Source organism: Methyloceanibacter sp., from assembly GCF_035650995.1.
GTDB lineage: Bacteria > Pseudomonadota > Alphaproteobacteria > Rhizobiales > Methyloligellaceae > Methyloceanibacter.
On sequence record NZ_DASRGO010000031.1, the window covers coordinates 55,283 to 109,642 of the forward strand.

General features: G+C 64.8%; 61 protein-coding genes and 1 pseudogene (2 of these 62 only partly in view). 32 read left to right on the forward strand and 30 right to left on the reverse strand.

The window, feature by feature from the left end:
• Nucleotides 1-61: the beginning of a co-chaperone GroES gene (gene groES / locus VFB18_RS02355; RefSeq protein WP_324970680.1), read on the reverse strand. Its footprint begins 254 nt before the window's first position; only the first 61 of its 315 coding nucleotides appear in the window; it begins with the start codon at nt 59-61; its stop codon lies off the left edge, out of view.
• A gap of 239 nt (nt 62-300) precedes the next feature.
• Here groES and VFB18_RS02360 point away from each other — a divergent pair, with 239 nt between their 5' ends.
• On the forward strand, nt 301-567 hold the full coding sequence (locus tag VFB18_RS02360) for an aspartate-semialdehyde dehydrogenase (RefSeq protein ID WP_324970683.1): 267 nt from the start codon (nt 301-303) through the stop codon (nt 565-567).
• Nucleotides 568-580: 13 nt separating this feature from the next.
• Here VFB18_RS02360 and VFB18_RS02365 read toward each other — a convergent pair whose 3' ends face one another.
• The 4 genes from VFB18_RS02365 to VFB18_RS02380 form a co-directional block, all read right to left on the reverse strand.
• Entirely contained in the window at nt 581-2,593 is a 2,013-nt protein-coding gene (locus tag VFB18_RS02365; RefSeq protein ID WP_324970685.1) for a molybdopterin-containing oxidoreductase family protein, read from the reverse strand.
• 105 nt (nt 2,594-2,698) lie between these two features.
• On the reverse strand, nt 2,699-3,625 hold the full coding sequence (locus VFB18_RS02370; RefSeq protein WP_324970687.1) for a fatty acid desaturase family protein: 927 nt from the start codon (nt 3,623-3,625) through the stop codon (nt 2,699-2,701).
• 332 nt (nt 3,626-3,957) lie between these two features.
• On the reverse strand, nt 3,958-4,296 hold the full coding sequence (locus tag VFB18_RS02375) for a BA14K family protein (protein WP_324970689.1): 339 nt from the start codon (nt 4,294-4,296) through the stop codon (nt 3,958-3,960).
• 306 nt (nt 4,297-4,602) lie between these two features.
• Nucleotides 4,603-4,821, reverse strand: a complete 219-nt coding sequence (locus VFB18_RS02380) for a cold-shock protein (protein WP_324970691.1) — start codon at nt 4,819-4,821, stop codon at nt 4,603-4,605.
• 346 nt (nt 4,822-5,167) lie between these two features.
• On the opposite strand from VFB18_RS02380, the gene VFB18_RS02385 reads away from it, so the two are divergent.
• Nucleotides 5,168-5,347: a hypothetical protein gene (locus VFB18_RS02385; protein ID WP_324970693.1), complete on the forward strand. Its 180-nt coding sequence runs from the start codon at nt 5,168-5,170 to the stop codon at nt 5,345-5,347.
• Here VFB18_RS02385 and hemF read toward each other — a convergent pair.
• Entirely contained in the window at nt 5,344-6,264 is a 921-nt protein-coding gene (hemF, locus tag VFB18_RS02390; RefSeq protein WP_324970695.1) for an oxygen-dependent coproporphyrinogen oxidase, read from the reverse strand. The genes VFB18_RS02385 and hemF overlap by 4 nt on opposite strands.
• Nucleotides 6,265-6,634: 370 nt before the next feature.
• On the opposite strand from hemF, the gene petA reads away from it, so the two are divergent.
• From petA to VFB18_RS02415, 5 genes are all read left to right on the forward strand, one after another.
• The gene (petA, locus tag VFB18_RS02395; RefSeq protein WP_324970698.1) at nt 6,635-7,237 is read left to right on the forward strand and encodes a ubiquinol-cytochrome c reductase iron-sulfur subunit; all 603 of its coding nucleotides are present in this window, start codon (nt 6,635-6,637) and stop codon (nt 7,235-7,237) included.
• A 6-nt stretch (nt 7,238-7,243) separates the two neighbouring features.
• On the forward strand, nt 7,244-8,545 hold the full coding sequence (locus tag VFB18_RS02400) for a cytochrome b/b6 (protein ID WP_324970700.1): 1,302 nt from the start codon (nt 7,244-7,246) through the stop codon (nt 8,543-8,545).
• The gene (locus VFB18_RS02405; protein WP_324970702.1) at nt 8,545-9,366 is read left to right on the forward strand and encodes a cytochrome c1; all 822 of its coding nucleotides are present in this window, start codon (nt 8,545-8,547) and stop codon (nt 9,364-9,366) included. Before VFB18_RS02400 ends, VFB18_RS02405 begins: the two co-directional genes overlap by 1 nt.
• A 75-nt stretch (nt 9,367-9,441) precedes the next feature.
• Nucleotides 9,442-10,008 carry a hypothetical protein gene (locus tag VFB18_RS02410; protein ID WP_324970704.1) on the forward strand — a complete coding sequence of 189 codons (567 nt, stop codon included), beginning with the start codon at nt 9,442-9,444 and terminating at the stop codon, nt 10,006-10,008.
• A 15-nt stretch (nt 10,009-10,023) separates the two neighbouring features.
• On the forward strand, nt 10,024-10,902 hold the full coding sequence (locus VFB18_RS02415) for an S-methyl-5'-thioadenosine phosphorylase (RefSeq protein WP_324970706.1): 879 nt from the start codon (nt 10,024-10,026) through the stop codon (nt 10,900-10,902).
• A 6-nt stretch (nt 10,903-10,908) separates the two neighbouring features.
• Here the strand turns inward: VFB18_RS02415 and VFB18_RS02420 are convergent, their stop codons facing one another.
• Together VFB18_RS02420 and VFB18_RS02425 are read right to left on the reverse strand one after the other, a co-directional pair.
• Nucleotides 10,909-11,103: a hypothetical protein gene (locus VFB18_RS02420; RefSeq protein WP_324970708.1), complete on the reverse strand. Its 195-nt coding sequence runs from the start codon at nt 11,101-11,103 to the stop codon at nt 10,909-10,911.
• A 69-nt stretch (nt 11,104-11,172) separates the two neighbouring features.
• Nucleotides 11,173-11,409 (reverse strand): hypothetical protein, encoded by a 237-nt coding sequence (locus tag VFB18_RS02425; RefSeq protein WP_324970710.1) that lies wholly within the window; start codon nt 11,407-11,409, stop codon nt 11,173-11,175.
• 134 nt (nt 11,410-11,543) lie between these two features.
• Between VFB18_RS02425 and VFB18_RS02430 the strand changes: the two genes are divergently transcribed.
• The 4 genes from VFB18_RS02430 to VFB18_RS02445 all read left to right on the forward strand — a co-directional run bounded on the left by VFB18_RS02430 (nt 11,544) and on the right by VFB18_RS02445 (nt 15,716).
• On the forward strand, nt 11,544-12,083 hold the full coding sequence (locus VFB18_RS02430) for an adenine phosphoribosyltransferase (protein WP_324970820.1): 540 nt from the start codon (nt 11,544-11,546) through the stop codon (nt 12,081-12,083).
• 9 nt (nt 12,084-12,092) lie between these two features.
• The gene (gene mtnA / locus VFB18_RS02435) at nt 12,093-13,196 is read left to right on the forward strand and encodes an S-methyl-5-thioribose-1-phosphate isomerase (protein ID WP_324970712.1); all 1,104 of its coding nucleotides are present in this window, start codon (nt 12,093-12,095) and stop codon (nt 13,194-13,196) included.
• A 223-nt stretch (nt 13,197-13,419) separates the two neighbouring features.
• Nucleotides 13,420-14,694, forward strand: a complete 1,275-nt coding sequence (locus VFB18_RS02440; protein ID WP_324970714.1) for an MgtC/SapB family protein — start codon at nt 13,420-13,422, stop codon at nt 14,692-14,694.
• A gap of 38 nt (nt 14,695-14,732) precedes the next feature.
• Nucleotides 14,733-15,716: a virginiamycin B lyase family protein gene (locus VFB18_RS02445; protein ID WP_324970716.1), complete on the forward strand. Its 984-nt coding sequence runs from the start codon at nt 14,733-14,735 to the stop codon at nt 15,714-15,716.
• A 7-nt stretch (nt 15,717-15,723) separates the two neighbouring features.
• Here VFB18_RS02445 and VFB18_RS02450 read toward each other — a convergent pair whose 3' ends face one another.
• A complete protein-coding gene (locus tag VFB18_RS02450; RefSeq protein WP_324970718.1) occupies nt 15,724-16,002 on the reverse strand; it encodes a hypothetical protein in 279 nt (92 codons plus the stop codon).
• Between the two features lie 186 nt (nt 16,003-16,188).
• On the opposite strand from VFB18_RS02450, the gene VFB18_RS02455 reads away from it, so the two are divergent.
• The 5 genes from VFB18_RS02455 (at nt 16,189) to VFB18_RS02475 (ending at nt 21,206) form a co-directional block, all read left to right on the forward strand.
• Nucleotides 16,189-18,234, forward strand: a complete 2,046-nt coding sequence (locus VFB18_RS02455) for a bifunctional aldolase/short-chain dehydrogenase (protein WP_324970720.1) — start codon at nt 16,189-16,191, stop codon at nt 18,232-18,234.
• Nucleotides 18,235-18,429: 195 nt separating this feature from the next.
• Entirely contained in the window at nt 18,430-19,671 is a 1,242-nt protein-coding gene (locus VFB18_RS02460; protein ID WP_324970722.1) for a methyl-accepting chemotaxis protein, read from the forward strand.
• 85 nt (nt 19,672-19,756) lie between these two features.
• Nucleotides 19,757-20,473: a DUF502 domain-containing protein gene (locus VFB18_RS02465; protein ID WP_324970723.1), complete on the forward strand. Its 717-nt coding sequence runs from the start codon at nt 19,757-19,759 to the stop codon at nt 20,471-20,473.
• A gap of 118 nt (nt 20,474-20,591) precedes the next feature.
• Entirely contained in the window at nt 20,592-20,744 is a 153-nt protein-coding gene (locus VFB18_RS02470; protein ID WP_324970726.1) for a hypothetical protein, read from the forward strand.
• A gap of 249 nt (nt 20,745-20,993) precedes the next feature.
• A complete protein-coding gene (locus VFB18_RS02475) occupies nt 20,994-21,206 on the forward strand; it encodes a hypothetical protein (protein ID WP_324970728.1) in 213 nt (70 codons plus the stop codon).
• A 58-nt stretch (nt 21,207-21,264) separates the two neighbouring features.
• Here the strand turns inward: VFB18_RS02475 and ychF are convergent, their stop codons facing one another.
• The 4 genes from ychF to VFB18_RS02495 all read right to left on the reverse strand — a co-directional run bounded on the left by ychF (nt 21,265) and on the right by VFB18_RS02495 (nt 24,587).
• Nucleotides 21,265-22,362, reverse strand: a complete 1,098-nt coding sequence (ychF, locus tag VFB18_RS02480) for a redox-regulated ATPase YchF (RefSeq protein ID WP_324970729.1) — start codon at nt 22,360-22,362, stop codon at nt 21,265-21,267.
• Nucleotides 22,363-22,527: 165 nt separating this feature from the next.
• A complete protein-coding gene (gene pth, locus VFB18_RS02485; protein WP_324970731.1) occupies nt 22,528-23,247 on the reverse strand; it encodes an aminoacyl-tRNA hydrolase in 720 nt (239 codons plus the stop codon).
• Between the two features lie 66 nt (nt 23,248-23,313).
• Nucleotides 23,314-24,006 (reverse strand): 50S ribosomal protein L25/general stress protein Ctc, encoded by a 693-nt coding sequence (locus tag VFB18_RS02490; protein ID WP_324970733.1) that lies wholly within the window; start codon nt 24,004-24,006, stop codon nt 23,314-23,316.
• 146 nt (nt 24,007-24,152) lie between these two features.
• Nucleotides 24,153-24,587, reverse strand: coding sequence for a heme-binding protein (locus tag VFB18_RS02495; protein WP_324970735.1), 435 nt, complete (start codon nt 24,585-24,587; stop codon nt 24,153-24,155).
• A gap of 196 nt (nt 24,588-24,783) precedes the next feature.
• Between VFB18_RS02495 and VFB18_RS02500 the strand changes: the two genes are divergently transcribed.
• On the forward strand, nt 24,784-24,999 hold the full coding sequence (locus VFB18_RS02500) for a dodecin family protein (protein WP_324970737.1): 216 nt from the start codon (nt 24,784-24,786) through the stop codon (nt 24,997-24,999).
• Between the two features lie 85 nt (nt 25,000-25,084).
• Nucleotides 25,085-26,011 (forward strand): NADP-dependent oxidoreductase, encoded by a 927-nt coding sequence (locus tag VFB18_RS02505; RefSeq protein ID WP_324970739.1) that lies wholly within the window; start codon nt 25,085-25,087, stop codon nt 26,009-26,011.
• Between the two features lie 20 nt (nt 26,012-26,031).
• Here VFB18_RS02505 and VFB18_RS02510 read toward each other — a convergent pair whose 3' ends face one another.
• The 5 genes from VFB18_RS02510 to lgt all read right to left on the reverse strand — a co-directional run bounded on the left by VFB18_RS02510 (nt 26,032) and on the right by lgt (nt 30,921).
• Complete coding sequence (locus VFB18_RS02510) at nt 26,032-26,964, reverse strand: ribose-phosphate pyrophosphokinase (RefSeq protein WP_324970741.1); 933 nt, start codon at nt 26,962-26,964, stop codon at nt 26,032-26,034.
• Between the two features lie 119 nt (nt 26,965-27,083).
• Nucleotides 27,084-27,977 (reverse strand): hypothetical protein, encoded by an 894-nt coding sequence (locus tag VFB18_RS02515; RefSeq protein WP_324970743.1) that lies wholly within the window; start codon nt 27,975-27,977, stop codon nt 27,084-27,086.
• 209 nt (nt 27,978-28,186) lie between these two features.
• The gene (gene pgeF / locus VFB18_RS02520) at nt 28,187-28,972 is read right to left on the reverse strand and encodes a peptidoglycan editing factor PgeF (RefSeq protein WP_324970745.1); all 786 of its coding nucleotides are present in this window, start codon (nt 28,970-28,972) and stop codon (nt 28,187-28,189) included.
• Nucleotides 28,973-28,993: 21 nt separating this feature from the next.
• Nucleotides 28,994-30,094, reverse strand: a complete 1,101-nt coding sequence (locus VFB18_RS02525; protein ID WP_324970747.1) for a class I SAM-dependent methyltransferase — start codon at nt 30,092-30,094, stop codon at nt 28,994-28,996.
• Nucleotides 30,094-30,921, reverse strand: coding sequence for a prolipoprotein diacylglyceryl transferase (lgt, locus tag VFB18_RS02530; protein WP_324970749.1), 828 nt, complete (start codon nt 30,919-30,921; stop codon nt 30,094-30,096). The genes VFB18_RS02525 and lgt overlap by 1 nt, the downstream gene beginning before the upstream one ends.
• A gap of 114 nt (nt 30,922-31,035) precedes the next feature.
• On the opposite strand from lgt, the gene VFB18_RS02535 reads away from it, so the two are divergent.
• The 4 genes from VFB18_RS02535 to VFB18_RS02550 all read left to right on the forward strand — a co-directional run bounded on the left by VFB18_RS02535 (nt 31,036) and on the right by VFB18_RS02550 (nt 33,705).
• Entirely contained in the window at nt 31,036-31,308 is a 273-nt protein-coding gene (locus VFB18_RS02535; protein WP_324970752.1) for an accessory factor UbiK family protein, read from the forward strand.
• 250 nt (nt 31,309-31,558) lie between these two features.
• Nucleotides 31,559-32,056 carry a YbjN domain-containing protein gene (locus VFB18_RS02540; protein WP_324970754.1) on the forward strand — a complete coding sequence of 166 codons (498 nt, stop codon included), beginning with the start codon at nt 31,559-31,561 and terminating at the stop codon, nt 32,054-32,056.
• A complete protein-coding gene (proC, locus tag VFB18_RS02545; RefSeq protein WP_324970756.1) occupies nt 32,053-32,865 on the forward strand; it encodes a pyrroline-5-carboxylate reductase in 813 nt (270 codons plus the stop codon). The genes VFB18_RS02540 and proC overlap by 4 nt, the downstream gene beginning before the upstream one ends.
• A 144-nt stretch (nt 32,866-33,009) precedes the next feature.
• Entirely contained in the window at nt 33,010-33,705 is a 696-nt protein-coding gene (locus tag VFB18_RS02550; RefSeq protein WP_324970758.1) for a TetR family transcriptional regulator, read from the forward strand.
• A gap of 7 nt (nt 33,706-33,712) precedes the next feature.
• Here VFB18_RS02550 and VFB18_RS02555 read toward each other — a convergent pair whose 3' ends face one another.
• Genes VFB18_RS02555 through VFB18_RS02570 form a run of 4 tightly spaced genes read right to left on the reverse strand, consistent with a single transcriptional unit; the run spans nt 33,713 to nt 36,845 of the window.
• The gene (locus VFB18_RS02555; protein WP_324970760.1) at nt 33,713-34,120 is read right to left on the reverse strand and encodes a hypothetical protein; all 408 of its coding nucleotides are present in this window, start codon (nt 34,118-34,120) and stop codon (nt 33,713-33,715) included.
• A gap of 42 nt (nt 34,121-34,162) precedes the next feature.
• Nucleotides 34,163-35,542: an ATP-binding protein gene (locus VFB18_RS02560; RefSeq protein ID WP_324970762.1), complete on the reverse strand. Its 1,380-nt coding sequence runs from the start codon at nt 35,540-35,542 to the stop codon at nt 34,163-34,165.
• Nucleotides 35,542-36,261, reverse strand: coding sequence for a response regulator transcription factor (locus VFB18_RS02565; RefSeq protein ID WP_324970764.1), 720 nt, complete (start codon nt 36,259-36,261; stop codon nt 35,542-35,544). The genes VFB18_RS02560 and VFB18_RS02565 overlap by 1 nt, the downstream gene beginning before the upstream one ends.
• A complete protein-coding gene (locus VFB18_RS02570; protein WP_324970765.1) occupies nt 36,258-36,845 on the reverse strand; it encodes a MarR family transcriptional regulator in 588 nt (195 codons plus the stop codon). The genes VFB18_RS02565 and VFB18_RS02570 overlap by 4 nt, the downstream gene beginning before the upstream one ends.
• A gap of 176 nt (nt 36,846-37,021) precedes the next feature.
• Between VFB18_RS02570 and VFB18_RS02575 the strand changes: the two genes are divergently transcribed.
• Nucleotides 37,022-37,933, forward strand: a complete 912-nt coding sequence (locus tag VFB18_RS02575; RefSeq protein ID WP_324970766.1) for a branched-chain amino acid aminotransferase — start codon at nt 37,022-37,024, stop codon at nt 37,931-37,933.
• A 42-nt stretch (nt 37,934-37,975) separates the two neighbouring features.
• On the forward strand, nt 37,976-38,164 hold the full coding sequence (locus VFB18_RS02580; RefSeq protein WP_324970768.1) for a hypothetical protein: 189 nt from the start codon (nt 37,976-37,978) through the stop codon (nt 38,162-38,164).
• 252 nt (nt 38,165-38,416) lie between these two features.
• Here the strand turns inward: VFB18_RS02580 and VFB18_RS02585 are convergent, their stop codons facing one another.
• Nucleotides 38,417-38,689, reverse strand: a complete 273-nt coding sequence (locus VFB18_RS02585; protein ID WP_324970770.1) for a hypothetical protein — start codon at nt 38,687-38,689, stop codon at nt 38,417-38,419.
• A gap of 101 nt (nt 38,690-38,790) precedes the next feature.
• Here VFB18_RS02585 and bluB point away from each other — a divergent pair, with 101 nt between their 5' ends.
• Both bluB and VFB18_RS02595 read left to right on the forward strand, forming a co-directional pair.
• Nucleotides 38,791-39,462: a 5,6-dimethylbenzimidazole synthase gene (gene bluB / locus VFB18_RS02590; protein ID WP_324970772.1), complete on the forward strand. Its 672-nt coding sequence runs from the start codon at nt 38,791-38,793 to the stop codon at nt 39,460-39,462.
• A gap of 223 nt (nt 39,463-39,685) precedes the next feature.
• Nucleotides 39,686-39,952: a hypothetical protein gene (locus tag VFB18_RS02595; protein WP_324970774.1), complete on the forward strand. Its 267-nt coding sequence runs from the start codon at nt 39,686-39,688 to the stop codon at nt 39,950-39,952.
• A 4-nt stretch (nt 39,953-39,956) separates the two neighbouring features.
• Here the strand turns inward: VFB18_RS02595 and VFB18_RS02600 are convergent, their stop codons facing one another.
• From VFB18_RS02600 to VFB18_RS02625, 6 genes are all read right to left on the reverse strand, one after another.
• Nucleotides 39,957-40,325: a DUF488 domain-containing protein gene (locus VFB18_RS02600; RefSeq protein WP_324970776.1), complete on the reverse strand. Its 369-nt coding sequence runs from the start codon at nt 40,323-40,325 to the stop codon at nt 39,957-39,959.
• 6 nt (nt 40,326-40,331) lie between these two features.
• Nucleotides 40,332-40,793 (reverse strand): molybdenum cofactor biosynthesis protein MoaE, encoded by a 462-nt coding sequence (locus VFB18_RS02605; RefSeq protein ID WP_324970778.1) that lies wholly within the window; start codon nt 40,791-40,793, stop codon nt 40,332-40,334.
• Nucleotide 40,794: 1 nt separating this feature from the next.
• Entirely contained in the window at nt 40,795-41,046 is a 252-nt protein-coding gene (gene moaD / locus VFB18_RS02610; protein WP_324970780.1) for a molybdopterin converting factor subunit 1, read from the reverse strand.
• Between the two features lie 66 nt (nt 41,047-41,112).
• Entirely contained in the window at nt 41,113-41,742 is a 630-nt protein-coding gene (pgsA, locus tag VFB18_RS02615) for a CDP-diacylglycerol--glycerol-3-phosphate 3-phosphatidyltransferase (RefSeq protein ID WP_414675632.1), read from the reverse strand.
• A gap of 1 nt (nt 41,743) precedes the next feature.
• Nucleotides 41,744-43,651 carry an excinuclease ABC subunit UvrC gene (gene uvrC, locus VFB18_RS02620; protein WP_324970783.1) on the reverse strand — a complete coding sequence of 636 codons (1,908 nt, stop codon included), beginning with the start codon at nt 43,649-43,651 and terminating at the stop codon, nt 41,744-41,746.
• 85 nt (nt 43,652-43,736) lie between these two features.
• Nucleotides 43,737-44,495 (reverse strand): SDR family oxidoreductase, encoded by a 759-nt coding sequence (locus tag VFB18_RS02625; protein WP_324970785.1) that lies wholly within the window; start codon nt 44,493-44,495, stop codon nt 43,737-43,739.
• 449 nt (nt 44,496-44,944) lie between these two features.
• On the opposite strand from VFB18_RS02625, the pseudogene VFB18_RS02630 reads away from it, so the two are divergent.
• From VFB18_RS02630 to VFB18_RS02655, 6 genes and pseudogenes are all read left to right on the forward strand, one after another.
• Nucleotides 44,945-45,694 (forward strand): annotated as a pseudogene (locus tag VFB18_RS02630) (TorF family putative porin).
• Nucleotides 45,695-45,972: 278 nt separating this feature from the next.
• Nucleotides 45,973-47,538, forward strand: a complete 1,566-nt coding sequence (locus VFB18_RS02635; protein ID WP_324970786.1) for an amino acid permease — start codon at nt 45,973-45,975, stop codon at nt 47,536-47,538.
• Nucleotides 47,539-47,660: 122 nt separating this feature from the next.
• The gene (locus VFB18_RS02640; RefSeq protein ID WP_324970822.1) at nt 47,661-48,581 is read left to right on the forward strand and encodes a phosphotransferase; all 921 of its coding nucleotides are present in this window, start codon (nt 47,661-47,663) and stop codon (nt 48,579-48,581) included.
• The gene (locus VFB18_RS02645; RefSeq protein ID WP_324970787.1) at nt 48,578-51,028 is read left to right on the forward strand and encodes an FAD-dependent oxidoreductase; all 2,451 of its coding nucleotides are present in this window, start codon (nt 48,578-48,580) and stop codon (nt 51,026-51,028) included. Before VFB18_RS02640 ends, VFB18_RS02645 begins: the two co-directional genes overlap by 4 nt.
• Before the next feature lie 98 nt (nt 51,029-51,126).
• Nucleotides 51,127-52,698, forward strand: coding sequence for an amino acid permease (locus tag VFB18_RS02650; RefSeq protein ID WP_324970788.1), 1,572 nt, complete (start codon nt 51,127-51,129; stop codon nt 52,696-52,698).
• 122 nt (nt 52,699-52,820) lie between these two features.
• Nucleotides 52,821-54,206, forward strand: coding sequence for an aldehyde dehydrogenase family protein (locus tag VFB18_RS02655; RefSeq protein WP_324970789.1), 1,386 nt, complete (start codon nt 52,821-52,823; stop codon nt 54,204-54,206).
• Here the strand turns inward: VFB18_RS02655 and VFB18_RS02660 are convergent, their stop codons facing one another.
• On the reverse strand, nt 54,207-54,360 hold the 3' end of the coding sequence (locus VFB18_RS02660) for a TetR/AcrR family transcriptional regulator C-terminal domain-containing protein (protein ID WP_324970790.1). Its footprint extends 551 nt past the window's final position; 154 of the gene's 705 nt are visible here — the last part of the coding sequence; its start codon lies beyond the right edge, outside the window; it ends in the stop codon at nt 54,207-54,209. It lies immediately after the preceding gene.

The window sequence follows — 54,360 nt, forward strand, 5'->3', positions numbered from 1 at the left end:
TCCGCTCGTCTTCCTCAATGCGGCGTACGACGACGCGGTCGTGCAGTGGACGAAATTTCATCTTGTGACCCTCCTCCAGAATTTTTCGATGGAAGGAGCACGCCCCCCTCGGGCGCACTCGCGCCGCTATTTAGAAAGGCGTTTTGGCACTTTCAAGGGGAGAGTGCCAAGCCGTTAGCAATTTGTCATAACTGCTGCCAACATACTGATTTCATTCGTGAAACGGTCTGGACGCAACTATTTCCGCCGGTTAACACTTGTGTTTCCGAAAAGACTCGAAAAGACCGGCAGGGTTGACCAATGGACCATGCTTTCCTCCACCAGATCGAGGGCTTCTCGCTGACCACGGCGGAGATCCTTTACCGCTTCCCGGACCATCCGCAGCTGTTGCAGACCTACATCTGGCAGGACTACGATCTCGCGCCGAGCTTTCCCAAGCTCACCGACTTCCTCGGGTTCTGGGCGGCCAATCTCGAGGGGGCGCTCTACCGCGTCCGCGTCGCCCATCGGCGGCTGATCGCCCCGGCCGAGTTCACCTTCATCGAGGGCGAGCTCAGGCTGCACTAAGGCTGGACAGGATTTAGACCGGAGCGACCGATACGTTGATGCTGTGCACGGCGCAGCTCTCGGCGAGGTCGGCTTTCCTGCCCGGATTGAGCGCGTTGACGTTGACGGCTCCGTTCACCGTCCACCGGCTCTTGTAGGCGACAAGGACGCCCTTCGGCACGTCCGCCGAAAGCGAGAGCCTGAGCGTCAGCGTGCCGGTCGCATTGCCGAGCTTGACCCGCGTCCCTTGGCTCAATCCTCTCGCGTTCGCTTCGTCCGGATGCATCAGGGCCTCATCTTCGCCGAGCTGCCTCAGAATCTTTGGGTCGTTGCCGAAGCTGCTGTTCATCAGCCATTTCGATGCCGGCGAAAGAAGGCGGAGCTCGCCGCCGGCTGGACGCGGCTCGGCGGAAGGGAACGGCGCGCTTGGCAGGCCGGCCGCGACGAAAGCACTGCCGGCCAACTCGATCTTGCCCGACGGCGTCCGGTAATCGTGGCGCTCGAACTGCACGATCGGCGTGGGCGGATAATCGATCGTGCCGACACGCGCGAGCGCCGCGAAGGTCAGTCCCGGCTTCGCCTGGCCGAGAAGCGTGCCGATCATCTCCGCGTCGCTCTCGAACAGCTCGGGATCGGTCAATCCCATGGCTGCCGCGAGGCGTCTGAAGATCTCCTGGTTGGGCAGGGACTCGCCGATCGGCGGCACGGCCTTCACTTGCGCCGAGATGCTCGCGTTGAAATAGGACATGACCACATCGTCGAACTCGAGGAAGCTCGCGGCCGGCAGCACGTAATCGGCAAAGTTGGCGGTCGCGGTCTGGAACAGGTCGAGAGTGACCTGGAGCAGGTCTTCGCGCTCGAGCGCCCGCCTGAGCCGCCCCTGTTCGGGGCTCGATACGGCAATATTGTTGTTCCAGGTGATGATCGCCTTGGTCTCGGGGGACTCGAGCCGGCTCGCCAGATCCATATGGCTGATCGTCTTTGCGGAGGAGGGCTTCATGTGGGCGGCGGTCAAATAGGCGGCATCAATTCCGCGCGTATCCCAGCCATTGAGATAAAGGAAGCCTGCGCCGTACCGGCCGAGATTGCCGGTGGCAGCTGGCAGAAGCGCCACCGCGCGCATGGCGTTGCCGCCGAAGGTCTGGCGCTGGAAGCCCTGGCCCATCCATAGCAGCGACGGCCCTTCGGCGTAGAGGCGTGCGGCTTCCTCGATGAGCCGCGCGGGCACGCCGGTCACGGCTTCGCCCCATGACGGCGTGCACGCGGCCAGTTGGCATTCGACCTCCTCCCAGCCGAGCGCATGCTCGGCGAGAAACGCGCGATCGATGCGTCCTGCCTCCAAGATGACATTCAGCATGGCGAAGGCGAGAGCGCCGTCGGTGCCGGGATAGAGTTGCAGGTGGATGTCGGCAGCCGCCGCCGTCTCATGGCGGATCGGATCGATGACGATCTTGGGGATGTCGGTCTCGCCAAGCCAATATTGATCGATATGCGGCGCGGAGGTGGAGGGATTGGCACCCCAGATCATCACGCTGTTGGCGCCATCAATCGTGCGCGGATCGAAACCGCGGGTCGATTCTCCATACATCAACTGGAGGGCAACGTGCCCGGCCTTGTTGCACACCGTGTCGGGGTCGACCTCGGTCGCGCCGATGCGATTGAAGAAGCGCAAGGGGAATGTGCCGGCAAGCAGCGAACAGGTGCCGGTGTAGTGGGTGTGCAAAATCGCCGATCCGCCGTCTTCCGCGCGGATCGCATTGAGACGATTGGCAATTGCGCCGAGTGCTTCCTCCCAGCTCACGGGCTGGAATCTGCCTGAGCCCTTGGGTCCGATCCGCCGCAAGGGACGCGCGAGGCGCGCGCTTTCATCGCGCCAGATGCCGTTGTAGCCGATCGAGCATTTGCCGCAGAGCGCGCCGCGGCTCACGTTGTGATCAGGGTCGCCGACCACGTTCACGGTGCCGTCTTTGGCGATCCTCACCGTGATCCCGCACGCGTCATAGCAATCACGCGGGCAGGTGGTGCGGATCGTCGTGGCGTCCCTCATGGCTCGTCTCCTCGAAGACGAACCACTCTACAAATTCAGCGGTTCGCGACCAATCCCGACGGCGCCGCGCTACGCCTCTGCAGCCCAATGCGGGCCACGCCGACGCTAGCGTCCGAAGTCGTATTCGTAGATGTGCGCGTTCTCTTCTTTGAGCACGGGCTTCAGCGAGCGGAACGCATTCGGATAGAGGTAGAAGGGAATGCGCGGGAAGAGGTGGTGGATGAGGTGGAAGTTCTGGAACATATAAAGCCAGTTCACCACCGGCTCGACGATCTTGCCCTTCACCCAGAAGATGTTGGTGTCGCGATAGCGCTCATGCACCTCGTGCGGCTTATGAGTGAGGTAGGCGAAGAAATAGATAATCAGCGCCGAGGCGATGATGTGCGGGAAGATCCACAGCATCAGCACCTCGCGCCAATAGCCCATAAGCGAAAGGCCGATGGCGATGCCGTAGAGCAGCGCGTACATGGTCGCAATATGGATGGCGAGCGGCCGCATGCCCGGAATGTGGGGATGGAAGGCGATGTGGCGCCAGTAATAGCGGTGGTACCAGAAGACGATGGTGAGGCAGCGGAACAGGATGTTGAACGGCCCTTGCACCGCGACCCAGTGATCGGGGTCGATCTCCTCGTTGTTAGTGTCGCGGTGATGGGCGAGATGCATGTAGCGGAACGCCTTGTATTCATGCAGCAGGATGGCGCCGCACACATAGCCGACGAGATGGTTGAGCCAGAGCCATTTCGAGTCCCTGCCGGCGATGTTGCCGTGGCAGGCCTCGTGCAACGGCGTCTGGTCGGCATAGAGGATGAAGCTGTTCAGGATCAGCCCGAGCCAGAGCGGGATGATGCGCATGGTCGCGAGTGTGCAGACGAGGGCAAAGGCCGCGACAATGCCGGCCGCGATGAGGACCGTGGGCCACGCCACCATGCCCTGATAGGGCCGCACGAGGGTCAGCGCCTGCCGGTCTGCGGGGACGTTCGGGGCGTCGCGGGGTGTTTCGATTTCGGGGCCAACGGCAGTGGCAAAATTCATCGTTCTAAGAGTCCTTCTTCAGCCGCCCAAAAACATGCGGCGCCGCTTCCCGCCAACGGCCGGCCGGCGCTCTCATTTGGGACTCTCATCCCGGAACCAACACAATTGTGCGCTGTGAGGTTGCCACGTTCAAGCCACAATGGCCGAAAATCGGGGCGAAGAGTTGCCGCAGGGCTAAAGTCTGCGTCAAAAAGCGTAAGGTTTAGAGGATGTTGGTGCCAAGGCCGCGCGGCCCGCGGCAGTGCGGCACGACGGCGCGCCTAATCGCGTAAGGAGCGTCCGGGCCGGCCGGGGCCGGCCCGATTCGTCAGAAGATAGGGGTCAGAATGCGGCTAACGGCAGAAATACCAGCCGCCATCAGCCCCCTGGAAGTACCCCGTGTTGGGGTTGAAATAGGGGCCGTGGAGACCCCGGCAGTAGCGGTACCAGGCAGGGCTCCATGGCGGCGGTCCGTAGGATGCCGGCCCGTAATAAGCGGGCGGAGGCGGCGGTGGCGCCACATAGACCGTGCTTGGCGTCAAGGCGCTGCCAACAATGGCGCCGATGCCAAAGCCGAGCAGCCCGGCGCCGACGGCATTGCCGTGACCCGCGTAAGCGGGGGCGGAAAGCGTGAGCGCAGCTGTGCTGATCACCGCAGCTGCGGCGATCGTTTTCCAGGTTCCATTGGTCATTGTCGTGTCCCGGTTGTCTAGCGTTTGGCCCGCAAGTGCTCCGGTGCGGGCCCCGAGGTGCCCCAGGGATTGGGATCGGTAAGATTTGCACCTGCTTTTTGGCAAAATAGAGCCCCCGAAGTGAATCACCCGTTAAGGATTAGGCGGGTGATCTGATTGGCGTTTCGATGCGAGAGCGCCGGCGATCGGCGCATTCCTGCGCCTTCCTTCCTGAACGCAGGCTGAACGGATCTCGCTCCCAAGTGCGGGCCAATAAAAAACCGCCGGGCACTGAGGCCCGGCGGCTCGCAATCTTTTGTCAGCGCGCTAGCTGGCGAGCTGGACGTTGGCGGCCTGCTTGCCGCGGCCGCGGCGGTCGTCCTCGATTTCGAAGGAGACCTTGTCGCCCTCGTTGAGGACCGGCACGCCGGACCGCTGGAGAGCGGAGGCGTGCACGAATACGTCCTTGCCGCCGTCGTCGGGCTGGATGAAGCCGAAGCCGCGCGCGTGATTGAAGAATTTCACTGTGCCGTTGACACGAGCCATGGGGGGAATTCCTTTCCCGTTGAAGTTAAACACAAACGGGCCATAGGCCCCGAAAGGGGGCCTGAGGCGTCTTGAGATGTCAGGAAAGGGTCGTGCTCTTCACAGGCGCGATAGTCACTTGCCGTCGTCCAAGTCCGCGCCCAAAGCCTTGGGCGCCCGGTCAGGCAAAGATGGGCGAACCGAGGCCTCTTGGCAAGGCCGAAGTGGTCCCCTTTCGATCACAAACGTCATCCGAATCTAAACGTTAGCTGAACGGGCGCCTCAGGCCGGGTTCAGCCGGAACCCTCTAGAGCTGGCAGCACGGTGGCGCTGGAAGCGCCGAGCTGCCGAGCTTTGGAGGTTCGAGATGTGGAAGATTGTAGCGATCCTGATGCTGACGCTCTCCGTCATGCTTCTCGCCCGCCTCGTCTACAAGGCTCCGACGCTCCAGATGCGTCTCGGCTTGGGCGAGAACGGGATCGCGCTAATCGGCGATGCGGGGACGGCCCGCGTTCCCCCGCTGATGTATGCCGGGATCAGAGGTTAAGGCCACTTGGCCAATGGCGGCATGGAGGAAAGGATCGCCTCGACATTGCCGCCGGTCTTGAGCCCGAAGATGGTGCCGCGGTCGTAGAGCAGGTTGAACTCGACATAGCGCCCGCGGCGAATGAGCTGCTCCTCGCGATCGGCCTCGGTCCATTGCGTTCCCACGTTGCGCCTGACGATCTTTGGATAGATATCGAGGAAGGCGCGGCCGACCTTCTGCGTGAAGGCGAAGTCGGACTCCCAATCGCCTGAGTCGAGATAGTCGTAGAAGATGCCGCCGATGCCGCGCATCTCGCCCCGGTGCGGCAGATAGAAATAGTCGTCGCACCATTGCTTGAAGCGTTGGTAGTCGGCAGAGGGCTCGCCCTCGCAGGCGGCTTTCATCGCCGCGTGGAAGTCGCGCGCATCGGGATCGTCTTGCGTGCGGCGGCGCATCAGAACCGGCGTGAGGTCGCCGCCGCCGCCGAACCAGCCTTTCGACGTGACCACCATGCGCGTGTTCATATGCGCGGTCGGCGCATTCGGGTTCACCGGGTGGGCGATGAAGGAGATGCCGCTCGCCCAGAAGCGCGGGTCTTGCTCGGCGCCGGGGATCTGCTTGGCGAATTCCGGCGCGAAGCTCCCGTAGACGGTCGAGACGTGGCAACCGACTTTCTCGAACACGCGGCCTCCCATGAGCGCCATCACGCCCCCGCCGCCATCGGCGCCGGCGTGGTCCTGGCGCGTCCAGGGCGTCTTCACGAAGCGGCCGGCCGGCTTGCCGTCGCAGCCGGGAAGCCCTTCGGCCTCGTCCTCGACCGCCTCGAGGCTGGCGCAGATCAGCCCCTGGAGCTTCTCGAACCAGGCGCGGGCGCGCTCTTTCCGCGCCGCGCTGAAGTCGTGAGCGGCATGAGACACGGAGGAAGTCTTCTCGTTCATGATAGCCACAAGTTGAAACCAATCCGGCGCGCAGCCGAACAGCCGATTCTTAAGGACCTGGGCAAGAGCTGGGAACCTTGACCCTGATCAAAGGACTGCCTAGCGCAAAATGCTTCTTGAGGCACAGTCTTTGGATAAGCGCCGTCTGCGCCAATTTTGCCCGGCCGATGTGCTGGACAAGTTCGAGCCTGAATGCAAGAAACCACAAAAAAATACCTGCTGGCGCACGAGCCGCGACCGGCACTGGGGAGGTAACAGCTCGAAGGCGAGGACGTGAAACACGGCCGAAGGCGCCGGAGGGAGAGTTCGCCCCTCGTGTGCTCGCGGCTGCGGTGTCGTTTTGGCGAGTTGTGCAAGGAGGCTTGGCAAGGTGGCAGCCCAGGAGACCTCTCTCAATCCCAGTCACGGACCGGATGACGAGCCATCGCGGCGCGACATAATCATGATCGCCGCGACCGGCTTTGCCGCGATCGGCGCCGCGGCGGCGCTCTGGCCTCTGCTCGATCAGATGAACCCAGATTCATCGGCGCTGTCGCTCGCCTCGACCGAGGTCGATATCTCTCACGTCGATACCGGGCAGGCGATCACGGTGATGTGGCGCGGCAAGCCGATCTTCATCCGCCACCGCACCGACGAAGAGATCGCCAAGGCCAAGGACGTGAATGTCGACGATCTCCGCGATCCGCTCGCGCGGAACGCCAATTTGCCCGACAACGCGCCGGCGACCGACGACAACCGTGCCGCCAAGGACCGCGAGCCCTGGCTCGTGATGATCGGCATCTGCACCCATCTCGGCTGCATCCCCAAGGGCCAGGCGGTGGGCGACTACAAAGGCGAGTTCGGCGGCTGGTTCTGTCCGTGCCACGGCTCGCAATACGACACGGCGGGCCGCATCCGCCTCGGGCCGGCACCACAGAACATGGCGATCCCGCCTTACACCTTCACCTCCGACACCAAGATCAAGATCGGGTAGAGCGCCATGGCGCATGAATCGACCTATCAGCCGGCAACCGGCTTCGAACGCTGGCTCGACGCGCGGCTCCCGATCGTGCGGGTGATGCACGATCAGTTCGGCGTGTTCCCGACCCCGCGCAATCTGAATTATTGGTGGACCTTCGGCGGCATCCTCACCTTCATGCTGGTCGCGCAGATCGCGACCGGCATCGTGCTCGCCATGCACTACGTGCCGACGCCCGAGAACGCCTTTGACTCGGTCGAAAAGATCATGCGCGACGTGAACTTCGGATGGTTCCTGCGCTATTCGCATGCCGTCGGCGCCTCGATGTTTTTCCTGGCGGTCTACATCCATCTGCTACGCGGCATGTATTACGGCTCGTACAAGGCGCCGCGCGAGGTCCTGTGGATCATCGGCGTGCTCATCCTGTTCGTGATGATCGCGACTGCCTTCATGGGCTACTCGCTGCCTTGGGGGCAGATGAGCTTCTGGGCGGTGACAGTGATCACCAATCTCGTGTCCTCGCTCGATATGGTGATCAAGGGCCTCGGCACGACGCTCGTGCAATGGGTCTGGGGCGGATTCTCGGTCGGCGCGCCGACGCTCAACCGGCTCTATGCGCTCCACTACCTTCTGCCGTTCGTCCTCACCGGCCTCGTGATCCTGCATATCTGGGCGCTGCATATGCCGGGCAACAACAACCCGACCGGCATCGACGTCAAATCGCCGAGTGAGACGGTGCCGTTCCATCCCTACTACACGATGAAGGACGGCTTCGCGCTCGTCATGTTCGTCATCCTGTTCGCCGCCCTCGTGTTCTATGCGCCGAACTGGCTCGGCCATCCCGACAACTACATTCCGGCCAATCCGCTGCAGACGCCGCCGCACATCGTGCCCGAGTGGTACTTCCTGCCGTTCTACGCCATCCTGCGCGCCATCCCGAACAAGCTCTTCGGCGTGATCGCGCTGTTCTCCTCGATCGCCATCCTGTTCTTCATTCCCTGGCTCGATACTTCCAAGGTCCGCTCGACGAGCTACCGGCCGATCTACAAATGGTTCTTCTGGGCCTTCGTGGTGACCGCGGTCGCGCTCGGCTATCTCGGCTCGCAGCCGCCCGAGGGCTGGTATCTCGTCTTCGGGCGCATCTTCACCGCCTATTACTTCGCCTTCTTCCTGGTGATCATGCCCGTGGTTGGCCTGATCGAGACGCCGAGGCGTCTGCCCGGCAGCATCACCGAGGCGGTGCTCGGCCACGAGGAGAAGCCGCGTCCCGCACCGCCCCCGCCTTCTCAAAGCGCCAAGCACAAGGCCAAGGAGGCGGTGTGATGAATCTCACTACGAAGACTCTCGCCGCATTCCTTCTCGCGCTGGCAATTCCGGGAACGTCGTTCGCCAAGGACCAAGCCCCGGCCGAGGCCGCCAATCAGCCTCCCGAGATCGCAGCTCAGAGCTGGAGCTTCTCGGGGCCGTTCGGCACTTTCGACAACGCCCAGCTCCAGCGCGGCTTCCAGATCTACAAGGAGGTCTGCTCGAACTGCCATTCGATGCGGCTTCTGTCCTACCGCAATCTCGGCGAGCCCGGGGGGCCGGGATTTCCGCCCAAGGCGGTCGAGACGATCGCGAGCCAGGTCCAGATCACCGACGGCCCGAACGGGAAGGGCGAGATGTTCCAGCGCCCCGGGCGTCCATCGGACCATTTCCGCTCGCCCTTCGCCAACGAGCAGCAGGCGCGCAACGCCAATAACGGGGCGCTGCCGCCCGATCTCTCGGTGATCGCCAAGGCGCGGGAAGGGGGCCCCGACTATATCTATGCGCTCCTCACCGGTTACGCCGATCCGCCGGCCGGGTTCACGGTCGCGCAAGGCATGCACTACAACAAGGCCTTCCCCGGGCATCAGGTTGCCATGCCGCCGCCCTTGAGCGACGGGGCGGTCAAATACACCGACGGCACCAAGGGCACGCTCGACAACTATGCGCGCGACGTCTCGGCGTTTCTCATGTGGGCCGCCGAGCCGAAGCTCGAGGAGCGGCATAAGGTCGGCGCGCGGGTGCTGATCTTCCTCGTCGTGTTCGCCGGGATCATGTATCTCGCCAAGCGCACGGTGTGGGCCAAGCTGCATCGCCACGAGGCGCCACATACGGCGTGAGGGCAGCGCCAGATTCCGGCTTTCGCCGGAATGAGGGCCTGTGGCAAGGTGCGCGACCAAACCGACGGATGGTCAATGGCGCGTATCCTGCTCGCTCTCCTCATCGCAGGCGTTGTTCTGCCGGCGCTCGCCGCCGACGAGTCCGAAGGCTATCCGCCGCCCAAGGAGATGGTGCTCCTCACCGTCGGCGGATTGATCGGCAACACCAATCGAGGGGCCCTCGATCCGAAAAAGGACAGCCTGCTTGCCACGCAGAAGGCCTCGTTCAAGAACGGATTTGCCTTCGACCGTCCGGCGCTGCTTGCGCTCGAGCAAGGGGAGGTGACGGCGCAGCCGCCCGAGTTCGATAAGCCTGCGACCTTCAAAGGGCCGTTGCTGCGCGAGATCCTCGGCCATGTCGAGGCGGCCAAGGTCAAGATCAGTTTCACGGCGGTCGACGGCTATACCGGGTGGCTGTCGCCGGAGGACATCGATGCGTCGGACTGGATCATCGCGCTCGAGGCCAACGGCCAGCCGCTCGGCATCGGGCAGCAGGGGCCGCTCTTTCTCATCAACACGCGCGCGCCCGACTTCAAGGCCGACGACGACCACCACGCGCACTGGATCTGGGGGCTGTTCTATATCCACGTCGGCGACGAGTAAGTCTTGGGGGGCAGAATGACCAAAGCAGTGCTCGGAATCATCGGCGGCTCGGGGCTTTACGAGTTGCCGGGGCTTGAGAAGGTGCGCGAGGAGCGCATCAAGAGCCCATGGGGCGAGCCATCGGCGCCGCTCAGGATTGGCGAGATCGCGGGCCTCCCCATCGTCTTCATGTCGCGCCACGACAAGGGCCATAGGCTCTCGCCGACCGATATCAACTATCGCGCCAATATCGACGTGATGAAGCGGGCAGGCGTCACCGACCTCGTCTCGCTCTCGGCCTGCGGCTCGTTCAAGGAGGAGCTGCCGCCGGGCACCTTCGTGCTCGTCGATCAGTTCGTCGACCGCACCTACCACCGCCCGAATTCATTCTTCGGCACAGGCTGCGTGGCGCACGTGTCGATGGCCCATCCCGTCTCGCCGCGGCTCCGCATCCATCTCGCCGAAGCCGCGCTGGCCGAGGGCATCGCGGTCGTGCGCGACGGCACCTATGTGTGCATCGAGGGGCCGCAATTCTCGACCCTCGCCGAAAGCCTGACCTACAAGGCACTCGGCTATTCGGTCATCGGCATGACCAATCTGCCCGAGGCCAAGCTCGCGCGCGAGGCCGAGATCTGCTACGCGACCGTCGCCATGGTCACCGATTTCGACTGCTGGCACCCCGACCACGATGCGGTTACGGTCAACGACATTATCAAAGTGCTGATGGCGAACGCGGAGAAGGCACAGCGGCTGGTGGCGCGGCTCGCCCGCGACTTCCCGCGCGAGCATGAGCCGTGCCCGATCGGCTCCGACCGCGCGCTCGACACGGCGATCATCACCGCACCCGAGGCGCGCGACCCCGAGCTAATCAAAAAGCTCGACGCGGTCGCAGGCCGGGTCCTGAAACTCGGTTAGTGTGCCTCAGGCAGGGGGCAGCGGCAGCGGGTCGCCGCAAGTGCCGCATAGCGTCGTCGCCCAGATATAATAAGCGATGAGCGCAATGCCGAGGGCGAGGGCGGCCGCCACGGTCAGCCTTAGGCGGCGCTTCCGCCGCGCCGCTTCCGCCTTGGCGATGCGGTCGGCTTCCGCCGCGAAGCTCCGATCGATGACATTCATGAGACCCCTCCAAGCAAGGCTCAAGACTACGGGGCGAAGGCGTCCAAATGAGGGCCGCTGCTGGTCGCGTCAAGCGGGAGGGATCGGCACGCCGAGCGCCTGGAGCAGGGCGTTGATGACCGAGATCACGTTCCCCACGAGCCCGGCGATCAGCGCGAACAGGAGACCGTAGAGGATGGCGGCGATGATGATGGCGGGGATCGCCGCGAGCGACCATTTGACGAGAATAGTCACGATCCTGAGGAACGGGACGTCGATGTCGCGGATGACCACGCGGGTCGCCGCCGGATCAGAGCTGTCTGCCATTGCCTTGCCCCCTCCATTTCGCCGCGGCTTCGACTAGCCAGCGGCGCCCGGTTCGACTATAGGCTCAAAGGGCCGATGGGCCGGCGCGCCCGCCGCCCGAGAGCCGGACGATTTCGCGGAGATCCTGCATGAATCTGACTGCCGATATCGATCTCAAGGACCTCGTGCGCACCATACCCGACTACCCGAAGCCGGGCATCATGTTCCGCGATATCACGACGCTGCTCGGTCATGCCAACGGCTTCCGCGCCTGTGTCGAGCAGCTCGTCCAGCCCTTCGTCAATCGCCGGGTGCAGGCGGTCGCGGGCATCGAGGCGCGCGGCTTCATCCTGGGCGGGGCGGTCGCCGACCGCCTGCGCTGCGGCTTCGTGCCGATCCGCAAGAAGGGCAAGCTGCCGGGCAAGGCGATCGGCCAGGACTACGAGCTCGAATACGGGATCGACGTGATCGAGATCCACGAGGATGCGATCGGCGCCAACGACCCAGTGCTTCTGGTCGACGATCTGATCGCGACCGGCGGCACCGCCGAGGCCGCGGTGAAGCTCTTGCGCAAGCTGAAGGCCGACGTGATCGGCGCCGCCTTCGTCATCGATCTGCCCGATCTCGGCGGAGCGGCGCGGCTCGCCAAGCTCGGCGTCGCCTGTCATTCGTTGATCGCCTTCGAAGGCGACTAGAGTCCCTTAATGAATATCGACGGCAAGCACTACCGCACCATCTGGCTCGAAGAGGACGGCGAGACGGTCGGGATCATCGACCAGACCAAGCTGCCGCACCGCTTCGAGACGGTTCAGCTCCGTACCCTCGACGATGCCGCACACGCGATCAAATCGATGCAGGTCCGTGGCGCCCCGCTGATCGGGGCGACCGCCGCCTACGGGGTCGCCCTCGCGCTCCGCGCCAACCCGTCCGACGAGGGGCTCGACCACGCTTGCGAGAGGCTTGCCGCCACGCGGCCGACCGCCATCAATCTCCGCTGGGCGCTCGACGAGATGCAAAAGGCCGTGCGCAACCAGCCGCGCGAGGCGCGCGTCGCCGCGGCCTATGCGCGGGCGGCGCAGATCTGCGACGAGGACGTCGAGACCAACCGCAAGATCGGCGAGCATGGGCTCGGGATCATTCGCGCGCACGCCGAGAAGAAGGGCGGCAAACGCGTCAACATCCTGACCCACTGCAATGCCGGATGGCTTGCCTGCGTCGATTGGGGCACGGCGCTCGCGCCCATTTACCGCGCTTACGATGAGGGCATCGATGTCCATGTGTGGGTGGACGAGACGCGCCCGCGCAACCAAGGCGCCTCGCTCACCGCCTTCGAACTCGGCGCGCATGGTGTGCCGCATACGTTGATCGCCGACAATACCGGCGGCCATCTGATGCAGAAGAAAAAGGTCGATCTCTGCATCGTCGGCACCGACCGCACCACGGCAACCGGCGACGTCGCCAACAAGATCGGCACCTATCTCAAGGCGCTCGCCGCGCGCGACAACGACATCCCGTTCTTCGTGGCGCTGCCCTATTCGACGATCGATTGGAGCCTCGATGCCGGCAGCACCATTCCCATCGAGGAGCGCGATGCGAGCGAGGTCACCCACGTCTCGGGCAGGCTGCCCGACGGGTCGATTGCGAGCGTGCTGATCGCGCCGGAAGCGAGCCCGGCCGCCAATTTCGGCTTCGACGTGACGCCGGCGCGGCTCGTCACCGGCTTCATCACCGAACGCGGGGTGACGCCTGCGACCCGCGACGGGCTCATCACCCTCTACCCTGAGCACCGCAAAGGCCAAGCGGCGTAGCCGGGCATCGTGTAGTCGAGCCTGATGACGCTTCCCCTTGTAGGAGAGCCGCTAGCGCGCGGTGAGGGGTAAGCCCCGAAGCGGCGTCAAGATAAAGATTCATCTCTCGCCTTTACCACCATGCGACTTGCGGCAAGCTCGCGCGCAAGATTGCGGCGGAAAGCCCTCTCCCACGGGGGGAGAGGGGAATAGGATGCTGGCAGGATTCGGGAAGGAAAGTCGGATGGAGCAGGAAGATCTGATCGCGGTCGCGGGCGACTTCGCCGTCGCCATCCTGCTTGGCGCACTCGTCGGCATCGAGCGCGAGAAGCGCAAGATGGAGGAGTCGGACACCGAGCACATCGCGGGCCTGCGCACCTTCACCCTGCTCGGGCTCGTCGGCGCAGCCTCGGGCTATCTCGCGAAGAACCTCTCCTCTCCGTGGATCCTTGCCGCCGCGCTCGTCGTCGTCGGCGCCTTTGTCGTTGTCGGCTATCTCTCCACAGCGAGGGTCAGTCAGGACGGCAAGGGGCTGACCACCGAGGTTGCCGCACTGGTCGTCTTCCTGCTCGGGGCGCTCGTCATGTTCGGCCATCGCGAGCTCGCCATCGGGCTCGGCGTGATCACCGCCGCCGTGCTCGCCTACAAGCAGCCGCTGCACGGTTTCGTGGAGAAGCTCGGCTGGGACGACGTGTTTGCAGGCTTGCGGCTCCTCATCGCGACCTTCATCGCGCTTCCCCTCCTGCCCGATAAGCCGATCGACCCGTGGGGCGCGCTCAACCCCTACAAGCTCTGGCTGCTCGTGATCCTGATCTCGAGCCTGTCGCTTGTCGGCTACGTGCTGACGCGGTGGCTCGGACCGGCGCGGGGCACGGCGCTCACGGGACTTACCGGCGGCCTCGTCTCGTCGACCGCCGTCACGCTGTCATTCGCCAAGGAGGCGCGGGACAAGCCGGAGAACTCGGCGGCGCTCGCTTGTGGCATTCTGCTTTCCTGGGCCGTCATGTTCCTGCGCGTCATTGTGCTCGTGGCCGTGGTGAACCGCACTCTGCTCGCTCAGGTCCTCGTTCCGTTTGCGGTCATGGCTGTCGCCGTTGGCGCTTACGCGGCCTTTCTTTATTTTCGTGACGGGAGCGTCGATGGCGAGCGCCTAAAGGGCAAGGTCGAGGTCAAGAACCCGTTCAGCCTGGTCGAAGCGGCAAAATTTGGCGCGCTCTTCGCCGTGGTGCTGGTCGCGGTCAAGATCGTGCAGGAGCATTTCCCGCCGAGCGGGCTCTACGCGGTCGCGGGGCTCGCAGGGCTCACCGACGTCGATGCGATCACGCTGTCGATGTCGGAATTCGCGCAAAGCGGCGAGGCGAGAGTCGCCGTCATCGCCATCGTCATCGCGTCGCTTTCCAACACAATCGTGAAGTGTGGGATGGCCTTCGTGCTCGGCGGGCAAGAGCTGGGCAAGAAGCTCTTGATCGCGACCGCGCTTACGCTGGCGGCGGGCCTTGCTGCGGCCCTCCTCGTCTAGACCTTCATACCTTGAGGCCGAGACACTAGCTAAGGTTTATGCAGTGGAAGCGCTTGGCCGTCGCCCGTCTCATCCTGCCGCTCCTGGCGTTTGCCTCGCCGGCCTTCGGGGCGGAGGTCCAATATTTCGACGTGCCGAAGGGCGACCACCCGCACGATGTCGCGCCGGCGCCCGACGGGACCGTTTGGTACACAGGCCAGCGCTCGGGCGTGCTCGGAAGGCTCGATCCGCGGACCGGCGAGGTCGACCGCATCCCGCTGGGCGAGGGCTCGGCGCCGCATGGTGTCATTATCGGCCCGGACGGCGCGGCGTGGGTCACCGATAGTGGCCTCAATGCCATCGTCCGAGTCGATCCGGCCTCGCGCGAAGTGAAGACTTGGCCGCTGCCCAAGGCAGGCGAGAACGCAAACCTGAATACGCTCGCCTTCGACCGCCGCGATCGGGTGTGGTTCACCGGCCAGTCCGGCATTTATGGCCGGCTCGATCCGAGAAGCGGGGAGATTGAGGTCTGGGACGCGCCGAAAGGCGTGGGGCCCTACGGCATCACCGCCACGCCCGAAGGCGCGATCTACTATGTGTCGCTCGCGGGCTCCTTCCTCGGCAGGCCGGATCTCGACACCGGCGCGACCACCGTGATCGAGCCCAAGTCGCCAGGCGTCGGCACAAGGCGCGTTTGGTCCGACAAGAAGGGCCGGCTCTGGGTGAGCGAGTGGAACGCGGGCAATGTCAGCGTTTACGACCCTGCCTCGGCAAGCTGGGAGGTCTTTAAGCTCCCGGGAGCCGCGCCGCATGCCTACGCGGTCTATGTCGATGGCGACGACAAGGTGTGGGTCAGCGATTTCGCCGCCAACGCCATTCTGGAGTTAGATCCCGAGACGAAACGCTTCGCAAGCTTCCCGAGCGACAGGGACGGCGCCGCCGTCCGCCAGCTCAATGGGCGCAAAGGCGAAGTGTGGGGCGCGGAGTCCGGCACCGATCGCCTTGTGGTGATCCGCACCGGCGAACTGAAGGCAAAAGATTAGGCGGCCCTTAGGCGGCGAAGGCCGCGGCCACGGCAACGGCCCCGATCAGCGCAGCCACGGTCAGCGGCACGATCCACAGCGCATAGCGGAGATCGTGCTTTCCGCCGGAAGCCTTGGCGGTCTTGGCCAATTGCGCTGTCTGAAAGAGGATCTCGCGTTCCGTCTCGTCCTTGGGCTGGACGCTCGCCGCCGCGCGAAAGGCCGCACGATGCTTCTCGTGCCATTTCGGGCCTGGCCCGCGCATATAGTGGCGCTCGGGCCGATAGGGATCGCGGAATCTGCCCACTTTACTCCCTCACTGCGACAAACCCCGTAAGCCTCGGAGCGTACGGGGAAATATGTTGCAAATCGGTAAGGAAGCGTGGCGGAAACGAGACCATTTCTTGAGGCCCCGAAGAAGGTTGCGGCTTTCGGCAAGAAGATGGGCGCTCGATGCTTGAAGTTAAAGGTCATCTCTGCAACAACGCGCGCCATGCAAAGCCAATGGGACGACGACGCGGCCGGACAAATGGTCGCAAGCTACGGCGCGAAAGGGATCGGCCCCGATATCGCGCTCAGGGTCTACACCACGCGCCTCTTGGGGCGCGATCCGCTGCTCGTGCTGCACGGCGGCGGAAACACCTCGGTCAAGACGCGCGCCCGCGACGACCTCGGTCAGGAGCATGAGGTGATTGCGGTCAAGGGCTCGGGCGCCGACATGGCCGACATCGAGCCATGGGGATTGCCGGCGGTGAAGCTCGCCCCGTTGCGCGAGCTGCGCACGCTCGATGCGCTCTCCGACGAGGCCATGGTCAATTTTCAGCGGCTCAATCTGCTCGATTCGACCGCGCCCAACCCTTCGGTCGAGACGTTGCTCCATGCGTTCCTGCCCCACAAATTCGTGGACCATACGCACGCCGCCTCGGTCCTCTCGCTCGTCGATCAGCCGGACGGGGAGGCGCTTGCGCGCGAGGTCTATGACGGGCGCATGGGCATTGTGCCCTACATCGCGCCGGGCTTCGGCCTTGCCAAGGCGGCGGCCGAGGTGTTCGAGCAGAAGCCCGACGTCGAGGGCCTGATCCTGCACAAGCACGGCATCTTCACCTTCGGGGAGACCGCGCGCGAGGCCTATGAGCGCATGATCGAGATGGTGTCGCTCGCCGAGAGCCGGCTTCGCCAGGGCCGGCCGGTGGTGTTCCAGTCCCGCCAGATCCCGAGTGCGATCGCCTCTGCGGCCGAGATCGCGCCCCTCATCCGCGGCGCCTGCGCGATCAAAAAGGAGGGCGAGGAGCCAATTCGCTTCGTCACCGATTTTCGCACTGCGCCGGAGATCCTCGCTTATGTGAACGGGGCGGAGCTTGCCTCCTACAGCCAGCGCGGCGTGGTGACACCGGACCATATCATCCGCACCAAGAACAAGCCGCTCGTCGTGCCGCCGCCTGAGGCCGGCAAGCTCGAGGACTTTGCCCGCGCGCTGCGTGAGGCAGTGGCCAAGTTCATCGCCGACTACGATTGGTATTTCGCTCGCGAGAACGCGGCCGTCGGCAACACCAAGACCAAGCTCGACAGCGCGCCGCGCGTGGTGCTCGTCCCGGGCGTCGGCCTGTTCGGGCTCGGTCGCACGGCAAAGGACGCATCGATCGCCGCCGATCTTGCCGAGAACACGGTCAAGGTGGTGACCGAGGCCGAGGCCATCGGCCGCTATGAGCCGCTGCCCGAGAGCGATCTGTTTGCGCTCGAATATTGGAGCCTCGAGCAGGCGAAGCTCAAAGGCGCCGTGGTCAAGCCGCTCACCGGCCAAGTGGCGCTCATCACGGGCGCCGGAGCGATCGGCGCCGCCACCGCCAAGGCGCTTGCCGCGCAAGGCGCCGCCGTCGCCATCCTCGACATCGACGGGGAGGCGGCGACGAAGGCGGCCGCCGCCGTCAAAGGTCTCGGCATCGAAGCCGACGTGACCAAGCCCGAGCAGGTCAGGGCGGCCTTTGCCCTTGTCTGCGAGCGCTTCGGCGGGGTCGACATCCTCGTGTCAAATGCCGGAGCTGCCTGGCAGGGGCGGATCGGCGAGGTCACTGACGATCTTCTGCGCAAGAGCTTCGAGCTCAACTTCTTCGCCCATCAGACCGTGGCCAAGGAGGCGGTGCGTATCATGCTGAAGCAGGGCACCGGCGGGGTGCTTCTGTTCAACATCTCGAAGCAGGCGGTGAACCCCGGCGCCAATTTCGGTCCCTACGGGCTGCCGAAGGCCGCCACCATGCTGTTGATGCGCCAATACGCGCTCGACTACGGCCAAGACGGCATCCGCTCGAACGGCGTCAATGCCGACCGGGTGCGCAGCGGGCTCCTGACCGACGCGATGATCGCCGCACGGGCCAAGGCGCGCGGCGTATCGGAGGCCGAGTATATGGCCGGAAACCTGCTCAACCGCGAGGTGCTTGCCGAGGACGTGGCGCAAGCCTTCGTCCAGCTCGCGGTCGCGCGCAAGACCACCGGCCATATCGAGACGGTCGATGGCGGCAACATCGCCGCCGCGCTGCGATAGGATGCCCGGTCTTGGGCCGGGCATTAGGCGCAAGGGGAGCGCGAATTTTCCCAAATTGCGGGCGCTCCTAAGAGAGTTTTAACCACAACCAGAGAGTCTTGGCGGCACGACTTCGCGCGCAAGATTCGCTCGTTGCTGGGGCGCGTCGGGCGGCGAGGGGCACTTCGCGCGTCCTCACGATTCGAGAGAAATCCCATGGCTCTGCGCTTGAAAATCGCGCTCGCTTTCACGGCAACCGCGGTTATGGCGGTGGTGGTGTCGTTTGCGCTTGCGCTCACCATCCAGGGCACGGCACTTGCCGCCTTGATTGCGCTCGTCATCGCAGGAGGCCTCGGCTGGGGCTTCGGCTACATGTTCGGCGCCCCGATCGCCGAAGCACTCAGCGACCTCAACGGCGTGATCCTGCGCTTCATCAAATGGGACATGGACGGCACGGTGCCGCACGTCGACCGGCCCGACGAGGTGGGCCTTGTCGCCAAGGCGCTCAAGGCATTCCAGGCCGATGCCATCAGATGGAGCGAGAGCCACAAGAGCGAGCAGGACAGCCAAATTCAGGGCCGGCTCGCCTCGCAGCAGCGCACCGAGGAGCTGATCCACCAGTTCCGCGGCTCGATCGCCGGCATCCTCGGCGCCTTCGCCGACAGCGCGCGGCAGATGGACGAGACGGCGCGCGCTCTCTCGACGCTTGCGAGCGACACCAACGAGCGGGTCGGGGTGGTGGCGTCGGCCTCCGACGAGGCTTCCGCCAACGTGCAGACCGTGGCCGCCACGGCCGAGGAGCTTGCCGTCTCGGTGGGCGAGATCGGCACGCGGGTCGCGACCGCGAGCCGCATCGTGAGCCAGGTGACCGAGAACGCGCGCACCGCCAATCTCAAGGTCGAAGGCCTCGCCACCGCCGCGCAGAGGATCGGCGACGTGGTGAGCCTGATCCAGGACGTCGCCGCCCAGACCAATCTGCTCGCGCTCAACGCCACCATCGAGGCGGCGCGGGCGGGCGAGGCGGGCAGGGGCTTCGCCGTGGTGGCGAGCGAGGTGAAGACGCTCGCCGATCAGACCGCCAAGGCGACCGACGACATCAAGCAGCAGATCGCCGCCATTCAGACCTCGACCAACAGCGCGGTCGACGCCATGCAGTCGATCGTCACCACCATGGGCGAGGTCAACCGCAACACCCAGGAGATCGCAGGCGCCGTGCAGCAGCAATCGGCGGCGACCTCCGAGATCTCGCACAGCGTCCGCCAGGCCGCGCGCGGCACCGAGGACGTGGTCGCGCATATGCCGGGCGTCACCAAGGCCGTCGACGAGACGAGCCAGTCGGCGACGCAGATGCTGCAAGTCTCCCGCGACCTGTCGCGCCAGGCCGAGCAGCTCCGCCACACGGTCGAGAATTTCCTGCGTCAGGTGGCCGCCGCCGATCAATTGAAGCGCGTCAGCTGATCCCGCCAGGGGGCCTTAAGGTTGACGGAAGCGCGGCTTGCGGGCGAAGCTTCCCTGAATTCGGCGGTCGTGGGGAGAACACGCTTTGGCCCGTATCTTGCGCACGTTTCTTGCGGGCGTGCTCGCGCTTCTGCCGATCGCCGTAACGGTGTTCGTCACTGCCTGGGTCGGCGCGCTGGTCGCAAGCTATGCCGGCCCCGGCAGCTTCATCGGCCGGATGATCACCGCGCTCGGCAGCGCGATCGGGCTCAACATCGAGCCGTCGTCGACCGCAGCATACCTGCTCGGGCTTGCCATCATCCTCGGCGCGATCTTCGTGCTCGGACTTCTCGTCGAGTCGGGCTTGCGCTCGTTGATCTCCGGCAGCTTCGACTGGCTGATGGCGCGCATCCCGCTCGTCTCCAACATCTACGACCTGTCGAAGCGGTTCGTCGCCATCGTCGATCGCGGCGATCAGGGCGACCTCAAGAGCATGAGCCCGGTGTGGTGCTTCTTCGGCGGCGAAGGAAGCGCGGCGGTGCTCGCGCTGATGCCCTCGCATCAGCCCGTCGCGATCGGCGATCGCTCCTATCTCGGCGTGCTCGTGCCGTCGGCGCCGGTGCCCTTCGGCGGCGCTCTGATCTATGTTCCCGCCGAATGGGTCAAGCCGGCCGAAGGCGGCGTCGAGCGGCTGATGAACGTCTATGTGTCGATGGGCGTGACCTCGCCCGCGGCGCTGCCCGCCTCTGAAGGGACGGCGGAGAAGCCCGCCAGGGCGAAGAGAACCCGGCGCAAAGAGCCTCACGCGCCGCCTGCCGATTAGGCATTTTGCCCCAGGGATACTTGGCCTCAGCGATGGTTCGTCTCAGGGGCTCGCGAGAATTTTTGCACTATCGAATCTCTTGCTACCAGCACGGTAGTCTCACGGAGGAGATGCGATCATGAAGAAAATCATTCTGACCCTGATGGCTTTGGGCCTGGCAGTGAGCGTTGTTCCCGCTGCCTCCTATGCGGCCGCGCCGAAGACCAAGGCGGCCTGCGAGAAGGCGAAGATGAAGTGGGACGATGCGACGAAGACCTGCTCGAAGCCGTAAATCCCTCTCTCGATGTGACGAAGGCGGCGGGCGACAGAGCCCGCCGCCGATTTCTTTGGGCGTCACGTCCTAAAGACGCCAAACTCCCGCGCGGGGGAGCGAATACGCCCAGGCGCCGCGTGAAAAGTGCCGGCCAGCCGAGCCCAAGCCTCTCGGCACGACATTTATTGGGCAGCGACGGGAACGGGTCGAGACAGGGCCGCGTTCTCCCGACGCCAATCGTCTGTCGATTGGCCAAGGAGGAACGCCATGAAAAAGTACCTCGTAGCAGCCGGCCTGATCGTAGCGTTCGCCACCCCCGCGCTCGCCGCGGACTATTACGTTGCCCTAAGGGTTGGCGGCGGCGGATGTGAGGTTATGACCACCGAACCCACGGATGCGAAAAAGTACAAGATGATGGGCAAGTTCACTTCGGAGGCTGAGGCCAAGGCAGCCATGGCCAAGATGACGGAGTGCAAGTAGCCTATCGTTCGATCCGTTCGCGGAAGGGGCCGCTAAGCCGGCCCCTTTTCGCCCAGGCTCAGTTCGCGAAGCGGAAATGGAGGACGTCGCCGTCCTTCACTACGTAATCCTTGCCTTCCAATCTGAGCTTGCCGGCGTCGCGCGCACCGGCCTCGCCGGAGAGGGCGACGTAATCGTCATAAGCGATGGTCTCGGCGCGGATGAAGCCCTTCTCGAAATCGGTGTGGATGACGCCCGCGGCCTGCGGGGCGCGGGTGCCTTGGGTTACCGTCCAGGCGCGCGCCTCCTTGGGGCCGGCGGTGAAATAGGTGATGAGGCCAAGGAGCTTGTAGCCTTCCCGGATGAGGCGGTTGAGCCCAGGTTCTTTAAGCCCGAGCTCGGCGAGATAGGTCTTGCGCTCTTCGGGGGGAAGCTCGGCGAGTTCGGCCTCGATCTTGGCCGAGATGACGATGCAGCCGGCGCCTTCGGCCTGGGCGAGAGCCTCGACCCGCGCCGAGTGAAGGTTGCCGGCCGCGGCGGAGGCTTCGTCGACGTTGCACACATAGAGCACGGGTTTCGAGGTGAGGAGACCGAGGCTTTTGAAGGCGGCCTGCTCGTCCTCGCTCACCGCGGCAAGCCGAGCAGGCTTTCCGTCGCGCAACAGGACGAGCGCCCGCTCGAGCAGGGCGAGCGTCTGCTTCGCCTCTTTGTCTTGACCTCTGATCTTCTTCTCGAGGATCGGCACGCGCCGCTCGAGGCTCTCGAGGTCGGCCAGCATCAGCTCGGTCTCGATGGTCTCGGCGTCGGCGATCGGATCGACGCGGCCCTCGACATGCACCACATCGCTGTCCTCGAAGCAGCGCAACACATAGGCGATGGCATCCACCTCACGGATGTGGGCGAGGAACTGGTTGCCGAGCCCTTCGCCCTTGGAAGCCCCGCGCACGAGCCCGGCGATGTCGACAAAGGTGAGGCGGGTCGGCACGATCTGCGCCGACTTGGCGATGGCCGCGAGCGCTTCGAGTCTCGGGTCGGGGACGGGCACGTCGCCGACGTTCGGCTCGATGGTGCAGAACGGGTAGTTGGCGGCTTGCGCCGCCGCGCTCTGCGTCAGCGCGTTGAACAGGGTGGACTTGCCGACATTTGGCAGGCCGACGATCCCGCATTTGAATCCCATGGTCTCAATCCATCATTCCGTGACTAACCTTCGCCCTGCGGGGAGAGGTCGGCGCACATAGTGCGCCGGGTGAGGGGGATTCAAGGGCGACCGAGACCGGTCTCCCCTCACCCCGACCCCCTTCCCCACAGGGGAGAGGGGGAGAGCGACGCCCGTTCCCGACTGTCAAGAGCCGAGCCAGCGGCGGAGCTTGCTCGCGAGCGTCCCCTGCGGCGCCTCGCTCTTAGCCTCGGCTTCGCTCTCTTTAGCGCGCGGCTCGGCTTTCTTACGCGGCTCAGCCTTCTTGCGCGGCGCGGGTTTCTCGGCCTCATCGGGCTCCGATTGCATGGCATGCGCCACACGCGACTGAAACTTGTCGTTGGCCCCTTCGGCGAGATAGGGCGCGTTCTCGGCGATGGCGCCGAGCAGGGGCTCGAGCCATTCATGCTCCGGTTTGGCGAAGTCACGCAGCACGTAGCCGGTCACGAGATCCTTCGATCCGGGATGGCCGATGCCGATGCGCACGCGCACATAGTCGTTGCCGAGATGGGCGGTGAGCGATTTCAGCCCGTTATGCCCGGCGACGCCTCCGCCGGTCTTGACCCTCACTTTGCCGGGCGCGAGATCGAGCTCGTCATGGAACACGACCACGTCGCCGAGATCGAGCTTATAGAAGCGCACCGCCTCGCCGACGGCGCGCCCCGACTCGTTCATGAAGGTCTGCGGCTTGAGCAGGAGAACCTGCTCCTTTCCGGGCCTGCCTTCGGCGACGAGGGCCGAGAAGCGTTTGCGCCAGGCGGGAAAGTCATGCGTGGCGGCGATGGCATCGATCGCCATGAAGCCCACGTTGTGACGGTTGAAGGCGTATTGCCCCCCGGGATTGCCGAGGCCGACGAAGAGCTTCATCGCAAGTTATCCTGAGCCAAGGCACGGGGGCGAAGGCTAGCAACCGCCCGAGCGGGAGAAAAGAAGCTACTTCTTCTTCTCTTCCTTGGGCTTCTCCTTCTCGGCGGCGGCACCCTCGGCGGGGGCAGCGGCAGCGCCCTCGGCGGGAACGGCGGCGGCCTCGGCGGCGGCGGCTCCGGGCACCGGCTCTTCAGCCGACCGGCCGACGATGGTTGCCACGGTGAAGTCGCGCTCGGTGATGGTTGGGCGCACGCCCTCCGGCAGGGCGATGGCCGAGATATGCACCGAGTCGCCGATCTCGAGCCCGGTCAGATCGACGTCGAAATGGTCGGGGATGGCATCGGCCGGGCAGCGCACGGGGATCTCGTGGCGCACGACGTTGAGCACGCCGCCGCGCTTCAGGCCAGGCGAAGCCGCTTCGTTCAGAAAGCGCACCGGCACGTCGACGTTGACGAGGGCATCCTTGCCGACGCGCATGAAATCGACATGGATGGGGAAGTCGCGGATGGGATCGAGCTGCACGCCGCGCGGGATCACGCGCGTCTTTTTGCCCTCGACGTCGAGAGTGAAGATGGTGCTCTGGAAGTGGCCCGTATGGAGCTGTTGGGAGATGGCGCGATAGTCGACGGCGATGTTCTCGGGCTCCTTTTTGTCGCCATAAAGGGTGCCGGGGATGCGGCCCTCGCGGCGCGTGGCTCTCGCCCCGCCTTTGCCGGAGCGCGCACGCCCCCATGCCTTGAGTTCGATCGTTTCAGCCATTTCAGGGCTCCAGAGCTAGAAATAATGAGGGGCCGGAAAACGGCCCCGCACGGGCGGGCAGGCGCCTTAAGGTGCCGCCCGCAGCGAATTCGGACTGGCTTATAGCGCCTAAGCCATAGGCCTGACAATCCGCTAAAGCTAAGCAATCAAGTGCGCCAGGGGTGCTCCGGCAACTCGCTCACGCCGAGCACCTTGACGCCCGCCTCGGCCACTTTGTGGTCGTTCTCCACGGAGCTCCCGGAGACGCCGATGGCGCCGACGAGCACGCCGTCGTCGTCGACAATGGGGAGGCCGCCGGGGAAGGTGATCAGGCCCTCGTTCGAGTGCTCGATGCCGTAGAGCGGCTTGCCGGGCTGGGACAGCTTGCCGAGCTGACCCGTGGCCATGCCGAAGAACACGGCGGTCTTGGCCTTCTTGATGGCGATGTCGATCGAGCCCACCCAGGCGTCGTCCATGCGCAAGAAGGCCTTGAGGTTGGCGCCGGAATCGACCACGGCGATGCACATTTGCGTCTTGAGCTCGACCGCCTTCTTGCGGGCGGCCTCGATCGCCTTCTCGGCATTCTCCAAATTGACGTGCATGGGCTTAACACTCCTCGTTGGTGGGGGATGGGCTAGGCATAGCCCGCAAGGCAGGCGGAAACGTAAACGCCCAAAGATCGCTTTGGTCGCGACACAACGCGACTCTTTCGGCGTAGGATGGCTTCATATGGGAGACCCATGCCGGGGAACCAAGCCCCGAAGGTGTCGCAGGGTCAGACCGTGGAAGGAGGAGCACATGACGCAGAGCGTCTACAAGGTGATCGAGATTATCGGCACGAGCCCGAAATCCTGGGAAGAGGCGGCCAAGAACGCGGTCGAGCTGACCGGGGAGCACTTGCGCGATCTCCGCGTGGCGGAGGTCGTGGCGCAGGATCTCGTCATCACCGACGGCAAGGTCGAGGCCTACCGCGCCAAGCTCAAGGTCTCGTTCAAGTATGAAGGATCGCGCTGAGCGGCATAGAAGCGAGGGCGCCCGCCCGCTTGCGCTCGTCATTGCCGATGACGGGGCTGAAACCACCACCTGCGACACGTAGGGAATGAAGGCAAACCGCATCCATCTCTACGGCCCCCCGGAGGTCATCGTCTTCGAGGATGTCGAGGTGCCCGTCCCGAGATTCGGCGAGGTCCTGGTCAAGGTCGCCGCGTCGGGCGCGGGACTGTGGGACACCTATATCAGGTCCGGAGCGAGCGTCCTGCCGCAGCCGCTTCCGCTCACGCTCGGCGCCGAGATCGCCGGCGTCGTCGAGGCGGTCGGGCCCTCGGTGATCGCCTTCACGCCTGGCCAGGAAGTGTTCGGGGTGACCAATGCCCGCTTCACCGGCGCCAACGCCGAGTACGCCGTGGCGTCAACCGCGATGATCGCGTTGAAACCGCGCGTGCTCACCTATCTTTACGCAGCGTCCATGCCGGTCGTCGCCGTGACCGCTTGGCAGATGCTGTTCGATCACGCGGAGCTCGCTGCCGGCGAAACGGTGCTGGTGCAGGGGGCGGCCGGCAATGTCGGTTCCTATGCCGTGCAATTCGCCCGCCTCGCCGGCGCGCGTGTGATCGCAACCGCCGCGGCTGCTGATATCGACAAGGTGAAGGCGCTCGGCGCCGACAAGGTCATCGACTTCCGCGCCGAGCGCTTCGACGAGACGCTCAAGGGCATCGACGTCGCCATCGATACGGTCGGCGGCGGCGTGCAGCGGCGGTCCTTTGCCGTGCTGAGACCCGGCGGGCGGCTGATCTCGTCGGTGTCGAAGCCGAACGCGCAGGAAGCCGAGAAGCGCTCGGTGCGGGCGGGATTCATGCAGGTCGATGTCGACACGCCGACGCTCGCCAAGATCGCGAGTCTCGTCGATGAGGGCAAACTCAACGTCGAGGTGGGCCCGGTGCTGCCGCTCGAACAGCTCCGTGTGGCGCATGAGATGCTGGAGGGGATCAGGCCGAAACCCCGCGGCAAGATCGTGATCGAGAGCTGAGGAACGGGTCGGCGTCGAGCCTAGTAGAACAGGCTCGAGACCGAGCGTTCCTCGGCGGTGCGCGCGATCGCCTCGCCGAGCAGAGGGGCGATCGGGAGCACGCGGATGTTGTGAGCGTTCTTGACCGCCTCGCTCGGCAGGATCGAGTCGGTGATGACGAGCTCCTTGAGCCGCGACGCCATGATGCGGGCGACCGCGCCACCCGACAGCACGCCGTGGGTGATGTAGGCGCTAACCGAGGTCGCGCCGTGATCGAGCAAGGCCTCGGCCGCATTCACCAGAGTGCCGCCCGAATCGACGATATCGTCGACCATGATGCAGGTGCGCCCCTTCACGTTGCCGATGACGTTCATCACCTCGGAATCGCCGGGACGCTCGCGGCGCTTGTCGACGATGGCGAGCGGAGCGTCGATGCGCTTGGCAAGTCCCCGGGCACGAACCACGCCGCCCACGTCGGGCGACACCACCATCAGGTTGTTGGTGTCGAACACCTGCTTGATATCCTGCACCATGACCGGTGCGGCGAACAGATTGTCGGTCGGGATGTCGAAGAAGCCCTGGATCTGTCCGGCATGGAGGTCGAGGGTGAGCACGCGGTCGGCGCCCGCACGCACGATCATGTTGGCGACGAGCTTGGCCGAGATCGGGGTGCGGGGACCAGGCTTCCGGTCCTGGCGCGCGTAGCCGAAATAGGGAACCACTGCGGTCACCCGCTTCGCCGATGCGCGCTTCAGCGCATCGATGATGATAAGAAGCTCCATCAGGTGATCGTTGGCGGGGAAGGAGGTCGACTGGATGACGAACACGTCCTCGCCGCGGACGTTCTCCTGCACCTCGACGAAGATCTCCATGTCCGCGAAGCGCCGCACGACGCATTTGGCGAGCGGCGTGTTGAGGTAGGTCGCGATGGCCTCGGCGAGGGGCCGATTGCTGTTGCCGGCGACCAGCTTCATTCGATCGCTCCTCGACCCTTCGGCGCCAAGAGCAAGAGCGGACGGTTTCTGCATCACGCCCGGCTTTTAACAAGGGCTTGGGGGCGCTGTAAACTCGCGTGGTGCCGAAAGGCTGTGGATCAGCTCGACCTGGGCAGAAGCTTGATGATGCCGTCGGCGGCGGCGCCCGCCGCGGCGTCGGCGACGGCGCCCCAAGGTCCGTTCAGAGAGCCGCGCGGGATGGTGTTCTGCTGCGAAACGGTGCCGAGCCTCTTGCCGCTCGGGTCGAGCACGAGCCAGTCGATGCGGATGCTCTGCTTGCCGCCGGCCGCGTCCGACAGGACGACGGTGCCCTTAACCATGTAGACGTTTTCGGTCACGCCGTTGGCGAGCTTGATGCCGCCGGCATAGAGGCGCTTCTTGAGCGCGGTGGTGAGCGATCGCTGGCCGTCGCCGGGGGCGCCTGCGACGGGCGCCACGAGCACGCCGTTTGCCTTGGGCAGCGCGGCGGGTGCAGGCGCCGTCGAAGCGGTCGCGGCAGGAGTCCCTTCCGACACGGCGGCGACCGGGGCGGCGCTGCCATGCGGCAAGGATGCCGCCACCTGCGAGGTGGTCTTGCCGGCGATCGAGTTGAGCACAGTGCCGTTCACCGCCTCCCACGGGTCGGCAACGCGGCCAGGGATCAGCTCGTCGCCCGAAACGCGCGACACGCGGCCGCCGGAGGCGTCCGTCACGTCGAAGATGTAGGAGATTTTCGAGCCGCCCTTCTCGGACGAGGCGAGCAGGTAGCCGCGCAACGTGTAATCTCCGCTGCCGCCCGGCACGATGGTGAGGCGGCGGTCCTTGCCGGCATCGACCAAGGCCTGGGTGAATTGGTCGGCGACCGCCTGCGGGGCGCCGACGATGGGCGCAAGGGAGATTTTCGTCGATCTCGAGAACAGGCTGCTTGCGCTCGAGAAGAAGCTGCTCGTGCTCGGGCCGCCGCCGCAGCCGGTCAGGCACACGAGTGCCAGGACGGCAAGGGCGGCTGACACGACGTGTCTTAGATGGCCGCGCAAGTGCGTTGAGTCCGCGCCCAACAAAATTCTCCCTCTGTTGGCCGCACAGCACCGCTCGCGACGGAGCCGTCGTGGCGGGACTCCCAACCCTCTCGTAAACAATAGCTTACCCGCCTCGGCCCGCTCGCGTCCAGGTCTTGAGTGGGCCAGGCCTGGGGCCCTTGCGACCTATAGTGAACGCCAACTCAGGTAAGCAGGATGGCGGAAATTTGACGGCCGTAATCCGTCTCGCCGTGGTGCTGGGACCGGCGGTAGCTGAATAGCCTGGATTCGTCGCAATACGTGCACAGGCCGAGATCGAGAATGGTGCCCACGCCTGCCCGTCTCAGCCGCTCGGCCACGTAGCCCGGCAGGTCGAAATGCGGTTCGCCGGAGCCCTCGTCGAGGGCGAAGAAGGGGGTGCTCTCCGGCTCCTCGGCCACGAATTTATCGCGGTAGTCGGTGCCGACCTCATAGGCCTTCTGCGAGATCGCCGGTCCGATCGCGGCAACCGTTCGCTCGGGCTCGGCGCCGAGCTTCTGCATGGCCTTCATCGTCGCCTCGACGATGCCTGACAGCGCGCCGCGCCAGCCGGCATGAGCCGCACCGATGACGCGCGCCTCGCCGTCGCAAAACAGCACCGGCGCGCAGTCGGCGGTGAGCACGCCGATGGCAAGTCCCGGCGTCGAGGTGACGATGGCGTCGGCCTCCGGAATCTTCCCTGCCGCCCACGGCGCCTTGACGGCCACCGCGGCGGCGCTGTGCTTTTGCGAGACCGTGAGCAAATGGCTCGGTTTGGCGCCCAGGATCTCGGCGACGCGGGCGCGGTTCTCCTGAACACTCGCCGGCTCGTCGCCCGAGCCTGGCCCGCAATTAAGCGAGGCGAAGATCCCGGTCGAAACGCCGCCCTGGCGGGTAAAGAAACCGTGTGAGACCCCGCCGATGGCGGCAAGGGGCGAGGCGCACAGTCTCATCTTGTCGGGCGTAACCATGGGCCGGCGAGAGCGAACGCTCTAAATTTCCCCGAAGGGCGGCGGCGTGGCAAGCCCATCGCTTGCAAGCGCGAGCACTTTGAACAGAACACCCATCCGGCTCGGATCGGCGAGCCGCGCGGCGCCCGAAGAGATCAACTCCCGCTGCTCGGGCCGCGCCGCCGCGATAAGCCGGTCGCGTCGCTCGAGCAGCCCAAGCCGTATCAGGAACTCGCCCTGCGGCATGGGCCCATAGGCCTTGAGCCCAAGCGCTTCCGCCTCTCGCTTCAAGGCGGCAAAATCGACGTGGGCGGTGAGGTCGGTCTCGCCCGGAGCGGCAAGCGGGTCGGCGTAGCGGTGATGGCGCACCGCTTGGAGCGTATCGCCCAGGCCGCTCCGCTCGTGGCCGTAATCGATGAAAAGGGCGGTAAGCGGAGCCTCCTTCGCTCGCGCGGCGAGAGATGCGAGGAGGCGACCCGTCGCGGGACGCCTCTCGATGATGGCGCCCTCGGGCGCTTCGGGGAGGGTGCCGTCATCAACTGTGCTGCCCTCGGTAAAGGCGAGGCGGCCGCCCGCGTTCAAGCCGACGCACCGCTCGCGCCAGACCCCTTTCCGGCGCACGAACTGGCGCACGGGCAGCGCATCGAGAAATTCGTTGGCGATGACGATGAGCGGGAGCCCGCGCGGCACAGCGTCGAGCGTCTCGTGCCAGCGGATCGGCTGGCTGGCGCCCCTTAGCGTTTCCTTTTGCGTCTCGCGGAGCACCTGGCTTCTTTCGATGAGCGCGAGCGAAACGCTGTCAGCGAAGGCTTTCGCGCTCCGCCAGGCACGCATCGCGTCGGCGAGAAGGGTGCCGCGGCCGGGACCGAACTCGGCAACGATGACCGACGTTGGCGCGCCCATTGCCTGCCACACGCAGGCTGCCCAGAGCCCGATCAGCTCCCCGAAAATCTGGCTGATCTCCGGCGCCGTGATGAAATCGCCCGACGCTCCGATCGGCTGGCGCGAGGTGTAGTAGCCCCCGCGCGCGTCGGTGAGGCAGGCGTCCATGTAGTCGGCGACGCTGATTGGTCCCTCGCGGGCGATGCGCTCATGAAGCCGTACCGCAAGGGGCGCGGATGCCGGGCGAGCGAACGCGCTCATCACGAGGCGAGCGCGGGCTTCCGCCTCGCGCGCCAGATGAGCCAGGCGCCGATCAGGACCATGGGGATGGAATAGACGATGCCTGGCGTGAAGATGCCGACATCCATCGGGTGCCCGGCATGCGGCTCGCGCGCGAACTCCTCAACGACGCTGCGGAAGATGCCGTAGAAGATGAGGAACAGGCCGAACACGGTGCCGGGCCGCTCGAGCGCGTGATAGCGGTGGGTGGCGATGCGCAAGATGATCCACAGCACGATGCCCTCGAGAAAAGCCTCGTAGAGCTGGCTCGGGTGGCGCGGCTGGTCGCCGGTCCCCGGGAACACCATGGCCCAAGGCACGTCGGTGACGCGCCCGACCACCTCGGCGTTGATGAAATTGGCGATGCGGCCGAAGAACAGCCCAAACGGGGTGGCGGCGGAGGCCACGTCGCCGAGCGAGAGCGGATTGATGCCCTTCACGCGCGAGAAGACATAGACCGCGAGCACGACGCCGAGCAGCCCGCCATGAAAGGACATGCCGCCGTTCCACACGGCCGGGATCTCCGAGGGGTTGTGCCAGAAGAAGCTCGGCTCGTAGAACAGCACGAAGCCGAGCCTGCCGCCGACGACGATGCCAAGCGTGATCCATAATAGAAAGTCATCGGCCTGGGTGACGGTCATCGGCGACTTGCCGCCCCACAGCGCATCGCGCGAGACGAGGTAGCGCCCGTACAGCCAGCCGCACAGGATGCCGGCCATGTAGGCGAGCCCGTACCAGCGGATCGAGACCGGACCGATCTGGAGCGCGACGGGATCGATCACGGGGTAGGGGATGACGAGGAGGTCCATCGGTCGGGGCCTAAGGCTTGGCGACGGGCGGACCCTTTACCGACCATGCCTCACTGTCAAGGCGCCGAACGCCGCTCCCTTGCGTCTCGAGGCTCGGCATCCCATAGTCGGCGCATGACGCAGACCACTGGGCGGTTCTTCGACGAGCTCGGCAGGCTCATCACCGACGCCGCGGGCGCGGCCGACGGCGTGCGCAAGGAAATCGAGGGCGTGGTCCGCGCCCAGGCCGAGCGCGTATTGCGCGATCTTGACGTGGTGCAGCGCGAGGAGTTCGAGGCGGTCAAGGCCATGGCGCAAAAGGCGCGCGAGGAGAACGAGGCGTTGAAGGCGCGCATCGCCGCGCTCGAAGCCGCGATCGTGAAAGGTCTGGCGAGCGACGGCCATTAGCTGACGGGCAATCTTTGCTTGACTGGTACGTCTGTCGAACGGACTCGAAGCGAGGGCGAATCGAGTCGGTCTACCGCTTGGGCCGGTGCTTTAATCCACAGCTATCTTTAGGTGGTCCACAGCATTCGGCTTGACCCGACTCGGCGCCGGTTGGTGCCGCCGACTCACCCATTATATAACTGATTCACAAAGTGATTCGCGGCATTGTCTGAAGTAGCGCGGAACTCTCTAGAGGCCACAGAGGGAACGCATGGCTACGACCGAGTTTAACTTCGACCGACTCACCAACCCCGTAGATATCGTCGAGCATATCGCAACCATTCATGACTGGACTTTCGAGCGAAGTGCGCCGGACGAGCTCACGCTGACCGTCGCGGGGACGTGGTGCGACTACCATATCTCATTGACTTGGCGGGATGATCTTGAGGCGCTGCATTTGGCTTGCGCCTTCGACTTCAAGGTCACCAAGGCGCGACTTGCGGAACTCTACCGGCTGCTCGCGCTGATCAACGAGCAGCTCTGGCTCGGCCATTTCGATCTGTGGAAGGAGGACGGGCTCCTGCTCTACCGCCACGGCCTTCTGCTCACCGGCACCGAGACCAAGGCTTCGCAATGCGAGGCTCTCCTCAGGGCGGCGCTCGAGTCTTGCGAGCGCTATTATCAATCCTTCCAGTTCGTGCAGTGGGCGGGGAAGTCGTCGGAAGACGCGCTCACCGCCACCATGCTCGAGACGCAAGGACAGGCATGACACTTCGCCTCGCCGGCCCGCTCGTCCTCGTCGGAGCGGGGAAGATGGGCGGGGCTCTGCTCGAGGGCTGGCTTCGGCAGGGCCTTGAGCCCGAACATGTGTTCGTGCGCGATCCCTCGCCGCCGCCGGAGGTCGCCGCGCTGGTCAAGCGCCACGGCATCGAGACCGCGCGCCTGCCCGAGGAGCCCGCAGTCATCGTCATCGCCGTCAAGCCGCAGCTCGTCGAGGAGACGCTTGCCGCGCTTGCCCCTGCCATCGGCAAGGGCACGGTCGTGCTGTCGATCGCGGCCGGACGGACGCTCGCCTCTCTCGCCAAGCCGCTGCCGAAGGACACGGCGATCGTGCGGGCGATGCCCAACACCGCCGCCGCCATCGGCCGCAGCATGACGGCCGCCTGCGCCAACGCCGAAGTGAGCCGCGAGCAAGCGCTCGCATGCGGCGCGCTGCTCGAGGCGATCGGCGAGGTGATCTGGCTCGACGACGAGCGCCTGATGGACGCTGTCACGGCGGTCTCTGGGAGCGGGCCGGCCTATGTGTTCCTGCTCGCCGAATGTCTCGCCGAAGCCGGGCGCGAGGCCGGGCTCGATGCCGAGCTCGCCAACCAGCTCGCGCGGGCGACGGTTTCGGGCGCTGGCGCGCTGCTTGCCCAATCGGACTTGAGCGCAGCGAGGCTTAGAGAGAACGTGACCTCGCCCAAGGGCACGACCGCCGCTGCGCTCGAGATCCTGATGGGGACGGGCGGGTTCAAGGACCTTCTCATCCGCGCCGTTGCCGCAGCCGCGAAGCGGTCGCGCGAACTGTCGTCCTGAGAGCGGAAATCAGAGTCAGAAGCCAGAAACCGGGAAGCGGGAAAAGTTGTTTTCCTTTTGAGTCCGACTTCTGACTTCTGAGATCTCATTTCCGGATTCTGGCTTCCGATTTCCGATATGATCGGAAATCAAAGGAGTACCCCCATGTTCGACGATCTCTCCACACGTTCGAAGGCGATCAAGGCGGCGCTCGCGCTTGCTGCGCGCAAGGGCTGGCGCGACACCACGCTCGCCGACATCGCGCAAGACTCGGGGCTCAGCCTCGCCGATCTGAGAGCGGAGTTCACCACCAAGAACGATATCCTCCGCGCTTTCCAGGCCAAGGTGGACGAAGAAGTGCTGGCAAAAGCCAAGGCGGCGCCCGAAGGACAGAGCCCGCGCGACCGGCTGTTCGACGTGATCATGACGCGATTCGAGGTGCTTGCGCCGTACAAGAGCGCGCTCAGGCGCATCTCGGCCTATCTCTGTTGCCGCCCGGGAGAGGCGGCAATGCTCGCCTGTTCCACGCTCGCCTCGCAATATTGGATGCTCGCGGCATCCGGTGCCAAGCTCGACGGCGCTGGTGCTGCGGTGCGCGTCGGCGGGCTTGCCGCGATCTACGCCAAGGTGTTCGAGGTCTGGCTCGACGACAATTCGCCCTCACTCGACAAGACCATGGCCGCGCTCGACCGGCGTCTCGCGAAGGGAGAGAAGTGGCTCGATCGCGCCGAAACGGCGTGCGCCGATCTCTGCCGCTTTGCTTGCGGGTTCCTGCCGCGCGGATGGAAGCGGCGCAACACCGAAACGCCGCCGCCGGCGAGCCCAGAATCGCCCGGACCAGCGGCGCCGGCGCCGGCCTAAGCCCGCGTCACTCCGGAAGATCGTCGTCGTCGTCGGGGCCTGACAGGTCCTCGGGTCCCTCGCCGGGCAACTCCGCATCGACGGAATCGCCCGCAACCGGCGCATCGGGATCGTCGAGCGGCCTGAGCGCGTTAGCCGGCGCCTGAGATGCAGGACCGCCGGCCGCTCCCCGCCATGGCAGCACGGGGAAGACAGAGCTCCCACCGGACGGAGAACCGGACGCCGCTCCTCGCCACGGCAGCACGGGAAAGACGGACGCTCCGCTCTCGCGCTCGACCTGGACGTTGCCCCTGTTGACGTTGACCTCGATCTCCGAGCCCGGCTGCTCCTCGTCCTGAATCTCGTCGAAGTCGGATTCGGCCCGCGCCGGCCCTCCCATGGTCAGGGCGAAGGCCGCCATGAGTCCCATCGCCATTCTTCGCATGTCGAATCCTCCCGACGCGTTTGGTCTCGATCTTCAGACAGGGACTTTTAGCACGGCCCTGAGACCCCCGAGAGGGGATTTGCTCAAGGCGATGTCGCCGCCGTGGATGCGGGCGATGTCGAGCGCGATGGCAAGCCCGAGCCCGGTCGAACCGGACTCTTGGGTGCGCGCATGGTCGAGACGATAGAACGGGCGGAACACGCGCTCGTATTCCGATTCAGGGATGCCCGGACCGTCGTCGTCGACAGTGACGGTAAGCGCGCCGTCCTGGCGCCTGGCCGCGACCTTGATGTGCTCGGCGAAGCGCACGGCGTTGTTGACCAGATTGGCGACGGCACGCTTGAAGGCATGGCGGCGAAGCGGAACGACGATCGGCGCGCCCTCGATCTCGATCGCGATGTCCTTGGCGCCGTGCGCCTGCGCTTTCACTTCGCCGAGAATTTCGCCCATGTCCACACGCACGATGTCCTCGCCCGAGCCGCCCTTGGCGAAGGCCATGTAATCCTCGAGCATCGCCTGCATTTCGTCGACATCGCTGCGCATCGCCTCGAGCTCGGGACTGTCCTCGAACAAGGCAAGCTGAAGGCGGAAACGGGTGAGCACGGTGCGCAGGTCGTGACTCACGCCGGCGAGCATCACCGTGCGCTGCTCGACATGGCGCTCGATACGGTCGCGCATCTCGATGAAGGCGTGCGCCGCTTGGCGCACCTCGCGCGCGCCGCGCGGGCGGAAGTCCGGCGGCGGCGGGCGCCCCTTGCCGAAGCTGTCGGCCGCTTCCGAGAGGCGCAGGATCGGCTTGATCTGATTGCGCAGGAAGAGGATGGCGACGGTGAGCAGAACGAGCGAGGTGCCGACCATCCACAACAGGAAGATCTGTGAATTCGAGGCATAGGTTTGGCTCCGCCGCGCCAGCACGTGCATCACCCCGTCGTCGAGCTTGATCCTGATGTCGACGAAATTCGAGCGGCCGACGGTGTCGATCCAGAACGGACGGCCGATCTGCCGGGTGATCTCGTCTGAGAGCGTGCTGTCGAGCAGATCGAAGAACGGCTTGGAGTTGGCGATCGGCAATTCCTCGCCGGGCACGAAGCGCACGCGAAGCCCGAGATCGTCGGCGGCAAGCCGCGTCAGCTTCTCGGCGTTGGCATCCTGCGGATATTGGCGATAGATGTCGATGAGAAAGGCGATGTTCTGCACCGTGACCGTCGACAGGCGGTGGGTCACCGTCTGCCAGTGCCGTTCGAGGAACACGAAGGTGAGCACCGACTGGAGGAGAACCATCGGCGCGATGATGATGATGAGCGCGCGGGCATAGAGCCCCTTCGGCATCCGGTCGCCGATGGCCCCGGTGACGCGCCGGTAGAGCGAGCGGCGCACGGGCGCAAGCGGCGGGACCTCTGAGAGCGCGTCCATCACTCGGGATAGAGAATGTAACCCTTGCCGCGCACGGTCTGGAGATAGACCGGGTTGGCGGGGTCGTTTTCGATCTTGCGGCGCAGGCGGTTGATCTGCACGTCGACCGCGCGCTCGCCGCCCGAGTCGCCATCCTTGGCGAGTTCCTGGCGGGTGACGGGGATGCCGGGACGCTGGGCGAAATAGCGCAACAGATCGCGCTCGCGCTCGGTGAGGCGCACCGTCTCGCCGTCGCGCTTCAGCTCGCCGCGGGCGACATGGAACACGAAGGCGCCCATGCGGACCTCGCCCGATGAGGGCGACGACGCGCCGCGGCGGAGCACGTTGCCGACACGCAAGAGAAGCTCGCGCGGATCGAACGGTTTGGCGAGATAATCGTCGACGCCGGTCTCGAGACCCTCAATACGCTGCTCGGGCTCGGCGCGCGCAGTCAGCATCAGGATCGGAACCTGCGAGGAGGCCCTGAGCGTGCGGGCGAAGTCGAGGCCCGATTCCCTCGGCATCATGACGTCGAGGATGATGAGATCGAAGGTAAGGCCGCGCATGGTGCCGCGCGCTGTCTCGGCGTCGACCGCGGTGGTCACGCGGAAGCCATTGTCCTGGAGATAGCGGGCGAGCAGGTCGCGGATGCGGCTGTCGTCGTCGACAACGAGGATGTGCGGCGCGTTGTCGTCGGGCGCCGCCTTGCGCTGGGCCTTGATCGGCGTTGGCAACGTCATTGCCCTCCTCCCTTGCCGCCCTCCTTGAGCGGGACTGGAGAGGCGGCCATGATGGAGGAAACTTTGGGCCGTTCTTCGGCATTGACCATGACCTCGAGGAAGCGGCGAACAACGGCCTCGGCGCCCGGCCCCGCCGCCTGCAAGGCCGCGGCAAGCCTGACCGATTGCGGCGCCGCCAGCCGCTCGGCGAGCGCGCGTCCCTTTTCGGTCGGGAACAGCTGCCGCTCGCGGCGGTCCGAGCTTCCGGCGCGCTGCACGACGTAACCCTTGTCGATCAACTGCTTCAGCACGCGGGACAGGCTCTGCTTGGTGATGTTGAGCACGTCGAGCAGATCGGCGACGCGCAAGCCGGAATGGCGGTTGACGAAATGGAGCACGCGGTGATGCGCCCGGCCGAAATCGAAATCGGCGAGGATGGCATCGGGATCGCGGGTGAAGTCGCGATAGGCAAAGAACAAGAGCTCGGCGAATTCGAGCAGCTTCGCCTCCGACGGGGAGGGGGCTTTGCGCGCCGGGCCGCCGTTGCCGCGGCGCTTGGTCCCGGTCTTCACGCCGCCGGAGAGAGGTTCATTTAGGTCAGTCATGTTGACTTATTTTTCGCGGTCCATTATGTCAGCCATGTTGACTTATTCCGGACCTTGATACGCCTCGCCGCCTGCTCGCGCAATTGCCGCGCGAGGTGTTATGAGAGGCGCTTGCCAAGGGCCGGTCTCCGGCTCGCTTGCAAGAAGGCCGGGCTTTGCTTCATGGAGGAAGGCTCATGGCAATCGTCCCTTACGACCAGCGCGACGGCTTCATCTGGCTGAACGGCCAGCTCGTGCCGTGGAGCGATGCGCGCGTGCACGTGTTGACGCACGGTCTGCATTACGCGAGCGCCGTGTTCGAAGGGATGCGCGCCTATGACGGCGAGATCTTCAAGCTCACCGAGCACAATCAGCGCCTGCACGAGTCGGCCAAGATTCTCGACTTCGAGATTCCCTATTCCGTCGCCGAACTGGACAAGGCGGCGCGCGACCTGTTGCGCGCCAACAAGCTCACCGGAAGCGACGTCCATCCCTATCTGCGTCCGATCGCCTGGCGCGGCAGCGAGCAGATGGGCGTTTCCGCCCAGATGACCAAGGTCAATGTCGCGATCGCCGCCTGGGACTGGGGCTCCTATTTCGATCCTGCGGCGCGCCTTAAAGGTCTCAGGCTGACCTTCGCGCAATATCGCCGGCCCGATCCGCGCACCGCGCCGACCAAGAGCAAGGCGGCCGGTCTTTACATGATCTGCACGCTGGAGAAGCACCGGGCCGAGCGCGCCGGTTACAATGACGCGCTGATGCTCGATTGGCGCGGACAGATCGCGGAGGCCACCGGCGCCAACATTTTTTTCGTCAAGGACGGCGTGTTGCACACGCCGCTGCCCGACTGCTTCCTCAATGGCATCACGCGGCAGACCGTGATCGGGCTTGCCAAGCAGCGCGGGTTGAAGGTGATCGAGCGGGCGATCATGCCCGAGGAGCTGTCGGAGTTCTCCGAGTGCTTCATCACCGGCACGGCAGCCGAGGTCACGTCGGTCTCCGAGATCGGGCCGTACAAATTCGCGCTCGGCGACATCACGCGCACCCTGATGGACGACTACACCGCGCTCGTGCATCCGGCCAAGGTGCGCGCCGCCGCCGCGGGGTAGGGGCTTACGACAGACCGAGGGACGAGGTCCGGAGACGACGAAATGGGACGCCCGCCTTTGAAGCAAGCCTACACCGTCTCTTACGCAAAGGACGGAATCGAGCTGAAGCGCTACACGATCACCGCGCTCACGCAGCTCGCCGCCGAGACCGAGGCTGACAGCCGGTTTCTGCGCGCGCATCCCGAGATCAAGGCGCTGGACACTATCGCCCGGCGTGTCGAAGCGCATTGACGAAAAGTCTAAGTCTTTGTCCGCGCTCGCGAATTTCAAACACTTGGCAGCCCCTTGAAATTCATTCTGCCATGACCATCTAGGGGGAACGATGGGTCCTTCCCTCCCCATCGATGTTCCCCCCAAAGGAACCGAAGAATGCCCCGCTCCCCCCGTGCGGGGCTTCTTCTTTTGGGGGGAACGCTCGCTCAAATCAGCCGGACTTTCCGCAAGCGTTGCTCGATGAAGGTCCCTGCGTGTACCGGCTTCCCGCTAAGTGGGGCCGAAGGGGCCCAGCGCGCCCCGTCCCGGGGCTTCTCCATATTGGCTATCGAGGTGCGGCGATCCAGGATCGGGGAAGGTTCCGGCGGGCAGGTCCTTGTCGGCGACCCATTCGATGCTCTTCGGCAAGGCGCCGTCGGTCTCGATGAGTTCCTTCACCGCGAGCCACGGCCTCTTGAGGGGGCTGACCGGCAGCGGATCGTTGTGCGAGCGGATGGCGCGCAATGGCGCGCCGACCTGTAAGCTTGCTTCCGATTCCCGCACTGACTGCTACTAGCTAGCTTCGGCTGGCTAGGATTTTATTCTCACAAGATCGGGCGGGGATAAGCGCGGGGTCCTCGTGTTAGTCTCGCCGCATGAAGCGCATGGGTGAAACGTCGGTCGCGGAGCGGGGCAGGGCGGAGTTGCCGGAGTTCGATGCTGCGTTCCGGAAGAAGCTGCTCGATCTTTTGCGATGGCGGCGGGACGTGCGCCGCTTCGAGCGGAGGCCGCTGCCCGACGGCGCGGTCGAGCGGCTGATCTCTGTCGCCTGCCTCTCGCCCTCGGTCGGGCTCTCTGAACCGTGGCGCTTCGTTCTCGTCGAGGATCACGTGCGCCGCGCCGCGATCCGAAAATGCTTCGAGGACTGCAACGCGGACGCGCTTCGCGCGCAGACGCCCGACCGCGCCGCGCTCTATGCGCGGCTCAAGCTCGCGGGCCTCGACGATGCGCCCTGCCAGGTGGCCGTATTCGCCGATCATGGAACCGCGCAAGGGAAAGGGCTCGGCCGTGCCACCATGCCCGAGACGCTCGATTATTCCGTCGCCATCGCCATCCACACGCTCTGGCTCGCCGCGCGCGCAGAAGGCTTGGGCCTCGGCTGGGTGTCGATCCTCGATCCGGAGCGCGTCAAGGCGATCCTCGAGGTGCCGGAGGCGTGGATCTTCATCGGCCATCTCTGCATCGGCTTCCCTGTCGCCGAGGACGACACTCCGGCACTTGAGCGCGAGGGCTGGGAGCATCGCCGCGCGCCGCACGGCACGCTCCTCTACCGCTGAGCTTCCCATGAACACGTCATGCCCCGCCTTGAGCCGGGCATCCAGGGGCAATGAACTCCACGCGCGCGGCCCTGGATCGCCGGGTCAAGCCCGGCGATGACGTGATTTGGAGTGCCGGGTCTCGCCAAAGCCAGTGCTTGATCCTAAGGCCTGCAAGCGGCACTCTTAAGGGGGAGCGGGAGCCACGGGGCAACTGGCGCTCGCGCTTCAAGGGGGGCGCGCCATGCGCAACATCGTCTCCAGGCTTGGCTTGGCCGGACTGCTCGCGGCCGGCATCGTGGCGCTGACCGCGGGAGAGGCGAACGCGCTCAAGTGGAAGGACTGTCAGGAGATCGCGCCGTGCACCGGCTGCCGCGCGGTCTACAAGTGCCGCTCCTGCTCCTACCAGCGCGAATGTGTGCGCGGCATCTGCCAATGGGGCGATGTGTGCGTGTGGAGCCCGGCGATGAAAGTCCTGCCGCGCGGCGCCCGCATCATCACGGTGCAGTAGTTCGCTAGCGGCCGAGAAGGACCTCGCGCAGCACGACGGCATCGTTGTGCGCCTCGTCGTGGGCGGCATAGACGAGCGTGAGCGGGCCGTTCCGCGCAAGCGATTTGAGCTCTTCGAGGAGGCCGGGATACTCGCGCAGTTCTTGGCGATAGCGGCGGCGAAACTCCGCCCAGCGCTTCGGATCGTGCGCGAACCACCGGCGAAGCTCGGTCGAGGGGGCGATCTCCTTCATCCAGCGGTCGAGCGCGACTTTCTCTTTGGAGATACCGCGCGGCCAGAGCCTATCGATAAGGATGCGCGTCCCGTCTGCGGGCGAGGGCTTGTCATAGGCCCGCTTCAGCTTGATGTTGGCGGTGGGGACCTTGGCAGCCATCGGCATTTATTCGGCGGCGGGCTTCGGTCTGCTCCAGCGCGCGCGGGCAGCGTCGTCGCGCGCCGCAGCCTCGACCCAGCGGCTTCCACCCTTGCCGCTCTCCTTCTTCCAGAACGGCGCGGATGTCTTGAGGTAGTCCATCAGGAAGCGTGCGGCCTCGAAGGCGGCGTCGCGATGCTCCGACGCGGTGAGCACGAGCACGATATTGTCGCCGGGCAAGAGCCGGCCATAGCGATGCACGATGAGGGAGGCCTGCAGCGGCCATCGCGCTTTCGCCTCTTGCTCGATCTTGGCAAGCTCGGCTTCCGTCATGCCCGGGTAATGCTCGAGCGTCAGCTCCTCGATCGCGCCCATCTGGTCGCGCACCGCGCCGATGAAGCTCACGATCGCTCCGATGTCCGTGCGGCTGCCCTTGAGAGCGGCGATCTCGACACCGACGTCGAAGTCTTCCTGCTGCACCCGGATCATTTCAGCCTCCGGTGACCGGCGGGAAAAAGGCGATCTCGCGCGCGCCGCCGATGTGCGCGTCACGGCGAACATGGGAATGGTCGATCGCAGCGCGGATCACCTCCTCGCGGGCAAAGGCGTTGGCGAATTCGGGTCCTCGCGTCTTGAGCCAGGCGATCAGCTCGCCGACCGTCGCGATCTCGGGCGGAAGCACGATGTCTTCCGAGGCCTTGCCGACCTTTTCTTTCACCCAGGCGAAATAGAGGAGCCGCATGGCTAGTTCCTTTAGTTTGAGCATCATCTTATCGGAAAACCGGTTCCCACTTTTCCGGATGATGCTCTACTCCTCATCGGTCATGACGTGGCCGAATGCCGCGCGGAGATAATCGTAGCCGGTATAGAGGGTGAAGACCGCCGCGATCCACAGCAGCGTCAGCCCGAACAGCGTGGTGAAGGGCCAGATCTTGTCGCCGGCGCTGCCGGCCAGCAGGAAGCCGATCGCCACCATCTGGATCACGGTCTTCCATTTGGCGAGAGTGGTGACGGGAACCGGCACGGCGAGCGTGCCGAGGAACTCGCGCAGGCCCGAGACCAGGATCTCGCGGCAGAGAATGATCACGCCCGCCCACAGCGACCAGCCGGCGATGGTACCGTCGGCGGCAAGCATGAGAAGCGCCGCTGCTACGATCAGCTTGTCGGCGATCGGATCGAGCATGCGTCCGATCGCGCTCTGCTGCTCCCAGGCGCGGGCGAGATAGCCGTCGAGGAAGTCGCTGACGCCGGCGGCGATGAAAATCCACATCGCGGTCCACCGGCCCCAATCGCCGTGGACGAAGAAGCAGGCCACCAGCGCCGGAATGGCGAGGATGCGGAAAAAGGTGAGCAGATTGGGCAGGTTTACGAAGCGTCCGCGACCGGCTCCGCGCCGGCCCACCACGCCCGTTCCGGCAGTGCCGGTTTGTCCGCTCATGTCACCCATGGAAATGATCATAAATGGTCTTGGCCATTTGTGCGCTGATGCCGGCGACGCTTTCGAGGTCGGCGATGCCGGCGCGGCTTACCGCCTTGGCCGAGCCGAAATGCTTCAGCAGCGCGCGCTTGCGCGAAGGCCCGATGCCCGGAACCTCGTCGAGCGGAGAGGCGGTGATCGCCTTTTTGCGCTTGGCGCGATGGGCGCCGATGGCGAAGCGGTGCGCCTCGTCCCTAAGCTTCTGGAGGCAATAGAGCACGGGATCGCGCGGTTCGAGCAGGATCGGTTCCTTGCCTTTGATATGAATGCGTTCGCGGCCCGCGTTGCGATCGGGTCCCTTGGCCACCGCGGCGACCTTGATGTCCCCGAGGCCGAGCTCGTCGAGCACTCCATGGGCAGCGGCCAGCTGGCCCGGGCCGCCGTCGATCAGGACGAGATCGGGAGCGGTCCAGCCTTCAACTTCGCCTTTGCTCTTGGCGAGCTTGCTGAAGCGCCGCGTCAACATCTCGCGCATCATGGCGTAGTCGTCGCCCGGAGCAAGGTCCTCGCTCTTCATGTTGAACTTGCGGTATTGGCTTTTGATGAACCCTTCCGGTCCGGCAACGATCATGGCCCCGACCGGGTTCGTTCCCGAGATATGGCTGTTGTCATAGACCTCGACGCGCTCCGGCGCGTCATCGAGATCGACGAGATCGGCGAGCTTGGCGAAGATCGCGGCCTGCGAGGAGGAATCGGCAAGCCGCCGCGCCAGCGCCTCGCGCGCATTGATCAAGGCATGCTCGACGAGCTCGCGTCGCTCGCCGCGCGCGGGCTTGCCGACTTCGATCTTGCGCCCGGCGCGGAGCGACAATGCCTCCGAGAGGAGCCGCCGGCCGGGAATGTCGTGCGACAAGAGAACGAGTCTCGGCGGCGACTTGTCGTCGTAGAACTGGGCGATGAAGGACTCGAGAACTTCTTCCACCGGAAGGCTCTTGTCGGCGCGCGGGAAATAAGCGCGGTTGCCCCAGTTGTTGCCGGTCCGGAAGAAGAACACCTGGATGCAAGTCTGGCCCGCCTCTTGATGCGCGGCGAAGACGTCGGCCTCCTTCACGCTCGCCGGATTGATGCCCTGGCGCGACTGGATATGCGACAGCGCGGTGAGCCGGTCGCGGAAGGAGGCGGCACGCTCGTAATCCTGCTTAAGGCTCGCTTCCTCCATCAGCCGGTGGAGTCGCAGCTTCACCTCGTCGCTCTCGCCGCGCAGGAAGCGGAGCGCTTCATCGACCAGATGGCCGTAGTCTTCAACGGAGATTTCGCCGGTGCAAGGAGCGCTGCAACGTTTGATCTGAAACAGGAGGCAAGGCCGCAAGCGGCTCTCGTAATAGGAGTCGGAGCAGGACCTGAGCAGGAACGCGCGCTGCAGCGTGTTGATGGTGCGGCCCACGGCGCCGGCCGAGGCAAAAGGGCCGAAATAGTCGCCCTTGCGGCTCCGAGCGCCGCGATGCTTGAGGATCTGCGGCACCCTGTGGTCGCGGGCGATAAGGATATAGGGAAAGGACTTGTCGTCACGCAGCACGACGTTGAAGCGGGGCTTGAGCCGCTTGATCAAGTTCGCCTCGAGCAGAAGCGCCTCGATTTCGGTCGCGGTGGTTACGAATTCCATGCTCGCCGTGTCGGCGACCATGCGGGCGATGCGGTTGTTGTGACCTTGTCCACGCGCATAGCTCTGCACCCGCTTCTTGAGATGGCGCGCCTTGCCGACGTAGAGCACTTCGCCGCTCGCATCGATCATGCGATAGACGCCGGGCCCTGCGGGTGCCGTCTTGGCGTAGCGGGCGATCACGGTCGCCCCCGTCTCGACGCCGAGGAGGGCCTCTTTGGCGCGCGCCACGAGCGACGCTTTCGCGCTATCGGGATTCTCTAAGGGCATGGGATCACGAAGTTTTTTCGGCACGCAGACACGCGCCTCTCTCACCCGAAGGTAAGGTCTAAGCGCGATCGCCTTCAAGTGCCAGTCATGCCCCGGGGAGGGTTTGCCAGGCAAGGTGCTGGCCGGAGTCGAGGGCGATCATCTGCCCGGTGATCGAAGGGGTCTCGAGCAGAAAGCGCACGGCGGCGGTCACCTCATCGAGAGCCACGCCGCGCTGAAGCAGCGTCGAACGGCATTCGCGCGCGAAGTCCTCTTCGCTCTGCTTATGGCTCGGCAGTACCGGTCCCGGCGCAATCGCATTGACTCTGATCTTGGGTGCTAGCCCCTGGGCGAGCAGTTGCGTTGCGGTCCACAAGGCCGATTTGGCGACGGTGTAAGAAAAGAACTCAGGATCGGGCCGCAACACCTTCTGATCAATGATGTTGATGATGTTGCCCTGCATGCCCTCGGGCAGCCTGTGCGCAACCGCCTGAGCGAGGAAGATGGGGGCGCGGAGATTGACGTCGAGGTGAGTCTGCCATGTGTCGCGACGGAGCGTCTTGATGTCGTCCCACTCGAAGCAGGCGGCGCTATTGATCAGGCAGGTGATTGGACCGAGCGCCGCAGCACAGCTCTCGACCAACGGCTCCGGCGTCCCGGGCCGCGCGAGATCGGCGGCAAACGCCGCTGCCTCGCCTCCATTCGCCTCGATCTCGGCAACGACCGCCAACGCGTCGGCCGAAGAGGCGTGGTAGTGGACGCCGACCTTGAAGCCGAGCGCGGCGAGGTCGAGCGCGATGGCGCGGCCGAGACGACGGGCTGCCCCGGTCACAAGAGCCGTCGCGGGTCCCTGATTCTGATCCATGCAGACGCGGGATGAGGTTTTTCGTCGGCGAATCGGCGGGCCATATGCCGTCCGCCCGAGCGGACACTCTACGTGCGCGGCGGAAACCGAGCAAGAACGGGCGGATGCGCACGCAGTCCTAGCACCTCAACAAAAGGCTTCCAAACTGTTGAATCCAATTTTCCGCACGGAATTTGGGCAGTTGCTTTCGCTCCGGGCAGCTTTCTGTGAACAATTGTTTTGCGTCAGCGGAAATGCGAGCCCAATGTGGCATCAAAGCCCATTGACCATGGCAGAATAGTCACACTGACCAAGATGTTTTTCGGAAATCCCCGAATTTGCATTGCTTCGGGATTCGAGCGCCTTATGCTGTGATCACACAGGGGGACGTTGCACCGCGGGGGAAGCGGGGGCGGCATCCTGATCAAGACTTTGAACGCGTGGGAAGCGACAAAATCAGGAGACTGAAAATGACTCGGCGCAGCAGGGAAGCGGGGTTCGTGAAGTCGTGCATCTTGGGGGCGGCGCTCGTCGCTGGCATGGCGACGGCGGCGCTGGCGGACAACAAGCTGACGCTCTCGGGATCGGCCACCATGACGACGAACTACGAGTTTCGCGGCGTCTCGAATAGCAGCAACAATCCCGCCGTGCAGCCCGAGTTCGATCTGACCTACGGCATGTGGTATGCGTATATTTGGGGATCGAACAACTCGCTGTCCCCGAACGACGTTGAGATCGATTACGGTCTCGGCATCACCCCGAAATGGAACAATATCACGTTCAACATAGCCGGACTCGCTTACACCTATCCTGGTAGCGATGGCCTTCTCGATTATTTCGAGTTGAAGACGGGTGCTACTTGGGCGAGCGGCCCCTGGAGCCTCGCTGTCAACAACTACTGGTCGCCGAACAATTTTAATGCGGAGACCTAGTCGGATGCGATCGAGGGCACGGTCGGCTACACCTTCAACCGCAAGATTTGGAACTTCTTCACGCCGAGTATCAGCGGAACGGTGGGCGAGCAGTTCTACGAGCATGAGAATATCTTCCCCAGCTACCGGTACTGGAATGCTGGTTTGACTCTCGGCTTCATGGAGAAGTGGTCCGCCGACATTCGCTATTGGGACACGGACGCAAGCAAAGCTGACTGTATTCCCCTCGGCGGATCGCGCGACGCTTGCGATGCCACGGTGGTCGGCACCATCAAGGCGACGTTCTAGCTGAGGCCACACAGTTTCCCCAAAAAGCACTTCCCACCTCGAAGGGGCGCCCGCTGCGGCGCCCCTTTTTTGCTCGAGGGGGATCATCACCCCGGCGTCGCCAGCTCGAAGCCTCGCCACGAACGTAGCGGCGAAGGAAAGCCGCCGGCGCTGGGGCCGTGAGGAAAGGAAGGGGCCCGCAATGGACTCCAGCGAGAAGTCTCTGCTCCTTGCGGCCGCGGCGTGATAGAATCAGAGGTCAGGTTAAGTTGCCTGGCCACAAATCGGGGGGTTTGACAATGGCTGACGGACCTAGTGTCGCTTCGGGTGGCTATACCGAGGCCGACAAAAAGGAGGACGTGAAGGTTCTCCACAGCATGGGCTATGCGCAGGAACTCGACCGGCGCATGCGCCAGTTCTCCAATTTCGCGATCTCCTTCTCGATCATCTGCATTCTCTCGGGCGGCATCAACTCGCTCGCCCAAGGCACGTCGGGCGCGGGCGGCGCCGCGATTGGCTTCGGCTGGCCGCTCGGTTGTGCCGTGTCGGGCGTGTTCGCGCTCGCTCTGGCGCAGATCGGATCGGCCTATCCGACGGCGGGCGGGCTCTATCACTGGGGCTCGATCCTGGGCAACCGGTTCACCGGCTGGCTCACGGCGTGGCTCAATCTGCTCGGACTGATCACCGTGCTCGGGGCCATCAATGTCGGCACCTGGACCTTCTTCGAAGGCGCCTTTCCGCAGCTCGGCATCGAGAACACCATCACCAATCAGACGATCTTTCTCATCATCATCACCGGCGGCATGGCGCTGATCAATCATCTCGGCATCAGGCTCACGGCGCTGCTCACCGACTTCTCGGGCTATCTCATCTTCGCGACCTCGGTTGCGCTTGCGGTGGTGGCCCTTATCGCCGCCGAGCACTGGGACATCTCGCGGCTGTGGACCTTCGCCAACTATTCGGGCGAACCCGGCGGCAACGTATGGCCTCCGGTGTCGGGCAGCTGGGTGTTCCTGCTCGGTCTGTTGCTGCCGATCTACACGATCACCGGCTATGATGCTTCGGCGCATACCTCGGAAGAAACCATGAGAGCGGCACATTCGGTGCCGCGCGGCATCACCCACTCGGTGCTGTGGTCGGCGGTCTTCGGCTGGATCATGCTGTGCGCTTTCGTGCTGATGATCCCCAACATGGACGAAGCGGCGAAGCAGGGCTGGAACGTGTTCTTCTGGGGAATGGATGCCCGCGTCGGACCGGTGATCAAGGAGATCCTGTACGTCGCGATCTTCATCTCCCAGCTGCTATGCGGTCTGGCGACGGTGACGTCCGCCTCGCGCATGATCTTCGCCTTCTCGCGCGACGGCGGCTTGCCATTCTCCAAGGCGCTCGCCCGGGTCAGCCATAAGCACCGCACTCCGGTCGCGGCGATCTGGACGGCGGCGACGGCCGCGGTGCTGTTCGTGTGGGGCGCATCACTGGTGTCGGTCGCGGGAACCTCGGCCTATACCATCGTGGTGTCGTCCACGGTCATCTTCCTGTTCCTGTCCTTCTCGGTGCCGATCGCGCTCGCTCTGTTCGCGCACGGCACCCCGAAATGGGACAGGATGGGCCCGTGGGACCTAGGCCCGTTCTGGTTCAAGGCCTCCTGCGTGCTGTCGCTGATCTCGATGGTGCTGATCTTCTTCATCGGCATCCAGCCGCCGAACGACTGGGCGCTATGGATCGTCATCGCCTTCCTGGCCATCACGGCGCTGGTCTGGATCCTGTTCGAGAATCGCCGCTTCCAGGGGCCGCCGCTCGGCGAGATGATCGCCAAGCGTCAGGCGGCGATCCGCGAGGCGGAAAAGGCCATCGGCGAAATTTGATCTAACACAAGCTGGCACTAAACGGCCGCGCGGGACGCTGTCCCGCGCGGTCTAGTCTTTGCTAGAACGTTGCCAATGGCGGCTGGGGCAAGTTCGGCGGCGACGCGGCGAGCGTGCCGCTCATCGCGGAGGACGAGGACGTGAGCCTCGATTCGGCGCAGGAGGTTTCGGCGGCGCGCATCGCCGAGCTCGAGATCTGGTTCGGGCGCGTCGATCCCGTTCCCCTCGCTGGCGGGATCACCAACAAGAACTTCATCGTCGAGGATCGCGGCCGCCGCTACGTGGTGCGGGTCGGGAGCGATATTCCGGTGCACGGCATCGTGCGCGCGAACGAGCTCGCGGCGAGCCAGGCGGCCTATCTTGCGGGCTTGAGCCCGCGCGTGGTGCATGCCGAGCCCGGCATTCTCGTGCTCGATTTCATCGAGGGGCGCACCTTCACGCCGGACGACGTGCGCAATCCGGCAAACCTGCCGCGGCTGATCGACATCGTGCGCCGGTGCCATCGCGATGTTCCCCAGCACTTGCGTGGCCCGGCGGCGATGTTCTGGGTGTTTCACGTCGTGCGCGACTATGCGCACACGCTGCGCGAGGCCGGCAGCCCGCACCTTCCCCTTCTTGCCGAACTTCTGACGCGCTCGGCGCGGCTTGAGGCGGCGGTCGGTCCGATCGACGTCGTGTTCGGGCACAACGATCTTCTCGCCGCCAACTTCATCGACGACGGGGAGCGGCTTTGGCTCGTCGATTGGGACTATGCCGGATTCAATTCGCCGCTGTTCGATCTCGGCGGACTTGCCTCGAACAGCGAACTTTCCAAAGAGCAGGCCGAGCTGGCATTGAGCCTCTATTTCGAGAGGCCGGTCGACGATCGCTTGCGGCTTCGCGCCTCGGCCATGACCGCGGCGTCGCTGCTGCGCGAAACCATGTGGAGCATGGTGTCGGAAATCTACTCCACCGTTGACTTCGACTATGCCGCCTACACGGCGGAAAACCTGCGCCGCTTCGAGGCGGCCTATGCGGCCTATCTCGCGATGGATCGAACATGACCGAACTGCCCTCCTCAGCCAAGACCGTGATCATCGGCGGAGGCATCGTCGGCTGCTCCGTGGCCTATCACCTCGGACGGATGGGCCAGACCGACGTGCTCCTACTCGAACAGGGGAAGCTCACCTGCGGCTCGACCTGGCATGCGGCGGGGCTGGTCGGCCAGTTGCGCACGAGCGCCAACATCACCCAGCTCCTCGGCTATTCCGTCGCGCTCTACGAGCGGCTCGAACAGGAGACCGGGCTTGCCACGGGGTGGAAGCGGAACGGAGGCTTGCGCCTTGCCTGCAATCCCGAGCGCTGGATCGAGGTGAAGCGCCAGGCGACGACCGCCACCTCGTTTGGGCTTGAGATGCATCTGCTCGACGCCAAGGAAGCGCAGAAGCTGTGGCCATTGATGCAAATCGATGACGTGGTCGGCGCCGCATTTCTTCCCACCGACGGACAAGCCTCGCCATCCGATATCGCCATGTCGTTGGCAAAGGGCGCGCGCCAGAAGGGCGTCACCATTGCCGAGGAGGTCAAGGTCACCGGGATCGAGGTCGAGGGAGGCCGCGTGCGCGCCGTCGTCACCGACAAGGGGCGCATTACGTGCGAGAAACTGGTGATCGGCGCCGGGCAGTGGTCGCGCGAGATCGGGCAGAAGGCCGGCGTCAACATCCCGCTCGTCTCGGTGCAGCATCAATATCTGATCACTGAGGCGATCGATGGTGTCACATCGAACCTGCCGACGCTGCGCGATCCCGACCGTCTCACCTATTGGAAGGAGGAGGTGGGCGGCCTTGTCATGGGCGGCTATGAGCCCAATCCCATGCCGTGGGCCGAGCGCGGGCTTCCCGATCGCTTCGAGTTTCAGCTTCTCGAGGACGATCTCGAGCATTTCGAGCCGCTGCTCGAGCTCGCCATCGGCCGCGTGCCGGCGATGCAGACCGCCGGCATCAAGCAGTTCATCAACGGACCGGAAAGCTTCACGCCCGACGGCAACTTTATTCTCGGCGAGGCGCCCGAGGTGCGCGGCATCTTCGTCGGAACCGGTTTCAACGCCTTCGGCATCGCCTCGGGCGGAGGCGCCGGCATGGCGCTTGCCGAATGGGTAGCCAAGGGCGAGCCGCCCTACGATCTCTGGCCGGTCGACATCCGCCGCTTCGGCAAAAATACGCTCGACACGAATTGGGTGAGGACGCGCACGCTCGAAGCCTACGCCAAGCACTACACAATGGCCTGGCCGTTCGAGGAGCATCACTCGGGGCGCCCGTTGCGCCGCTCGCCGCTTTACGACCGACTCAAGGCACAAGGGGCCTCTTTCGGCGAGAAGCTCGGCTGGGAGCGTCCGAACTGGTTTGCCGATCTCGCTGGCGGCGAGACGCCCGAAGATCGTTACAGCTACGGCCGCCAGAACTGGTTCGCCGCGGTCGGGCGCGAACATGCGGCGGCGCGGGAGCGCGTCGCCGTGTTCGACCAGACTTCGTTCGCCAAGTTCGTGGTGACCGGCCGCGATGCCGAGGCGGCGCTGTCGTGGATCTGCGCCAACGACGTCGCCAAGCCCGCAGGTCACCTCGTCTATACGCAGATGCTGAATGCCCGCGGCGGCATCGAATGTGATCTGACTGTCGGCCGTCTGTCGGAGACCGAGTACTACATCGTGACCGGCACCGGCTTCGCCACGCACGACTTCGACTGGATCTCGCGCTCGATTCCCGATGGGCTCGACGCCCGCGTAGTCGACGTCACCTCCGCTTATGCCGTTCTTTCGGTGATGGGCCCGCGTTCGCGCGATGTGCTACAGGCTCTGACCGACCATGACCTGTCGAATGGCGCCTTTCCGTTCGGCAGGGCGAAGCGAATGACGCTTGCCGATGCGCCGTTGCTCGCGCTTCGCGTGACCTATGTCGGCGAGCTCGGCTGGGAGCTGCACATCCCGGTGGAGTTTGCGCTTACCGTGTACGACGCGCTCATGGCCGAGGGACAACGCCACGGCATTGCCAACGCCGGCTATCGTGCCATCGAGTCGCTGCGGCTGGAGAAGGGCTACCGCGCCTGGGGCGCGGACATCGGACCTGACCATTCGCCGCTCGTTGCCGGGCTCGGCTGGGCGGTGAAGCTCAAATCGAATCGACCATTTCAGGGACGCGAAGCGCTCGAGGCCCAGGCGAACGGCAAGCTGCCGCGCCTGCTTGCAGGCTTCACCACCGATCCTTCGATCGTGCTCTTGGGCCGGGAAACGATCTACCGCGACGGCAAGCGCGTCGGCTGGCTGTCGAGCGGCGGCTACGGCTACACGGTCGGCCGGTCGATCGGCTACGGCTACGTGCGCGATCCGGAAAACGGAGTCGATCGAAACAAGGTGCTCTCCGGCCGCTACGAGCTTGAAGTCGCCACGGAGCGGGTGCCGGCAGAGGTATTCCTCGACCCGCTCTACGACCCGACAATGTCGCGAATTAAGAGTTGAGGGCTTTCGTTCCCGGTGCTCAAATTGGCGGCGGGATTCTCGTGGGGACGACAGAGAGGTCGGCCCGTAGGCTTAGGCCTCGTTAGCGGAGCGGGCAAATGCCGGACAACATTGCCGGGAAGCGCTACGAAGGCGGGGTTTCCTACCAATCGACCGATAAGGACTATTTCGACCAGCGCGAGCTGAGGCGCCACGCCGGCGTCTTTTACTTGTGGGCGCTCGGGGTCGCCGCGGTGATCTCCGGCGATTTCTCCGGCTGGAACCTCGGCTTTGCCGTGGGCGGCTGGGGCGGCATGTTCGTTGGCACCGTCGTCATCACCATCATGTATCTCGGACTGACCTATTCGATCGCCGAAATGAGCCCGGCGTTGCCGCATACCGGCGGGGCCTATTCCTTTGCGCGAACGGCATTCGGACCGTGGGGCGGCTTCATCACCGGCGTCGCCGAGAACATCGAATACGTGCTCACGCCAGCGGTAATCGTCTATTTCATCGGCACCTATCTCACCGCGATCTTCGAAACGCCGCCCGCGTTGCAGCCCATTTGGTGGGGCTTGGGGTATATCGTCTTCATCGCCGCCAATACGCGCGGCGTCGAGCTGTCGTTCCTGGTCACGGCGACGGTGACCCTGCTCGCGATGCTCATTCTTATCGTGTTCTTCGTGAGCGCCATCCCGTTCTTGGACTTCGGGAAATACGCCATGAATATCGGCGCCGATGCCAACGGGGCGGCGGTGGAGCTGCCCGACGGCAACGGTCCGTTCCTACCGTTCGGTCTGCACGGCGTGCTTGCCGCCATGCCGTTTGCGGTGTGGCTGTTTCTCGCCATCGAGCAGCTGCCGCTCGCGGCCGAGGAATCGGAAGACCCGAAGCGCGACATGCCGCGCGGCATCATGCTCGGCATGTTCACGCTGATCGCGCTCGGGTTCCTGGTCCTTTTCATCAACCCGGCGATCCCGATCGAGCGCCAACTGGTCGATGCCGCAACGAGCACGGTGACCACGGTGCACGGCGCATTTGCGCTCGGCACCTCTGGCGAGCCGATCCTCGACGGGTTTCGCGCCATCTTCGGCTCGAACTGGGCGAAGATGCTGAGCTTGCTCGCGGTGTGCGGGCTGGTGGCGAGCTTCCACGCCATCATCTTCGCCTACGGACGGCAGATCTATTCGCTGTCGCGGGCGGGCTATTTCCCGCATTTCCTGTCCGTGACGCACGGCGTGCACAAGACGCCGAACGTGGCCCTCATCGGCGGCGGGCTGCTCGGGCTCGCGGTGATGCTGGTGGTGTGGTTCAGCATGGGCGGGGAGGCGGCGGGTTCGTTCATCGGCGGCGTTCTACTCAACATGGCGGTGTTCGGCGCGATGTTTTCCTATCTGCTCCAGTCGCTCACCTTCGTTCAACTGCGGAGGAGATTTCCGAACATCGAGCGGCCCTACCGGAGCCCGTTCGGCGTGCCGGGCGCTCTCCTCACCACCACCATCGCCATCGTGACGATCGCCTTCCAGCTCACCGACCCGGTCTATCGCACCGGCGTGATCGGAGTCGCCGTCTGGTACGCGCTCGCGATCCTCTATTTCGCGGTGCATGGACGGAAGTCGCTCGTGTTCTCGCCGGAGGAGGCGTTTGCGCTGAAGCATCGCGGAGAGGCCGCGCTCAAGTCGCGGAGCTAGACGCCGCGGGACGGCGGCCCGCAATGGACTCGCGCGCGCTTCTATTGACAAGTTGCGGCAACACTGCTGCCTTCCCGCGGCCAAGCTGGCGCATTCGTCGGATCCTTGAGAGTTTCCCCGCCATGAGCGACCACACGCAAAAGATCATCTCCCCGGTCGACGGCTCGGTCTATGCCGAGCGGCCGATCGCGCGCGACGCCGAGATCGACGCTGCGGTGTCGTCCGCGCGCGCGGCGCTCCCCGAATGGAGAGCCGTCCCGATCAAGAAGCGTGCCGACTACATGCTCGCCTTTCTCGATGCGCTGGTCGCCATGAACGACGAGATCACGGTCGAGCTTGCCTGGCAGATGGGCCGCCCCGTGCGCTACGGCGGCGAGAGGCGCGCGGCCGAGGAGCGGGTCCGCGCCATGGCGGCGATGGCCGAGGAGGCGCTCAAGCCTTACGTGCCGCCGGAAACGCCCGGCTTCCGGCGCTATATCGCGCGCGAGCCGCTCGGCATCGTGCTGGTGATTGCGCCATGGAACTATCCCTATCTCACCGCGCTCAACACTATCGTGCCGGGACTTCTTGCCGGCAACGCCATTATCCTCAAGCATGCGGTGCAGACGCTGCTCGTGGGCGAGCGCATCGACCAAGCCTTCCGCCGGGCCGGCCTGCCCAAAGGCTTGTTCCACAATCTGGTGATGAGCCACGAACAGACCGAGGCGCTGATCCGCTCCGGGCGGATCGACCACGTCAATTTCACCGGATCGGTCGCGGGCGGCCGGGCCATCGAGCGAGCAACTGCTGGCACGTTCGCTTCGCTCGGGCTCGAGCTCGGCGGCAAGGATCCCGCCTATGTGCGCGCCGACGCCAAGCTCGATCACGCCATCGAAAATCTCGTCGACGGCACGTTCTACAACTCCGGCCAATGTTGCTGCGGGGTCGAGCGCATCTACGTCGACGCCGGCGTCTACGACGATTTCGTCGCGGGCTTCGCCGATCTCACGCGGAAATACGTGGTCGGCAATCCGCTCGATCAGGCGACGACCCTCGGACCGATGGCGCGGAGTTCGTTCGCCGATACGGTGCGGGAGCAGATCGCCGAGGCGCGGCGCAAGGGCGCCACCGCGCTCATCAACATGAAGGTCGATGGCGACCGGCCTGGCTCGCCTTATCTTGCGCCCGAGGTGCTCGTCAATGTCGATCACCAAATGGAGGTGATGCGCGAGGAGAGCTTCGGCCCGGTGGTCGGCATCATGAAGGTGCGGGACGACGAGGAAGCGATCACCCTGATGAACGACAGCCCGTATGGCCTGACCGCCTCGATCTGGACGCAAGACATGGAGCGCGCGGCCGAGATCGGCGCGCGCATCGAGACAGGCACCGTGTTCATGAACCGGTGCGACTATCTCGATCCGCATTTGACCTGGACCGGGGTCAAGGACACGGGGCGCGGGACGACGCTCTCGAAATACGGTTTCGACGCGCTGACGCAGCCGAAGAGCTTTCACCTCCGCGCGGTATGATCAGTCGCGCCGAGACTTGCCGCGCCGAGAATTGCACCGGCACGCCACCCCGTCGATGAAGGCTTCGACCGAGGCGGCAAACGTCGCGTCGCGATCGAGCGCCTTGAAGGCGGGGACGAGCGCAAGCGTTGCCGGGTAGGCGAGGGAGTCTAGC

Coding starts and splice junctions, on each gene's coding strand:
- uvrC (WP_324970783.1), bottom strand. CDS start 43,651: ATGCCCTTAGAGAATCCCGATAGCGCGAAAGCGTCGCTCGTGGCGCGC.
- proC (WP_324970756.1), top strand. CDS start 32,053: ATGACACTTCGCCTCGCCGGCCCGCTCGTCCTCGTCGGAGCGGGGAAG.
- lgt (WP_324970749.1), bottom strand. CDS start 30,921: ATGGACCTCCTCGTCATCCCCTACCCCGTGATCGATCCCGTCGCGCTC.
- VFB18_RS02575 (WP_324970766.1), top strand. CDS start 37,022: ATGGCAATCGTCCCTTACGACCAGCGCGACGGCTTCATCTGGCTGAAC.
- VFB18_RS02645 (WP_324970787.1), top strand. CDS start 48,578: ATGACCGAACTGCCCTCCTCAGCCAAGACCGTGATCATCGGCGGAGGC.
- VFB18_RS02490 (WP_324970733.1), bottom strand. CDS start 24,006: ATGGCTGAAACGATCGAACTCAAGGCATGGGGGCGTGCGCGCTCCGGC.
- ychF (WP_324970729.1), bottom strand. CDS start 22,362: ATGGGATTCAAATGCGGGATCGTCGGCCTGCCAAATGTCGGCAAGTCC.
- VFB18_RS02445 (WP_324970716.1), top strand. CDS start 14,733: ATGCAGTGGAAGCGCTTGGCCGTCGCCCGTCTCATCCTGCCGCTCCTG.
- pth (WP_324970731.1), bottom strand. CDS start 23,247: ATGAAGCTCTTCGTCGGCCTCGGCAATCCCGGGGGGCAATACGCCTTC.
- VFB18_RS02380 (WP_324970691.1), bottom strand. CDS start 4,821: ATGGCTCGTGTCAACGGCACAGTGAAATTCTTCAATCACGCGCGCGGC.
- VFB18_RS02650 (WP_324970788.1), top strand. CDS start 51,127: ATGCCGGACAACATTGCCGGGAAGCGCTACGAAGGCGGGGTTTCCTAC.
- VFB18_RS02540 (WP_324970754.1), top strand. CDS start 31,559: ATGGCTACGACCGAGTTTAACTTCGACCGACTCACCAACCCCGTAGAT.
- hemF (WP_324970695.1), bottom strand. CDS start 6,264: ATGAACGAGAAGACTTCCTCCGTGTCTCATGCCGCTCACGACTTCAGC.
- VFB18_RS02425 (WP_324970710.1), bottom strand. CDS start 11,409: ATGGCAGACAGCTCTGATCCGGCGGCGACCCGCGTGGTCATCCGCGAC.
- mtnA (WP_324970712.1), top strand. CDS start 12,093: ATGAATATCGACGGCAAGCACTACCGCACCATCTGGCTCGAAGAGGAC.
- VFB18_RS02470 (WP_324970726.1), top strand. CDS start 20,592: ATGAAGAAAATCATTCTGACCCTGATGGCTTTGGGCCTGGCAGTGAGC.
- VFB18_RS02455 (WP_324970720.1), top strand. CDS start 16,189: ATGCAAAGCCAATGGGACGACGACGCGGCCGGACAAATGGTCGCAAGC.
- VFB18_RS02635 (WP_324970786.1), top strand. CDS start 45,973: ATGGCTGACGGACCTAGTGTCGCTTCGGGTGGCTATACCGAGGCCGAC.
- VFB18_RS02385 (WP_324970693.1), top strand. CDS start 5,168: ATGTGGAAGATTGTAGCGATCCTGATGCTGACGCTCTCCGTCATGCTT.
- VFB18_RS02570 (WP_324970765.1), bottom strand. CDS start 36,845: ATGACTGACCTAAATGAACCTCTCTCCGGCGGCGTGAAGACCGGGACC.
- VFB18_RS02415 (WP_324970706.1), top strand. CDS start 10,024: ATGACCAAAGCAGTGCTCGGAATCATCGGCGGCTCGGGGCTTTACGAG.
- VFB18_RS02565 (WP_324970764.1), bottom strand. CDS start 36,261: ATGACGTTGCCAACGCCGATCAAGGCCCAGCGCAAGGCGGCGCCCGAC.
- pgsA (WP_414675632.1), bottom strand. CDS start 41,742: ATGAGCGGACAAACCGGCACTGCCGGAACGGGCGTGGTGGGCCGGCGC.
- VFB18_RS02625 (WP_324970785.1), bottom strand. CDS start 44,495: ATGGATCAGAATCAGGGACCCGCGACGGCTCTTGTGACCGGGGCAGCC.
- VFB18_RS02460 (WP_324970722.1), top strand. CDS start 18,430: ATGGCTCTGCGCTTGAAAATCGCGCTCGCTTTCACGGCAACCGCGGTT.
- VFB18_RS02495 (WP_324970735.1), bottom strand. CDS start 24,587: ATGCACGTCAATTTGGAGAATGCCGAGAAGGCGATCGAGGCCGCCCGC.
- moaD (WP_324970780.1), bottom strand. CDS start 41,046: ATGCGGCTCCTCTATTTCGCCTGGGTGAAAGAAAAGGTCGGCAAGGCC.
- VFB18_RS02510 (WP_324970741.1), bottom strand. CDS start 26,964: ATGAAGCTGGTCGCCGGCAACAGCAATCGGCCCCTCGCCGAGGCCATC.
- VFB18_RS02560 (WP_324970762.1), bottom strand. CDS start 35,542: ATGGACGCGCTCTCAGAGGTCCCGCCGCTTGCGCCCGTGCGCCGCTCG.
- VFB18_RS02475 (WP_324970728.1), top strand. CDS start 20,994: ATGAAAAAGTACCTCGTAGCAGCCGGCCTGATCGTAGCGTTCGCCACC.
- VFB18_RS02500 (WP_324970737.1), top strand. CDS start 24,784: ATGACGCAGAGCGTCTACAAGGTGATCGAGATTATCGGCACGAGCCCG.
- VFB18_RS02605 (WP_324970778.1), bottom strand. CDS start 40,793: ATGATCCGGGTGCAGCAGGAAGACTTCGACGTCGGTGTCGAGATCGCC.
- VFB18_RS02360 (WP_324970683.1), top strand. CDS start 301: ATGGACCATGCTTTCCTCCACCAGATCGAGGGCTTCTCGCTGACCACG.
- VFB18_RS02595 (WP_324970774.1), top strand. CDS start 39,686: ATGCGCAACATCGTCTCCAGGCTTGGCTTGGCCGGACTGCTCGCGGCC.
- VFB18_RS02525 (WP_324970747.1), bottom strand. CDS start 30,094: ATGAGCGCGTTCGCTCGCCCGGCATCCGCGCCCCTTGCGGTACGGCTT.
- VFB18_RS02655 (WP_324970789.1), top strand. CDS start 52,821: ATGAGCGACCACACGCAAAAGATCATCTCCCCGGTCGACGGCTCGGTC.
- VFB18_RS02365 (WP_324970685.1), bottom strand. CDS start 2,593: ATGAGGGACGCCACGACGATCCGCACCACCTGCCCGCGTGATTGCTAT.
- VFB18_RS02410 (WP_324970704.1), top strand. CDS start 9,442: ATGGCGCGTATCCTGCTCGCTCTCCTCATCGCAGGCGTTGTTCTGCCG.
- VFB18_RS02400 (WP_324970700.1), top strand. CDS start 7,244: ATGGCGCATGAATCGACCTATCAGCCGGCAACCGGCTTCGAACGCTGG.
- bluB (WP_324970772.1), top strand. CDS start 38,791: ATGGGTGAAACGTCGGTCGCGGAGCGGGGCAGGGCGGAGTTGCCGGAG.
- VFB18_RS02535 (WP_324970752.1), top strand. CDS start 31,036: ATGACGCAGACCACTGGGCGGTTCTTCGACGAGCTCGGCAGGCTCATC.
- VFB18_RS02580 (WP_324970768.1), top strand. CDS start 37,976: ATGGGACGCCCGCCTTTGAAGCAAGCCTACACCGTCTCTTACGCAAAG.
- VFB18_RS02370 (WP_324970687.1), bottom strand. CDS start 3,625: ATGAATTTTGCCACTGCCGTTGGCCCCGAAATCGAAACACCCCGCGAC.
- VFB18_RS02550 (WP_324970758.1), top strand. CDS start 33,010: ATGTTCGACGATCTCTCCACACGTTCGAAGGCGATCAAGGCGGCGCTC.
- VFB18_RS02420 (WP_324970708.1), bottom strand. CDS start 11,103: ATGAATGTCATCGATCGGAGCTTCGCGGCGGAAGCCGACCGCATCGCC.
- VFB18_RS02555 (WP_324970760.1), bottom strand. CDS start 34,120: ATGGCGATGGGACTCATGGCGGCCTTCGCCCTGACCATGGGAGGGCCG.
- VFB18_RS02440 (WP_324970714.1), top strand. CDS start 13,420: ATGGAGCAGGAAGATCTGATCGCGGTCGCGGGCGACTTCGCCGTCGCC.
- VFB18_RS02375 (WP_324970689.1), bottom strand. CDS start 4,296: ATGACCAATGGAACCTGGAAAACGATCGCCGCAGCTGCGGTGATCAGC.
- VFB18_RS02405 (WP_324970702.1), top strand. CDS start 8,545: ATGAATCTCACTACGAAGACTCTCGCCGCATTCCTTCTCGCGCTGGCA.
- pgeF (WP_324970745.1), bottom strand. CDS start 28,972: ATGGTTACGCCCGACAAGATGAGACTGTGCGCCTCGCCCCTTGCCGCC.
- VFB18_RS02505 (WP_324970739.1), top strand. CDS start 25,085: ATGAAGGCAAACCGCATCCATCTCTACGGCCCCCCGGAGGTCATCGTC.
- VFB18_RS02600 (WP_324970776.1), bottom strand. CDS start 40,325: ATGGCTGCCAAGGTCCCCACCGCCAACATCAAGCTGAAGCGGGCCTAT.